This is a genomic window from Methylobacterium sp. J-043 (assembly GCF_022829505.1).
GTDB classification, from domain to species: domain Bacteria; phylum Pseudomonadota; class Alphaproteobacteria; order Rhizobiales; family Beijerinckiaceae; genus Methylobacterium; species Methylobacterium extorquens_A.
In genome coordinates, this window is record NZ_JAKSYB010000053.1 from 1 (window position 1) to 57,671 (window position 57,671).

Here is a 57,671-nt window from a genome sequence, read left to right on the forward strand (position 1 = left end):
TCGGCTATCAGTCGCCTGCGCCCGAGGTCGTCATCTGGCCAACCGAACCGAGCGGCTCAGGGCCGCTCGCTCACCCCGCCATCGTCACGCGACCGACGATGCACTAACTTCGAACCTGGGCCACCGAATGGGGGCAGGCCAAGATCTCCTGCCTCAGGCACTCATCGCGCACCTTACCGTTGAAGCTCTCACAGTACCCGTTCTCCCACGGCGAGCCCGGGGTGATGTATTGGATTTGTGAGCCGGTTTTGGCGACCCATTTGCGCAGTGCCTTCGAGATCATCTCAGGGCCGTTGTCGCAGCGGATGTGCTCCGGGATGCCGTGCAAGCACATCGCGTCGGCCAACGCCTCGATCACGCCAAGGCTGTTGATGCGCCGCGCCACCTTCAGCGCGAGGCAGGCCTGGCTGTGCTCGTCGATCAGCGTCAGGATGCGCAGGCTCCGCCCATCGTGCGTCTGGGCCTGCACGAAGTCGAAGCTCCAGACGTGGTTACGGTGAAGCGGACGCAGCCGCACGCACGAGCCGTCGTTCAGCCAGAGGCGGCTGCGGGGTCTCTGTCGGCTGGGGACCTTCAGCCCCTCGCGACGCCAGATACGCTGAACCCGGTCCTTGCCCACCTGCCAGCCCGCTGCCCGCAGCAGCGCGGTGACGCCGCGGTAGCCATAGCGCCCGTACCGGACGCCAGAGCAACGATGGCGCGGGTCAGCGCATCCTCGTCGGCCGGCACGGTGGGCACGTAGCGTTGCGTGCCGCGGTGCTGACCGACGATCCGGCAGGCGTGACGCTCTGAGAGACCATACTTCTCCCGGATCCCGTCCACTGCCTGCCGGCGTCGCTCGGGGGCTAGATGGGGTATTCGGGGTGCCCGGCGCGGTGGCAGCGGCGGCATGATGGCGCTTCGATCCAACCTCGGAGTACCACCATGGACCAGCAGCACCACGTCGGCCTCGATGTCTCCGTGAAGGAGACGGCGATCTGCGTCGTCGATCTCCATGGCAAGGTCGTTCACCGCGCCACCGCCGAGAGTCACCCCGAGGTGATCGGCCGGCATCTGATCGATCGCGGCCATGCCTACGCGCGGGTCGGCCTCGAGGCGGGACCGCTGTCGCCATGGCTCTACGCCGGCCTGGTCGAGGTCGGGCTGCCGGCGGTCTGCGTCGAGACCCGTCACATGCACGCCGCCCTCTCGGCGCGCATCAATAAGACCGACCGCAACGACGCCCTGGGCATCGCGCAGATGATGCGGGTCGGGTTGTTCAAACCTGTCCACGTCAAGACGCCGGCCAGCCAGCAGCGCCGCCTGCTCCTGACCTCGCGCAAGCTCCTGCAGCGCAAGGCCTACGACATCGAGAGCGACCTGCGCGGCCAGCTGCGCAACTTCGGCCTCAAGGTCGGCGTCGTCGGAGCGGTGGGCTTCGAGCAGCGCGTTCGCGACCTCGTGCTCGACCTACCCTTCGTCGCTGCCGTGGTCCTACCGCTGCTGGAGGCGCGCTCGGCGCCGCGGACCCAGCTGGCCAAGCTGCACAGGATGCTGCTGGAGCAGGTCCGCACCGACCCAGTCTGCCGGCGGCTGATGACCGCGCCCGGGGTCGGGCCGGTCGTGGCGCTGACCTACCGCACCTGCGTCGACAACCCGGCGCGGTTGGGGCGCTCGCAGTGCGTCGGGGCGCATTACGGCCTGATGCCGCGGCTCTACCAGTCCGGCGAGACGATGCGGGTTGGGCGGATCTCGAAGTGCGGGGACCGGATGATGCGCGCCGCGCTCTACGAGGCCGCGCTCGTGCTGCTGACCGGCACGCGCGGCCGGTGGTCCAGCCTGAAGGTGTAGGGGCTGGCCGTCGCCAAGCGCCGGGGCATGCAGAATGCCCTCGTGGCCGTTGCCCGCAAGCTGGCGATCATGTTGCATCGCATGTGGCGCAACGGGACGGACTTCCGCTGGTCGGCCGCGGCCACGACAGCGGCCTGAGGCCCACCGACGCCACCACTTAACATCGAGCTCCTCCGGCGTGGAGGAGGTCCCTGCGGGAACGACGGGAGCGGGTGAGACCGAGGAAACTCGAGCGCCGGTTTTGCCGAGCGCGCGGCTTGAGAATAGCTCCGCCCACTCCCTCTGATCCCATCATGAGGCGGCACGCGCCGACCTCGGAGAAAAGCAAGAACTCTGCAGGACCGTTCACGCGCTGGATAGGGATGCGCACACAGGGAATTTGACCGAGGAACCCCAAATACGGAACAAGTTTCCCAAGGCGACGTCCGCCAGCACCTGCTTCTCCAGGGACAGGTCAGCCACAAGCCGGCGCAACCAAGCGTTCTCGCGCTCAAGATCCTTCATCTTCCTGGCTTGGTCGACCTGCAGGCTGCCTTACTCCTTGCGCCAGCGGTAATAGTTCTGCTCGGAGATCTCCGCCTCCTTGCACGTCAGCGCCAAACTCTTGCCCTCGGCCGTCTGCACCTCGATCTGGCGCAGCTTCAGCACGACCTGCCCTGTGCTCGACTTCTGTCCTCGCCGCATGTCCGACTCCTTCGGTCCTCGCTGATCCTCTCAATCAGCCCGGTCCAAAGCCAGCCGGTCAGGTCAATTCAAAGCGCAGCAAAACTCCTAACTTAGATCAAAAGTTCTTCCTGCAGCCTGGTTAAACAAACTAACGGGCCCGCTCTCGTCGGAATCAGCTCTCCGCGGCAGATTTGCAACAACCCGGCCAATTCGAAAAAATTTTGGCTCGCTACCCGAACGACCGAATTGTTAAATGCGCGAATGAATGCTTCCATAAACAAAAAAATACAGATTCTCTTGCGGCAATGGTCGGAGGCAGTATGCTCGTAGGGGCACGGCTTGCTATATGCGGTTGCCTGATGCTGCATCTTGCAGCGTGCAGTCGCACGGATAGTACCTTCCTCCGTGAGGGAATCGGCAGCGACCTGTATTCAGCTGGCCTCCCTGAAGCGACTCATTATGAGGGCCTGTACGTTAGCTACATCTGCCAGCAGGCTGATCTGGGTGCTGGTGGAGTCTGTACTCTGTCTGATTCGGCGGCGTGGACAACTTTTTTCCAGGCCGGAATGAATGACATCGACCGCCGATGTGACTCCTATCTTGCATGGCTGGACGACCGCCGTCGTTCGGCAGAACCCGTTTTGCAGCAAATCGCGGACACTGGTGCAGCTACTCTAGGCATAATGCGGTTGTCAGGCATCGGCGCGAATCCAATTACGATCGCGGGCCTTGCATTCGGGTTCGCTGCTAAGACGTTTACGAACTTTAACTCCCGACTTCTGACGGAACTCAATCATTCAACCGTCCAGACTGTAGTGTTAAGCCGACAAACAGAATTCCGGATCAGCATGAGGGGCAGAAGTATAAGAAGCCGGCCCGATGCAGTTCACGCACTGAGGCAGTACTTGCGTATTTGTATGCCGTTTACAATAGAAACTGAGATAAATACCGCCATTACTGCATTCGAGCGGGGCGGACCGGCTGCTCTTGCGCGGAGAAACCCTCTAGTATCTACAGCGGCCTTGGGCACGCCAGCAGCGCCGTTCCGGGCAGCAAGTTCGCTGCCCAGAACAGCGGGGCCAAGGGTGCGTCCTCCGGGGGCAAACACTTCAGCTGAACGTGCGCACGAAACCGAGGACCTCGTTCGGATTCAACAGCTGATCTGCGTGCATCCGAGTGGCGCTTTCGATCAACAGACCCGCCAGGGAATAAGAATTCTGCAAGAGGCGCTTGGATCTAAGAATCCATCGGGCGAAATCAGCCGACGAGATCTGCGAGTCATCCTACAGCAAAATAAAATCCCGGAACTGAAAGAATCGTGCAGGTTACCACATCAAAATTTCTACGAGCGCACTGTGTTTCGCACCTCTCAGGATATCTTAATGTTTCAAAAGGAGCTAAATCGGTGGTCTGCTGGAGGCGCCGCTCCAGAAAGCGGCGAGCTGAATAAAGCAACCCGCGCGAAGATCGCTGCTGTCCGCAAGGTCATGCCCGGACTGACGGACCCGCCAGGTCTCGAACTGCAAGTCACGCCTGCATTCCGGCTTGGCGTCCTCACTCCGCCCCGCTAGTTTCGCTATAAACCAATCAACTAATGCGGCGAGGCCAAGATGCTGAAAATGAGATCGGCCGGTCCGTTGTGGGATCGGCAAGCGACACCACCAGTCCGTGTTAAGTTCATCGGTTTCAACATTCCTCTTGAGGAACTGCGCCGATTTTCGGACCCGGACGGCGACTGGATCCGCGTGAAAGCTCACTTTCCGCTTGCTCCAGCGCCAATAGAAGGAGATGTGCTCGCTTCCGACGTCGTGTCAGATAAAGCCGAAAGGAAGGATTTCAATATTTGGTCATTCCTGAAATACTGCACTTTAGTTGCTCGAATTATAAATGAGGGCGCTGGCGGGGCGCTTGAGCTAGGGATTAATAGAGATTACCTCATCGCGCTCGCCTTGGTGGTCAACCGTGTAACTGCCGTTCCGCAGGGCGGTCAGCCTTGGGACCGATCGTTTAATCCCTTCAAGATCAATGAAATTGAATGGTCGACTTTTTTAGCACAGGGCAACAACAAGGATGAATTTTTTCCGGGAGATCGGCTTGACCCGCTGGCTCAGGCGGATGCTGAAGCATTCTCTACCATCCAGAATACCAAAATTATCAGCGATGCGCTCACCGAGCAGGGAAAAGGGAGCGGACCGTATATCCCGAATAGCATAGACCTCTTCATTGTACGCCTTATCGGGCCACAGGCAGGCGTCAACGCTCTCAAGCACGTAGGCGGCGCAACAGCTATCGATGCCGTGATCGCCGGAGCCGGCGGAGATATCGACGCACTTAAAGCGAGATATCCGGAGTTCTTGAACGTTTCTGGCGTCAGCACGGTATCCGCTCTACTCACGCTAATAGAGGAGAGATTCGACGCAGCGTTGAAGCTCGCTGCAATACTTTTGCATGATTATACTCCTGAAGATCTTCCGCTAGTTCCCGTTGTAGGTGAGGCGCCTTGGTTCACCGCCGCCAAGGCAGAGGAAGGCGTCGATGAAATCAACGATGCAGCACGTGTAATGCAATATTTTCAGTCGACTACATTTCATGCTACTTCAGCGAAGGATCCCTGGTGCGCGGCATTCGTGACTTTTTGCATGAAAAACTGTGGCAACTCGATAGTCGCGGCCAGTGTTATTGCCCGAAACAACGCTCAAGCCGCTGCTTGGAAAACTTGGGGGCGGCCGTTGTCGATTGGGTCAGAAGCTCTCCCTCCCGGTGCGGTCGTCGTGCTTTCGCCGGTCGAGGGTAGCGACCGCTCCGGACACGTATCGTTCTTCGCGAGGCGGAACGGAAAGCAAGTCGTCCTTTTTGGGGGGAACCAAAACAACTGCGTACAGGAGAGTAGTTATCCGGCAAGCAGGATCGCAGCGGTGCGCTGGATAGACTGGAGCGGCGTCACGGAAGCTGCCGAGAAGGAAGTGCAAGGGGGCACTCTTATAGGTGGCACCCACATTGATGACCTCGGCAATGGCTTCCCTCCTCTGAGTGGTGCAGATTGGAAGAAGTACTGTCACACGCTTGGCGTTCGTGAGTCAAACAACAGGTATGAGGTTGTAAACAAGCTTGGGTTTTGTGGGCGATGGCAGTTCGGGGCACTTGCCCTAATTGACACTGGGTATGTCAAACCAGGTCGAACGAAAAACTCAAGTTTACTCAGCTCAACCTCATGGACCGGGAAAAACGGCGTTAACAGTCGAGACGATTGGCTTTCCAACTGGGCCGCTCAAAATGAGGCTATGCATGCATACACAAAAATGCACTACAAGCATCTCCTCAAATTAGGTGGTCTGAAAGCAGGATCATCGCTTCCCCGCATCGTTGGGCTTCTCGCGGCTGCGCACCTGATGGGAGTAGGAGGAGCCATGAAACTTGTCAGGGGAACGTCAACGAGTGACGCCTTCGGCACCAAGACTGGCGATTACTATGCGTACCTCTCTAATGAATTCGGCGGATCGCAGACGCTTCAAGCCTGACGATTGGTTCTGCTTTTGGCTAGAAGGTCACCGCGACGGCCCGCACGACTGCATTCTGGTTAAAGAGTACGGTTGCTGCGAGGTTTGCTAGGCTCCTCTGCGGCCCTGGCTTGGCTCCAATGAAGGCATGTGAGATCCTAAGAGGCGTAGCCTACGAGGTGGCAGCGAGAGGGGCGAACCGAACGCTTGGATGGCCGTGGTGTAGAAGCGGACGCTAGTGGCGGCGGGCGGAGCTTAGAGCAAAAACTAGGCCTCGCCGAACCAGGCGCGGCAAGTCTTGGGAAGAGCGACGGAGAGTCATCTAGTGACGAAACTCGTTGTCCAAGATTAGTCCGAAGCTGCACCGTTCGCTTATAGAGGACTTCGCTCCACTTGAGGTGCCCTCACCGCCCTTCAGGTATCTCGCGCGCGAATGTCGTGATTGGCTCGATGGTGATCTTGGAGCGGGTGTGAAGACACCGCCCCCTCTACATCCATGACGACGTGCGTATAAATGCCTCTTAGCTTGAGCATGGTTGCCGGCATCCGCGGGACGCCGTCCACTACGGCGCTTCCTGTCGCGCCGTCGCGATCATAAGATCTCCGTCCTGCCGCAACAGCAGTCGAATCGAAACAATCCCATCGATGGACTCTGTCACGGCTGTGACATAGACATTCCTATCCTGATATCTTTCCTCAAGGGACAAGTAGGGGCCGGCTGCATGCCGTTCGGAACGCGTGCGCGCGAACGGTGTCTGACCGCCCTCGCGATTCCAGCTCAGATGTCGGGCCAGTGCGTATCGGGCAGCTTCCGCCTTACCCGGTCGTCGCAGAGCTGGCGCAGGAAATTGAGGAAGATAGGCCGGAAGATCCCGTTGTGCCCGTCGATGACCTCGCGCGAGGCCCTGACCACCCAGAAGGGGTTATCTGGATGGCCGGCGACGTGCCGCAGACTGGCCCCCGAGGTGTAGTCGCGACGCCAGCCAATCGGCAGCGCCCCGTTCGTGCGGCAGCTCTTGTTGAACGCGTCGAATGCAGCGTCCTCCTCGGCGGTCGAGGGCCGCCATCCCCTTTCGATGGCCTTCAAGAGCTTCGCGTTCGTTCCGGTCGGCGCCGTCAGCTCGTGCGTAGTCAACCAGGGGAGGTGCCCGACCGTCCTGAGGTTTGCCTCTCTCTGCGCGTCCGGAGGCAATTTGGGATATAGCACTTGCTGCGCATCCGGAGGCACCTCTGGGTATACTTCCCGCCTGATGGCCTCGAATCGCGAACCGCACCACCGGCCGAGTGGGAAGGCAATGCGGGTCGCCTCGTCGTTCTCGGCCGTGACCGCCATGAAGCAGACGCGCTGGCCAGCCGGGAAATCGCCACGCGAGCGGATGGCGGTTGCTAATGGCTGAAAGCGCGTCGCCTCGAAGGCCGGGTTTACAAGGATGACGAGGTCGCCGAAAGGGCGGACCACCTTCTTCTTGGGCCGGACGACGCTATCGATGAGGAACTCTGCGACGGCCGAGAACAGAATGAGGCCCCCGAACGAGTGGCCGGCCAGCACGAGGCGGGTGCCGTCTCCAGACTCGACGGCATCCTCGGTGAGAGGCTTGTTATAGTCGCGCTGGTGGCGCCTGAGCGACGCTAGCACCTCGCGCACCGAGCCGACCGCCACGCGGAACGCGGCGTCTTTGCGCGTCCAGAAAGTGCCGTAACTCGCGATTCCGCGCAGGCTCAGGCCGCGCCATGCTAAATAGACGCCGAACACGCGTCGGTCCGGCTTCGCATAACCTTCTATATCGACTGCATCTTGTAGCAATTCGCGAAACGCCTTGAGGTTTTCATCAGTCTCGGCTGCATTGTGACGCCAGCCATGAATGAATGCGATGATGGTTAATTTTTTTTCTCTGCTCTTCTCTAGATATTTTGCTAGTTCATTCTGCGCGTTTGACTTTTGGTACCATCCTTGATCATCGAACTCGATTACAGCGAGATCGTAATCATCTCTCGTGTCTATAGTTGGGCCCTTCCACTGCGAAGCGTTGGGTTCCCAGCCGACATTAACGAGCTCCGAGATAATGGACACGGTGCAGACTCCGATCAGAACGTTGGGCTCAGAAATACAACCTGACCAATAGCTTCTCGGTTGTCGATAGTGTCGGCGAAGTGAATTCGTCCGGCCTGACCGTTTGCACTTCAGTATGGCTTTCGAGCCAGGAGAACGGATCGATGTCGAGGAAGCGACCCAAGCCTGAGGAGATTGTCGCGAAGCTGCGCCAAGCCGACGTGCTGATCGGTCAAGGTACGAGCGTGGCGGAGGCAATTCGGGCGATCGGTGTGAGCGAGGTTATCTACTACCGCTGGCGCCGTGAGTTCGGCGGGCTGAAGACCGATCAGGTTCGGCGCATGAAGGACCTAGAGACGGAGAACCAGCGGCTCAGGAGGGCGATTGCAGGCCTGACGCTCGATGTGTATCGCGCGCGTTGGACTGACGCTCGATCTGTAAGTCCTGCCCAGGAGGCCCGCAGCCGACTAGGACCCTCTCTGCGCAGGGTTCACAGGTCCGCTGCGCGCCAATGTGGGCTTGATGCGGCGCGTTGAACCGACAGCCCAGAAGGTCACACACGCGAGAGGTATCCCTACGCGGGGCATATTAGAGTTTCCCCCGTTGTGGTGCCGGGGGTCTCCCTCCAGCCGGACGCGTGACCCGGGTGGGTGGCCTGTCGTTCCGTCTCATGAGGACGGCAGGAGGCTGAGCGCCAAGCCAGCCAGCACAGCCGTGCCCAACGTCGCCAGCTTGATGTCAGGCAGGGCGGTGGCTTCCGGCCCTTGGGCTACAGTGCCTAAGCGGTTAGTAGAACAACAATGCCGAAGAGCGCGGAGAAGACCGCAAAGGTTAGGCACCCAGCGGCTACGAGCAAAATGCAGGCAGACATCCGGATCTGAGTGTTCCGATATTGCTCATCTGCAGTGACTGTGGCTCTTATGCTGTTGGCTGTACCTTCGTCCCACTCATGCTCTTTGAGAAGGACTAAGTGTTTGATGGCGCGTAGGTGGTGATAGATGCCACCGGACGCCACATAACGGTGGGCGAGTGCAAGGGCGGTGGCAAGAGCGAGAAATACCAACCCGAAAACTATGGCTCCGACGAACGGCTTCGGCGCCGACGCCAATTGGAGCTTCCCGTCTTTCAGGAACCAGCTCACGGCCAGACCTGCACCTGCAAAGCCAGCAAGGGAGAGGCGCACAATCTCGGCCGAGAAACTGAGATATCTATCGAGAAGGTCAAGGTCACCTTTATAGAGCGTATCATCAAGCACGATAAGCACTCCCGACAACCCTGGCGCAGGCTTCGGCACAGGCATAGGCGCGATCCTCAGCAGTGCTGGTGATGCATCTTGAGCAATTATCGGTGGCGCCTCAAGAGCCAATTCTTCAAGCGAATGGCAAAGGCGAATGGTGCCGCTGTCGGGCTAACTCTCATGGGCTTGCGCCGTGTTGCACTTTCAAGCCGCCTGACCGCCATTCCCGAGGAACATCTCTCAGTCGCCTGCACGGGCCCTGAGGTGGTGGACCTCGTAAGAGAAGTCGTCCGCCAGAGTCTTCCCCGCCGCCTCCAGCTCTGCGGAGTACCATTCCGATGGACCGAAACCGGCGGCCGCTGATCGTGACGACGACGCGTCGGCCCGCAACTGGCAGATCCGACAGGGTGCGGGTGTATTGGCTGTGCACCCGAGATGAGACGCCCTCACACCTCAGACACCGCTCCGGTGCGTTCAGGAGGACGATCTCATGAGCCAAGCGGGCATCTGCGAACGCCTGGCGAACATCTCCCTGTGGCCACGGCGGATCAAAGGTCGTCCATCCCGGTGTGATCGGCCCACAAGGGCTGTTGGCGGGACTTGCGCCGGACACCCTCCACCTCGTTGCTCAGGCGGTCGGACCCGTCTCGAGCGACACCGGCCTTAGCCTGATTGCCACGGCGAGCTTCGCCGACTGTCCCACCGATCTGGATGTGCTCTTCGTGCCGGGCGGCGATGGCACAGCCGCGCAAATGCGCGACGCCGCCACCCTGGCCTTTCTGCGGGATCGGGCCAACCGGGCGCGCTGGGTGACAAGTGTCTGTACCGGATCGCTCATCCTCGGAGCAGCTGGGCTCTTGAGAGGCTATCGCGCGACTTCGCACTGGTGTGTACGTGACACGGTCCTCCCGCTCCTCGGGGCAATCCCAGTCGATGATCGAGTCGTCTTCGACGGCAACCGGGTGACCGCCGCCGGCGTCTCGGCAGGGCTCGATTTCGCCCTGGCGCTCGCAGCCCGCCTGCGTAGTGAGGACTACGCGCGGACGGCGCAACTCGTAGCCGAATATGCGCCCAAGCCACCGTTCGAGGCAGGCAGTCCGACCGCGGCAGGGCCGACCATTACCATTACCCGGAGGGCGCAAGCCATCCTCGACACTCTTGCGACTGAAACACGAAAAGCCGCTGCCACGACTCCATCACCAGGATTAGGGCTCGATGATATGCCTTCGCCTGCTTCCCGTGAGGACTGATCGGTGCCGTTTACCGCACTTAGCCGTTGCATCTTGAGATAGGCGTCCGTGGATGACCTGCTGTTCTAGAGAGAGAAGAATTATGCCTCGACGGTGGCACAGGACGGTGGTACAAACTAAGCCGAAGCGCGCAGTCTAAGTTTTTGTTTTTGCTCATGTTTGCGAGGAAAGTGGGCAATCCTTTCCTGGGCACCATTTGATCTCCACGTTGTTGAGATCCCTGGTCTTCTAAGTTTTGATCCCGTACCTTGTCGAAGGGTGCGGGATTTTTCCTGCCTGACGGGCGAGCTTCGCCCGGTTGGCAGTGCGCGTGTAGATCGCGCTTTCCCGGCTTCCATCGGCTCATCCAAACAGCGCGTTGAGCTGCGCTTCCGTGGTTCCGTCCTCGGCCGCGCGGCGAGCTCCGGCCTTGCGAAGACCATGCGCTGATCCGGGGCAGCCGGCTGTACGGCAGACCTTGCCGAACCACGTGCCGAACGATTCCTTGGTGAAGGGCCTGTCGCGCTCAGTTGCGATGAAGGTCAATTCACCCGTCGGCGCCGCAGCGATCGATGCAGCCAGCGCCGGCAGGATCGGCGCGGCCACCACACCATGCCCGTCTTCTCCGTCCGGACTTAAGGTTGCCACCACGGACGTGCGGGCGCCCAAGGCGCACGGCATCGCCGCAGCGCAGGCCGGTGTAGAGCAAGAGGTCGAAGGCGAGGCGCTGATGGGTTCCGAGGGGACGCGGCGCTGGCCTCCCTCGTCCGTCACAACCCCCAGGGCCGCCTCGTCCCGCCCAACGAGGTCGCCTGTGCGGTGGCTTGGCTCTGCAGTCACTCGGCCGCCGCCATGACAGGTCAGACCATTGCGGTGGCGGGCGGAGAGCTTTGATCCGTCCTCGCGGGGGATCTGCACGCGGTGGGAGTGGACCCCATTTGCCGGGCTTGAATCGCTATGGGTTTCCCGGAAGGCTATTCGGCTCGGATCGGGCGGCCAAGGCTTGTACCTCGGCCTGAGCGAAGTAGCGCGCTTCGACCTCGGTGGGACCAAGCATTCAGTAAGCGAGAACGCATAAATGACAGATACAAGCACGTCACCGTGCAATTATTTGTTAATTCTATCTGTCTTATTAAGAAATTTATCGGCACATTAAGGATGTGGCATCCATGAAATTTGGCGGCAGAAAAGTTAAGAAATCTTCAAGCGATCTGCTTGGATACGACTTCGCTTCGTCCGCCATGAAGGCTCTTCCGATGCCTGTTTTCATGGTCGATCTCGAAAAGGATCAGAATAACATCTTCTTTGCGAACGATGCTTTCGTGAAAGCGATGGGGGTTACATCCGCCGATGCGCTCATCGGTCGGCATGTTTCCTCGCTCTTCCACCTGGAGCAGCCGAACGGGCGCAAGAAGATGGACGTCGTCACGGAAGTCGTGGCCGGGCTGCAGGCAAAAGGATGGCATAAAGCGGCGGTGGAATTCATCAGGGAAGACGGAATTTCCTTCGGCGTCGACATCCATGTCTTCGTGATCGTCCACGAAGGAACCGCCTACAGCATTGCCCAGGCGGATGACATCGGCCAAGTTCTCGCCGCAGCCGAGCGGCGCCGGGAGCTGTCAGCCCTCGCCGACAACTTCCAGAGCAACGTCGGAAAGATCGCCCAGGATATCGCCACGTCGACGGAACTCCTCAGCGACGGAGCCGCGATCATGGCGCACTCGATCGAATCGACATCGAGCCTGTCGGCCACGGCGGCCGGTTCGGCGATCGAAGTGCGGGACAATGTCATGGTGGTGGCCTCCGCCACGGAGGAACTCGGTGCGTCGATCGTGGAAATCGCCCGACAGGTCGAGGGCTCCACGTCCATGACGAGCGCGGCGGTTCTGGAAGCGGCACAAACCGTCGCGCTCGTCGACGAGCTCAAGGCCGCCACCCTCCGCATCGGCGACATGGTGAGTATGATCTCGACGATCGCCAGCCAGACCAACCTCCTGGCCCTGAACGCGACGATCGAGGCTGCCCGCGCGGGCGAGGCCGGACGCGGCTTCGCGGTGGTCGCCTCGGAGGTGAAGGCCCTGGCGAGCCAGACGGCCAGAGCTACCGAGAACATCACCACGCAGATCGGCAGCATCCAGGCCGTGACCGGTGACACCGTGGCGGCGATCCAGAACATTTCGAGGCGGATTCAGGCCATCGCGGATGTGGCGACTTCCATAGCCGCCGCCGTCGAGCAGCAGGGCGCGGCGACCAACGACATCGCCGGGAACATTTCCAAGGCGGCGTCGAACACGAGCAGCGTCAGTGCGAACATCAGTAGCGTAGCGACCGGGGCGGTCCAGAGCGAAACGACCGTGTCGCAAGTCATTGGATCGGTATCCGAATTGTCCAAGCGGTCCGCGAAGCTCACTTCCGAAGTCACTCGATTCCTCGATCTCGTCAGAGCGGCCTGAGGGGCCCCCAGCCCGGCTTTGGCCAATTGTCTCGCTGAGGAACGCGTTGAGTTGGCCTGCTGCCGGTTTGGTGGACACCTTCCTAAGCCCATTGGACTCGATTCTCGAACTCGACAGGGCTGATGTAGCCCAAGATCGAGTGGCGCCGCGCCGGGTTGTGGAAGCGTTCGATGTCATCGAACAATTCCACGCGCGCCTGGCTCGGCGGCACCTACGACCCCGAGTTGAGCCGGGGCAGTGTCCCGGGTCTCTTCATTCGAGGCCCTGCCCTGGACCCGTGAAAGAACTTGTCCTCTCGAAACCTGACTCCACGTTCGCGTTCAGGTGCGCGACCACGTCGCCAGCAGGGCGAGGAGCGCGAGCGCGAGCCCCAGCGAGACGAGCTTCCAGAACAGGACCGGATTGCGCTCCAGCAAAGCCGACCGGCGCATTCCGGCGAGCGAAGGGTTGGGGTGGCGCAGGTCGTAGGTGAAGGCCGAGAGCGCCTCGTAGCGCAGCGCCGGGTTCGGGTGGACGGCCTTGCGCAGGGCGCCGTCGACCCAGACCGGTAGGCCCGGCCGTACGGCCGAGAGCGGGACGTAGCGCAGGCGCCGCGCCCGCGCCTCGGTCGATGCCCGCGCGGCCGCCGCGCCGTAGGGCAACTGGCCGGTTAGCATCTGGTAGGCGATGATCCCGAGGGAGAACACGTCCGCCGCTTGCGTGCCGGGATGGCCGGCGAGGTATTCGGGCGCGCTGTACTGCTGGGTGCCGAGCACCGGTTCCTCGGGGGCGAGCTCGGCCACGCCCGCCACGCGCGTCGCGCCGAAATCGATGATCCGCGCGGTGCCGGCGGCATCGATCAGGACGTTCTGAGGCCGCAGATCCTGGTGCACCATCTCGCGCCGGTGGAAGGCCTGCAGGCCCCGCGCGATCTGCTCGACGAGACCGCGCACGGTCTCCAGGTCCGGCGCGGGATTGTCGCGCATCCACTGTGCCAGCGTGCGCCCCTCGACATACTCCATCGCCGTGTAGAGGTAGCTGCGCCGCCGCGCCTGCGGCTGGGCCTTCAGCACGTGGGGGTTGTCGATGCGCCGGGCGATCCACTCTTCCATGACGAGCCGGCGCAGCTGCGCGGGGTCGTCGCGCGCGTCCGTCGAGGGCAGCTTGAGGGCGACGGGCTCGCCGCTCTCGGAATCCCGTGCGAGGTAGACGTGGCTGCGGTGGCTCGCGTGGAGCGTGCGCACCACCCGGTAGCCGTCGAAGTCGGTCGGCGGATCGAGCAGGGGCGCGGGCGCCAGATCCGCGACGCGGCCCGTAAGATCGGCCGGTCCGTCCTCAGGTGCTGCCTCGATGCGCACGATCTGTGCGGTGAGATTGTCGGCACTGCCGGCTTCGTAGGCATGTCTGACGATTTTCTGGGCAGCAATGTCGAGATCGGCAGCATGCCGTGCGATCAGGCCGGCGATCGTCTCTGGATCGACATGCTCGTGCACGCCGTCGGTCGTCAGGAGGAAGACGTCGCCGGGCTCGGTCGGCACACTGGCATGGTCGATCTCCACGCGTGCGCCCGCGCCCAGCGCCCGGCCGAGATACGATTCCTCCGCCGACAGGACGAGGCGGTGATCCTCGGTCAATTGCTCCAAGGAGCGGCCCGCGACCCGGCAGATCCGCCCGTCACCGACATGGAAGAGGTGGGCGGTGCGGCCCTTGAGGATGAGAGCGCTGAAGGTGGTGACGTAGCCGCGGTCGGGCTCATGCCGGCTGCGCCGCGTCTCGGCGTGGAGCCAGGAATTGGCCGCCGCGATCACGCGCTGCGCCGCGCTCTTCACCGACCAAGTGTCGGGAGTGTCGTAGTAGTCGGTGAGGAAGCTCTTGACCGCGGTCTCGCTGGCGACGTGGCTGACCGCGCTGCTGCCGATCCCGTCCGCGATGGCGATGGCCGCGCCCTTGAGCCCCAGAGCCGGCTGCCCGGGGACCAGCGCCCCATGAAAATCCTGGTTGGAGGGTTTGCGGCCCGCCTCGCTGTGCTGGCCGAGCGTGAGCTTCAGGTCGTTCGTCATGGGGACGGCCGCGTGCGAGGGGACCCGTGCCCTTGCGGCGCGGGTCCCCGTCGGGTCAAGCGCGGATCAGGCGGCGAGGCGGCGCGCCTCGCCCTGGACGGCGCGCTTCGGCGCGGTGCGGACGTGGGTGGTGTAGAGGGTGAGCCCCGTGAAGGCGAGGCCGCCGACGAGGTTGCCCAGCACGGTCGGGATCTCGTTCCAGAAGAAGTAATCCCCGATCGAGAAGTTGCCACCCATCATCAGGCCGAACGGGAACAGGAACATGTTCACGACCGAATGCTCGAAGGTCATGTAGAAGAACACCATGATGGGCATCCACATGGCGATGACCTTGCCGCTCACCGTGGTCGAGATCATCGCGCCGACGACGCCGGTCGAGACCATCCAGTTGCACAGCATGCCGCGAATGAAGATCGTGAACCAGCCGCCGACGCCGTGAGCCGCATAGCCGAGGGTGCGGCGCTCGCCGACATGGGCGATGAACTCGCCGACCTTGTCGGCCGGCGCGGTGAACCCGAAGGTGAACACGAAGGCCATCATGAAGGCCACGGTGAGCGCGCCCAGGAAGTTGCCGAGGAAGACGAGGCCCCAGTTGCGCAGCACCCCGCCCCAGGTCACGCCCGGACGTCCGTCGAGGAGCGCCAGCGGGGCGAGCACGAAGACGCCGGTCAGAAGATCGAAGCCCAGCAGGTAGAGCATGCAGAAGCCGACCGGGAACAGGGCGGCGCCGAGGATCGGGATTCCGGTCTGCTGGGTGATGGTGACGGCGAAGACCGCGGCAAGCGCCAGGATCGCGCCCGCCATGTAGGCGCGAATCACGGTGTCGCGGGTCGCCATGAAGATCTTGGATTCTCCGGCATCGACCATCTTGGTCACGAATTCGGAGGGCGCGAGGTAAGCCATACCGGTTTCCTTGTGGCGGCCGGAAGATGCTGGGGTTCGACGAGTGACCCTGCCCGGATCTCCGGGCGCCTCCGGTCCGACGTGTTGTCTGACCCGCCGGCGCGAGCCTTGCCCGCGCCGGTCGGTCGCGCCTCCGCAAGATCCGCGCCCGTTGGAGCGGCACGCCCGCGCCGCGCGGCGCCCCTTGCCGACACCACGGTTCGGGCGGCGACCCGCCGACGGCCGCGTTTTCCGCCGCTCGATATCGGGCATCCTGAAGCTCACCCGTCCGCCAGCAATCCCCGACGGATGGGCACACGCGCGCGATTGCCCGGCCGAGGGCTGCTGAAGTTTTCGAGGCGGATGCAGGAGGAGTCGGTCCGTTCGGTCGTGTTGCGGGGCGACGGCTTGAAGCCGTAAGCGGAGTGACCGCGGCTCATCGCGGACGTATCTGACGACGGAACGCGCGATGGATCACGACGTCACGGCATCAGGATCGGGCGAGCAGGCCGCGATCATCGAGGCTGCTGAAGAGGTCGTTCTGGAGCCGCTGGCCGACTTCCCGCACATCGACCTGCGCACCGGAGTCGAGCCGTGGGACAAGCGTCGAGCCGCGGGCAAGACGCTGCGACGCGACCTTCCCCACGCCGATCATGCCATCCTGAGCGCCGACGCGGATCGACCCGACCCGGTCTCGCTCATCGAAGGGGCGCATGCCGGCCGGCAGGAACACCTCATCCCGCTGCGGGTCGCCCGCATGGCCTCCTCGCCGTTCGCCTTCTTGCGCGGGGCGGCGCAGGTCATGGCCTGGGATCTGGCTCAGGGACCGCGCGGTGCGATCGATGTCGTGATGAACGGTGACGCCCACATCTCGAATTTCGGCCTGTTCGGTTCGCCGCAGGGCGAGGTCGTGCTCGATCTCAACGATTTCGATGAGGTCACGGTCGGACCGTGGGAATGGGATCTGAAACGGCTGTGCGCGAGTATCGAGGTCGCGGCGCGGGACGCCGCCGTGCCCGTGGCCGAACGGCGTCAAGCGGTGCAAAGCGCCGCCGCGGGCTACCAGCACACCATGGACGATCTCGCTCCGCGTGGATCGCTGGACGTCTGGCAGCAGGCCGCGCGCGCCGATGATCTCGATTTCATCGGCATCGAGATCGATGCCCAGTCGCAGGCTGTGGTGCACCGAGCCGTCGAGAAGGCCAGACGCAAGAACAACAAGAGCCTGCTCGATCGGGTCGGCGAGCGGCGCACGGATGGTGGCTGGCGCTTCCGCGAGGAGCCGCCGATCCTCACCCGCGTCGATGAGGCGACACGCCAGAGCATCACGGCCGGCCTGGAACGCTACGCCGAGACGCTGCCGCGCGAGCGCCGGTTCATGCTGAGCCGCTACCACGTCGTCGATGTCGCGCACCGGGTGGTCGGCGTCGGCAGCGTCGGCACGCGGGCCTATGTCGCCTTGCTGTGCGGAAATTCGGATCAAGATGCGCTGTTCCTCCAAGTCAAGGAGGCGGTGCGACCGGCGAGCGCACCGTATCTTCGCGGCATGCCCGAGCCCTACGCCAGCCACGAGGGCGAGCGCGTGATCTACGGACAACGCCTGCTGCAAGCCGTGGGGGACCCGCTGCTCGGCTGGACGAGCATTGATGGCCGCCCGTTCTATGTGCGTCAGATGAAGAATATGAAGGGCGATATCCCGCTCAATCGTATGGCGGGCCGCTCGCTGATGTACTTCTCGCACGCGTACGGGGCGCTGCTGGCGAAGGCGCATGCCCGCACCGGGGATGCTGCGGCGATCGCGGGCTACTTCGGTCACGATGGGCGCGCCGACCTGCGTGAAGCCTTCGCCGATTGGGCGCAAGCCTACGGTGACCGCAATGCAGCGGATTACGCGCTGTTCCGCGCCGCGATAGCCGAGGGTCGCCTTACGGCAGCGGATGATCCGCACCTGTGACGGAGGAGACCGGCCGAAGATACCGATGCTTTGGCCAGACACCGGACCGCAAACCGTCTTTATGTTGCCGCCGCGGCGGGGGGCTCGCGCACCAGATTTCCTGCGCCGCGCCTGTACCTCTTTGCCCTCTCCTTCCCCGCTCTCAGACCAAATCCGCTTGATCCCTTCGGGATGGCGGATTTGGGCTTCGGCGGGTACCCATCGCGCTGGCGCGGTGGGTACCCTCCTCAAGCGCCGCGCGGGCTTGCCGATACGGTCCCCGCTTGGATCAAGCGGAAACCGTATCAGTCCTTGAGGTCGGCCGGGACCTTGCCGCCGTTCTCTTCGAGCTTCTTGATGACCTGCTTGTGCAGCCAGACGTTCATCGAGGCCGAGTCGTTCTTGTCGCCGGTGTAGTGCAGCTCGTCGGCGAGCTGCTGGCGGGCGTGCAGGCTCGAATCGAGGTCGAGCAGCTTCATCAGATCGACGATCGAGCTGCGCCAGTTCAGCTTCTGCGAGTTCTTCGCGGCGAGGTCGTTGAGCACGGCCTCGACATCGACCGGTCCGCCCGACGACGTTCCGCCGCTGGTGGGCGTGGAGGCCGGGGCGCTGCCGCCGCCGGAGGACGGCTGGGCCTGCGTCTCGGAGGGCTTGGCGGACGACTCGCCGGCCTTCGCCTCCGACGAGCCGAACGGATTGAGGATCTTGCTGACGATGCTTCCGAGGAGGCTCATGGCGTTGGGTATCCTGTCGTCTGTCCCACGGCGTGGATGCCGCTTTCGGCTGGGTAAACAGCAGGAAGAACGGCGCCGTTCCGTCGCAGGCCGGCAAAGCTTCTTCGTGCGGCCTGCCGCTTCCCGGTGTCGCCGAGGCTGGGAGCGGCCCCGGACGCGCGATTGGAAGATGGCGTCCTCTGTGCCATGGGGAACGCCGTTCGGCTCGCCTGGAACCCGTATCGATGCGCAATCTGTTCAAGGCCTTCGCCCTGGCCGCGGGGCTTCTCGCCCTTCCCGTAGCCTTCGCCGTGCCACTCGCTGCCCAGACCGTGCCCGTGCGCATCGGCGTCATCCCGGTGATCGGTGCCGCGCCGGTCTTCGTCGCCAACGGCGAGGGATGGCTCAAGGATGCCGGGCTGGCGCCTGCCTTCACGACCTTCGAGTCGGGCCCCAACATGATCCAGGCGCTGGCCTCCGGCACCATCGACGTCTACGTCGCCGGCATCGCGCCGCTCGCGGTCGCCCGGACCAAGGGCATCGACGTGCGGGTCGTGGCCGCCACCGCCATCGAGGAGATGGTGTTCGTGGCAGCGCCCAAGCTCGCGCCCTACTTCGCGTCGGCTCCGAGCAAGGCCGAGGCCTTCAAGCAGTTCAAGGCCAAGGAGGGCCGCCCCGCCCGGCTCGCCACGCAGCCGCCGGGCTCGGTGCCGAACACCACCCTCCAGCACTGGCTCTGGCAGGTGGCGAAGGCCGATAAGACCGATGTCGAGATCGTTTCCATGGGCATCGACGCGACCCAGCAGGCGCTGCTGGCCGGGGCCGTCGACGGCGCTTCGATTCGCGAGCCGGCGCTCACCATCGTCCAGGGCCGCAACCCGAAGATCACGTTGATCGCTACCGGCGGGGAGATGTTCCCCGACCAGCCGGGCACGGTGGTCGCCGTCTACGGCAAGTTCGCCGATGCCAATCCGAAGGCGGTCGAGGGCCTCGTCTCGGCGCTGGTCAAGGCGACCGACCTCTTGAAGACCGATCCGGCGCGCGCCGCCCCCCCGGTCGAGGCGGCGCTCGGCAAGGGCATCACGGATGTGGCCACGATCCGGAAGGCGCTCTCCTCGCCGGCCGCGAAGTTCGTCGCCGACCCGCGCACGATCATCGAGGCGACGAAGACGATGCAGGCCTATCAGGTCTCGATCGGCACTCTCGACCGGGAGGCGCCCATCGACGGCCTGTTCGACGCCAAGCCGTTCGACGCGGTCAAGAAGCCCTGATTTTCTCGATCCCGACGCCATGACCTCGTTCCGCTCGGCCGCCCTGGCAGTCGTCGGGCTTGCCGCCTTCCTCGCCCTGTGGGAGGCCGCACCCCGGCTCGACCTTATCAACCCGGCCTTCCTGCCGCCGCCCTCCTCCATCCCGGCGGCCTTCGCTCGGGAGATCTCCAATGGCGCCTGGCCGACGGCGGTCGTCGAGAGCCTGAGCCACTACATGGTCGGGCTCGGCGCGGGCGCGCTCGCGGGCGTCGCCCTCGGATTGGCCACGGGCATGTTCGCCTGGTTCGACAGCTTGACCGCGGGGATCGTGCGGTTGTTGCGGCCCATTCCCGGTCTCGCTTGGGTGCCCTTCGCCATCATCTGGTTCGGCGTCCAACCCTCGGCGGCTGTGTTCATCATCGCCATCGGCGTGTTCTGGATCGTGTTCTTTGCCACCCAAGGCGCGGTGCGCGGCGTCGACCGTGACCTGATCGAGGTGGCCCAGGCCTTCGGCTTTCGCGGGCCGCTCGCGCGGCTCACCAAGATCCTCCTGCCCGCCGCCACGCCGGGTATCCTCGTCGGCCTGCGTACGGCGCTGGGTCAGGCCTGGATGGCGGTGGTCGCTGCCGAGATCTTCGGGGTGCCCGGCATCGGCGCGCGGATGATGCAGGCCTCCTCGCTCCTCTCCACCGACATCGTCGTGGTCTACATGCTCACCATGGCCGGGCTGTACGGCCTGTTCGATACCGGCTTCGTCGCCTTGCAGGGCTGGTTGCTGCGGTGGCGCGCATGAGTGGCCCCATCATCGATATCCGGGGCTTGAGCCTCGCCTATGAGCGCGACGGACGGCGCACCGAGATCCTGTCGGCCCTCGATCTGGCGGTGCCGCGTGGGCAGTTCCTCGTCATCGTCGGCGAGTCGGGCGTCGGCAAATCGACGCTCCTGCGCGTGCTGATCGATCTGGCTAAACCCAGCGGCGGTACGGTCCATCTCGGTACCGATCCCCAGAATACCCGCACGCCGATGGCGCTGGTGTTCCAGGACGCGCGGCTGCTGCCCTGGCGGCGGGTGATCGACAACGTCGCCTTCGGCCTGGAGCGGCACGGCCTGTCGAAGCCCGCGCGCCGCGAGCGGGCGGCGGCGATGCTCAAGCTCGTCGGGCTGTCCGACCTCGCCGGCCGCTGGCCGCACCAGCTCTCCGGCGGGCAGCGCCAGCGCATCGCCATCGCCCGCGCACTCGCGGTCGAGCCCGAGGTGCTGTTGATGGACGAGCCGTTCTCGGCGCTGGACAGCTTCACCCGCGAGGGCCTTCAGGACGAGATCCAGGGCATCAAGGCGCAGACGGGCAAGACGGTGCTGTTCGTGACCCACGACATCGACGAGGCGGTCTACCTCGCCGACCGGGTCGTGGTGCTGGCCGGCAGCCCCGGCCGGATCGCGGCGGACGTCACCCTCGCCCTCCCCCGGCCGCGCCAGCGCCGGGACGCGGCCCTGATCGAGGCGGCGCGCCACCTGCGGGCGGAACTGTCGCGGCGCTCGGCGGAACTGTGAGGGATCCGTCAAGCTTGCTATCTTGACGGTATGCTGCCTGCGTTGGAACCATCCGGCGGCCGCACAGGGCGCCTCGGGGAGTGCAAGATGGGGTTTTTTCAGGACGCCCTCGTCCGTTTCAACCGGGTGGTGATGTCCTACGCCGGCGATTCCGTTTTCATGCAGGCGGCGGTCTCCGCCGCGGCCAACGTGATCGTCGCCGACGGCGACACCGATGACGAGGAGATCGAGGCGGCCCTCGTCAGCATGCGGGCCAACCCGATCCTTCAGAAATCCTACGACACGCTGACCCTGGAACAGGCGCTGTTCGAAGCGCTCGCCCGCGCGGAGCTGCGTGCCGGGCGCCTGGAGAACAGCCAGCATGCGGCGGCCATCGCCGACCGTCCCCTGGAGCAGCGCCAACACGTGTTCCTGATCGCGGCGGATGTGGCCGACAAGGGCGGGATCACCGAGAGCGAGCATGCGGTGCTCGACGATCTGGCCCGGGCGCTCGACGTGGACAAGGCGGCGCTGCTCGGCTGAGGCGACGCGCTGAATCGCCCTGCTCAAACAACCTCTTCTCTCGGACGGCACCGAGCCTATACTTCACGGCTCGGACAGGAGCGCGGCCATGTACAAGGTAACCGGCACGGACCCCGCCGGCCGCACGCTGGCCTTCGCCTGCGGTACGGATGAGCAGGCGCTGGAGAAGACCTGGGAGCTGGCCGGCCGCGGCTTTCGCGACATCTCCGTCGCCGACCCGAAGGGGCGCGAGATGAGCGCCATCGCCTTCGAGCGCTCACTCGATTTCGACTACGATTGAGCTGGCTCGAAGGCCGGTCTGTCTTCCGCACCGAGCGCTTTGACACGACGAGTTGCCCAACCCCCTCCCTCATCCTGAGGTGTTGAAGCGCAGCGGAGGCCTCGAAGGATCTTCCAGAGATCGCACGGGAACTGGAGGATCTTCGAGGCCGCTCTGCAGCACCTCAAGATGAGGGAGAGAGCGGGATGGCGGGCCGGGAGGGGCCTCTCAGGCTGCCCGCTTCTGGTAATCCTTCACGTCGGTGAAGCGGATTTTCTCCCACCGCTCCTCCTCATACCGAAGCGAGAAGGCAGTGGTGGCCATGAAGACCGGCGCGCCGTCGAGGTCGCTTGCCATGGCCGAGCCGTGGGCGTTCACGAAACGATCGATCTCGAGGTCCGATTCCGCCTCGATCCAGCGGCAGACGGAGAAGCGGGTGGGCTCGTAGTCGATCGGCAGGCCGTATTCGGCCTGGAGCCGCTCCTTCAGCACGTCGAGCTGGAGCGCGCCGACCACGCCGACGATGGCGGGCGAGCCGTCCTGTGGGATGAAGACCTGCACGACGCCCTCCTCGCCCATCTGCTGGAGCGCTTCCCGGAGCTTCTTGGCCTTCATCGCATCGGTGAGCTTGATCCGCCGCATGATCTCGGGGGCGAAGCTCGGCACGCCCCGGAAAACGATTTCCTCGCCCTCGGTCAGCGTGTCGCCGATGCGCAGCGTCCCGTGGTTGGGGATGCCGACCACGTCGCCGGCATAGGCCTCGTCGGCGATGGCCCGATCCTGGGCGAAGAAGAATTGCGGCGCCGAGAGCGACATCGGCTTGCCCGTTCGCACCAGCTTGGCCTTCATCCCGCGCCGGAGCTGGCCTGAGCAGACCCGCATGAAGGCGATGCGGTCGCGGTGGTTCGGATCCATGTTCGCCTGGATCTTGAACACGAAGCCGGTCATCTTCGGCTCGGACGGCTGCACCGCGCGCTTGTCCGCCTCCTGGCCGCGCGGGGGCGGCGCGAAGCGGGCGAGCCCGTCGATGAGGTCGCGCACACCGAAATTGCGCAAGGCCGAGCCGAAGAAGACCGGGGTCAGGTGCCCCTCGCGAAAAGCTTCCAGATCGAAGGTCTTGAGGCCGCCCTCGGCGAGCTCCACCTCCTCGCGCCACGCATCGGCCGCGCCATTCTCCGTCAGCAGCGTGTCGAAGAGCGGGTCGCCGAAGCCCGTGACGGGGATCGTGCCGGCATCGTCCGCCGCGTCGAGCCGGCGCACGCGGTTGCCGCCGAGTTCGTAGGTGCCGGCGAAGTTGCGCCCGAGCCCGATCGGCCAGGTCACGGGCGCCACGTCGAGGGCCAGCGTCTTCTCGATCTCGTCGAGCGTCTCGAACGGGTCGCGCGCCTCGCGGTCGAGCTTGTTCACGAAGGTGACGATCGGGATGTCGCGCAGCCGGCACACCTCGAACAGCTTTCGCGTTCTGGCCTCGATGCCCTTGGCGGCGTCGATCACCATCACGGCGGAATCGACCGCCGTCAGGGTGCGGTAGGTGTCCTCCGAGAAGTCCTCGTGGCCCGGCGTGTCGAGCAGGTTGAAGACGCAGTCGCCGTACTCGAAGGTCATCACCGAGGTGACGACCGAGATGCCGCGCTCCTTCTCGATGCCCATCCAGTCCGAGCGGGTCGAGACGCGGTTGCGCTTGGCCTTGACCTCGCCCGCGAGCTGAATCGCGCCGCCGAACAGCAGCAGCTTTTCCGTGAGTGTGGTCTTGCCCGCATCCGGGTGCGAGATGATCGCGAAGGTGCGCCGCCGCGCGACCGGATCGGCCTTCGCGTCGGTGGATTTGGCGTCGGCGGATTTGGTGTCTGTTTGCATCAGCATGGCGGGCACCGGCCGCCGCGGGGCGGTCGGCCGCTCGTCTCGAAGGGGGACCGGGCGGTGTTCCGCTCTCTACGCGTTCCGCGCCGCCTACGCAAAGCCGCCCCCTACCCCCGCCCGACGAAGGGCATGCCGGTCGCCATCACGGTCATGAACAGCACGTTGGCCGAGAGCGGCAGCCCGGCCATGTAGACGACGGCCTCGGCGACATGCGTCGCTTCCATGTAGGGCTCGGGCCGGATCGAACCGTCGGCCTGCCGCGCGCCCTGCCCGAAGCTTTGGGTCATCTCGGTCTCGGCATTGCCGACATCGATCTGCCCGCAGGCGATGTCGAAGGGGCGCCCGTCCAGCGCGGTGGCACGGGTGAGGCCGGTGATGGCGTGTTTGGTGGCGCTGTAGGGCGCCGACATCGGCCGTGGCGCATGGGCCGCGATCGAGCCGTTGTTGATGATGCGCCCTCCCCTGGGCTCCTGCTTGCGCATCATCCCGAAGGCGGCCCGGGTGCAGAGGAAGGCACCGGTGAGGTTGACGTTGACGCTGGCAAGCCAATCCTCGACCGCGATCTCGTCCACCGTCGCGGCGGGGGTGAAGATCCCGGCATTGTTGAACAGCAGATCGAGCCGCCCGAAGCGCTCGCCCACCGCGGCGAACAGAGCCTCGACGGCGCGTGGATCGGACACGTCGGTCGGCACACGTAACACCGTGCCCGGCAGTTCCGCCGCGACCCGCTCCAGCGCCTCGCCCCGTCGTCCGGCCAGCACCAGCTGCCACCCGGCCTGCGCCAATCCCAGCGCCACCGCCCGCCCGATGCCGGAGCCTGCCCCGGTCACGACCGCCACCCGATCATCCATTGCCATTCCTCGGTCGTCCCGCTCCTGCCATCGAGCCGCAAGATAAGCGGTCGCATCGTTCCGGTGCAGGGGCACCGAGCATGCTCGGCCGACAGCGGGAGCCCAAGCGATCCTTTCACGAAGGCGCGTCGGTTCGCGGCGGAGGCCTCCAACCCAGTTGCCAGTCCCGTCCGGCCCGTCTAGAGATCCGGCGGCTTGAAGCCGATGGGGCGTCGCCAAGTGGTAAGGCAGCGGTTTTTGGTACCGCCATTCCCAGGTTCGAATCCTGGCGCCCCAGCCAAGCCTCAGCTAAGTCGTTGATCTGATTGCGATCCGTGCTCGGCCGCTCCCGCGGCTGCGCCGATTGTACGCGGAGCTGTTGCACGCGCTTGTCCACAGGGGCAGGCCGTTGACGATTTGTTCTAACGTGTACCGTCGCGGTGCGGTATACTGGTGGCGTAGGCGATTCCGTTGCGATGAGCGGACGCGACTGCTTGGTGCCTCTGTTAAGGGGAATTCCGCCACGGTCGCTCTGAGCCTGGGCACGACCGACCCATCCAGTGCGCGCACACTCGGCTGGGCGCTCAACGCGGAAAGCCTCCGCGTCCGGGACGATCCCGCCATGCGCACCACCAGCCAGATCCGCGACCACCTCCGCGCCTATGTCGACCGGGAGCGAGGCGCGCGGTTGACGCGTCTGCAGCGCGACCTCGATCCGCCGCGTGATCCGCTTGTCGGCGACTGGCCCGCGCTGATGGAGAGACGCGCACGAGAGTACCGCATCTTCGGACGCCTGCAGGCCCTGGCCGCCGAGGAAGGCTTCGAAGCCGGGTACGACGGCGAACTCGATGCTCGTCTGAAGCAGGAAGGCTTCAGCCTGATGGAACGCGGGGCGATCAGGCGGCGCATCACGAATGGCTACCTGCGCGATCTCGGACGCCCGGATGAGACCGGGCGGCTCACGCCGCCCCGCGCCTACCTCGAGGCGATGCTGATGAGCATGGACGAGCCCGTGACCGAAGCGGGCCTGATCCGATGCCTACGCGGCCTCGCGGCTGTCTCCGGCCATGTCTCGCGCGAGTTCGCTGCAACCTATGCCGAGGCCCGTTGCGATCCGCGTGAGGCCTGGGCCAACCTCTCTGCCATGCGCGCCAGGGGCGAGATGCCACGCGACGAACTGGGCTGGGCCTCGTCCGACTTCGATGGCGCCGACAGCTTCGAATGGGGCGACTTCGAGATCCACGCTCCGCCGATACTTCGGCAGACCGCGAGTGACGATGATGGTCCTCCCCCTCCCCTATCCGAATCTGCCCGCCATCCCGCCCCCGAGCAGGGTCCTGCACCGGCCAGGGAAACACCCACCGGCCCCGCCAGCACCTGCGTCGTACCCTTCGGAAACGGAGGCCGCCGCTCCAGAAGCGGATTCAGGTTCATCGCGTGTGCAGTCCGAACTGGATGGGGAGGAAGCCATTCAAGACATCGCCGACCGCGCTACAGATCGCGAACAGCGAGATCAGGATGATGCGAGTACGGGCGTGGAAACCGTCTCCGAGCCCATCACGAACTCTCTGACGACGATGGTCGAAGAGCTTATCAGCCACAAAGGCACCACCTGGGACGAGAAGACCCAGCGGCAGCATCGGGCCGTCGCCAGGATGCTGGGCGAGATCGCCGGCACCGACGACCTGCGCCGGATCACGCACGCGCATCTCGCTGCCTACGTCCAGAACCTGTCGAATTTACCTAAATCCTACGGCAAGAGTTCACGTGATGCGGATCTGTCGATCGCAGATCTCGTCGAGCGTGGACGAACGATGCGGGCCGCAGGTCAGGCCGAGAAGGTTGGGCTCAGCCTCGCGACGGTCAACCGGCATATCACGCAGCTCTCGACGATCGCGAAGTACTGCCGCGCTAAGCAGCGCCCGATTGGGCAGGTCGAACTCCTGAGCGACTTCCGGCTGATCGACCCGGAACGGGATGGTGAGAAGCGACCGGCCTTTGAGGTTCACGAGGTAGAGAAGCTGTTCGCGCATCCCGTTTGGACCTCGACGGCCTCGGAGCCGGAGATGCTGCGGATCGCGCGGAGGCAGCAGATCTTCGCGGCCGTCTACTGGCTGCCACTGCTCGGCTACTACACCTGCGCGCGCTTGTCCGAGCTAGCCTATCTCGAACTCGGCGACATTGACGTGGAGCGGAGCACGCTCAAGATCCGGCCGACACACCGACGGCGTCTCAAGAATGCGGTGTCTCGCCGTACGCTGCCGATCCATCCCGAGCTCATCCGCCTCGGCTTCCTGGATTTCGTGCGGACCAAAGCGGGCGGGCGAAACGATCTGATCTTCTCAGAGATCGCGCAGCTCGGCGAGAATACACCCCTGTCGAACCTGTTCGACAAGCGCTGGACAGTCGTTCTGGACGAGGCCGGGCCGTCGGCGCGGGAGGAGGGAAAGACGTTCCATTCCTTTCGGCATTTCGGCAATACGGAGATGATCAGGCAGTTGGTGCTCGATCCGATCCGCGAGTCGATGCTGGGCCATGAGGGCGCCACGGTGAACTCGCGCAACTACAAGAAGACGCTCAAACCCGAAGACCTGCTCACTGCGATCGCGGCCATACCTGAGGTAACGCGGGATCTGCGGACGTATGACTGGGCGCTTCTTGGAACAGTGATCACCGATGACTCGTCAAAGGATTGCGCGATGGGGAGGCGACGGCGAGCACGACTCCCGTCCTCCTCATCATCGGCTCATCCATTCACACGCAAAGGCGACGCCGTGGGATCTGGACGGTCTCCGCCGATAACGGAGTTCCGGTCACGGCCAGACCAGAGGCCGCTCCACGCGACTTGAAGCCTGACGCGGCACACCCCCGATCATACAGCCGACCCTCGCCGCTTCTCCGATGGGGGCGCTCAAGCAACTCAGCTGGCGTTTCTCATTTGCGCCATCAACAGACATTCGCATGCGGATGGCTGAAGGTCCGCTCCTGCCCCAGCCTCTGACATCACCTCGACTGTTCGCTTCCCCGCCAGCGCCAGGTTGGAAGCTTCAACACGGCCCTGTGAAGGTTGAGAGAACGAATTGACAGCCCATTCCAAGTCGAATAGCCAAGCTGCGACGGTTCCCTTCGGGGATCAAAAGGGAACGCGGTGTGGGGTTCGCTCCGATGCCGCGGCTGCCCCCGCAACTGTAAGCGGCGAGCTCTTCACCACTACGTCACTGGACAGCCTCGTCCGGGAAGACGGTGAGACGGCGACGACCCGCGAGCCAGGAGACCTGCCGTCGTCGTGGTCACACGCGAAACGCGTCGGGCGGGGTGCTCCGATGGGTGTCGAAGCGACGCGTATCCCGTGAGGATGCGGATCGCCGAGGCTTCGTTCGCGGTGACGTGCCACAGCCGTTGCCCGAGGCTCCGCGTTCCATGTTCCGCGCCACCCGTCTCCGCTCGTCGGCTGATCGATCGCGTTCGACTGCCGCCTGGCTCCTATCGACCAGCACCCTTGTTCTTGCCCCACATCATCTGGCCGCCCAGGAACTACCGGAACATGCGGGCAGTGCGCATGCCGTCACCCTGGAGGAACTGACCGTCACGGGTGCCGGATCGGGCACCCGCCTGCTCGCGCCGGCCCCCTACACGGCAGCGCCAACGGGGCTGAACCTCACCACACCGAACCGTAGCGGCAGCCGCCTCGACCTCTCGCCCCTACAGACGCCTGCGAGCATTGAGGTCATCCCAGGCCAGAAGATCCGTGAGCGCGGGCAGCAAACCGTGCAGGAGGCGATCACCCAGAACGCCGCCGGCATCACGACGATCGGTTCCCCCGGCAACGGCTTCGGTGCTTACACCTCCCGCGGCTTCTCCGGCGTGAACTCGGTGATGCAACTCTACGACGGCACCCGGCTCTTCGTGGGTGTCAACACGACGACTTACCCGTTCGACACCTGGAATGTGGACCGGATCGAGGTGCTGCGCGGTCCCGCCTCGGTCCTCTACGGCGACGGCGCGATCGGCGGCGTCATCAACGTGGTGCCCAAGAAGCCGGTCGCCGTACCGATCAACGCCGCTCGCGCCGCCCTCGGATCGGACAGCGTCAAGCGCCTCGCCGTCGATAGTGGCGGCCCGATCGGCGAGAACCTGTTCTACCGCCTCAACGTCAGCGGCAACCAAGTCAACGGCTGGCTCAACCAGAACGGAGATTTTGCGAACCTCGCCGTCTCCGGCTCACTGCTCTATCAGGCGACGCCGGATCTCGCCGTCACGCTCTCGCATGATTACGGCTACCAGGAGCCTCTGCGCTACTTCGGAACGCCCCTGATCGGGGGACGCATCGACCCGCGCCTGCGCTTCCAGAACTACAATATCGACGGCAGCCGCATCGTCTTCCAGGACAACTGGACACAGCTGAAAGTAGAGTGGTCGCCGAGCGACGACATCGTCATTCGCAACACCGCATACCGTCTGCTTTCGGACCGCCACTGGCGTAATCTGGAGAGCTACGCCTTCGTCCCGAGCACGGGTCTCATCCGGCGGACCAGCCCGATCGAGATCTTCCATCACCAGGAGCAGATCGGCAACCGCTTCGACGCGACGTTCAAGGGTACGCTGTTCGGATTCCGCAACGAGTTCGTCGCAGGCTTCGAGGTCAACCACATCGATTTCCGCCTGCGCAACAACTCGCCCTATCGCGGCGAGAACACCGTGAACCCTTTTTTCTTCAATCCGGGCTTCTTCAGCAGCCTGGACAGCGTCCGGCCGCTCTACGTGTCGAGCACGGATCAGTACTCTCTCTTCGCCGAGGACCGGCTGATCCTGTCCGACCAGTTCTCGCTGATTGCCGGCGTGCGCTACGACAGACCGACGGTGCGCCGGGAGGATCTTGTCACGCCATCACAGAGCTTCACTAAGGATTTCAGTGCGCTGAGCTACCGCTTCGGCGCCGTCTACAATCCGACTCCGGACAGTTCAATCTACGCAAGCTATGCCACCGCGGTCGATCCGGTGAACTCGCTGATTACGGTGCCGATCGCGCAGAAGGATTTCAAGCTGTCCGCGGGCGAGCAGGTCGAGATCGGCTACAAGCAGTTGTTCTGGGAAGGACGCGGCGAGTTCACCCTGGCGGGCTACCGGATCAACAAGCGCGATCTGCTGACCGTGGATCCGCTGCGGCCACAGGTTTCGATCCAGGTCGGCAGCCAGTCGTCACACGGTGTCGAGGCGTTCGTCTCGCTCGGCCTGTGGGAGAACTGGCGCGTGGAGGGCAATGTCGCCCTGCTGCACGCGCAGTACGACGACTTCCAGCAGTCCGTTGGCGGCGTCGCCGTCAACTTCGCCGGCAACCAGCCCATCAGCGTTCCTGAGCGCATCGCTAATCTCTGGCTCTCCTGGGCCTTCGCACCGCGCTGGGAGGCTCGGGTCGGCGTGCAGTTCGTCGGCGAGACCTTCAGCGACTTCGCCAACACGGTGCGGCGCCCGGCCTACGAGGTGGTCAACGGCAGCGTCGACTACCGCGTCAGCGATAAATCCCGCTTCAGCGTCCGCGTCTACAACCTGCTCGACACGATCTATCCGGTGACCGGCAGCGCCAACACCTGGTTGCTAGGCCGGCCGCGCTCGGTCGAAGTCGCCTACAACGTTGCCTTCTGAGGGCGCACGCGCATGCATATCGAGCAACGCGAACGGCCCCAGGCCGGGGCAGACAATCCCGTTCTGGCGATCCGAGCGGCGGTCAAGCGCTTCGGCGCACGCACCGCCCTCGATGGCTTGGACCTCACGCTCCGTGCCGGAGAAGTCTTAGCCCTGCTCGGACCGAACGGAGCCGGCAAGACCACGACGATCAACCTGATCCTCGGCTTCCTGAAGCCGGATGCCGGCGCGGTCCAGGTCTGCGGGATCGAGGCCGGCGCCGACTCGGTCGGCGCGCGGGGCCATGTCGCCTACATCCCCGAGCAGGTCGCCCTCTATCCGGGCCTCTCGGGGCTCGAGAACCTGCGCTACTTCGCAACGCTCGCCGGTCTCGACTTGCCCGCAGACGCATCGCGCCGGCTGCTCACCGAGGCGGGCCTGCTCGACGAGGCGCAGACTCGGCCCGCCGCGTCCTACTCGAAGGGCATGCGCCAGAAGGTCGGGATCGCCGTCGCCCTCGCCCGCCGGGCACGGCTTCTTCTTCTCGATGAGCCGACCTCCGGGCTCGATCCGAGTGCGGCAGCCGACTTCTCCGTCACGGTGAGGCACGCCGCGGAGCGGGGCACTGCGGTGCTGATGGCGACCCACGACCTCTACCGGGTGCGCGAGATGGCCGACCGCGTCGGCGTGCTGAGCCGCGGCCGGATCGTCGAAGAGGTCGATCCGAAGACGCTCGATCATGTCGCGCTCGAACGCCTCTACATCGAGCGCCTTGCCGAGATCGCGACATGAAGCGGGTCGCGGCTGAACTCGCACTGATGATGCGCGATGCACGTGTGCGCTGGATCGGCGCTGGGCTGGTCCTGCTCCTGGCCCTGACGAGCTTCGGCGCCTGGCGGGAAGCCCAGCGTTACACGACCCAGGCGGCCCAGGTCACAACGGCCGAGCGTGAGCGCTGGCTCGGACAGGACGCCAAGAACCCGCATTCGGCCGACCATTTCGGCTTGTGGGTGTTCCGGCCCTCGGCACCTCTCGCCGTGCTCGATCCTGGCACCGAACCCTATACCGGCCGCATGGTGCGCGTTGAGGCGCACGTGTTCAACGATACGGTCTACCGCGCCGTCCAAGATGCTGGCCCGCTCGCCCGCACCGGCCTCGGCAGCATCGCCGACATCGTGCAACTCGTGGTCCCGCTCGCAGCGATCCTGCTCGGCTTCTCCGCCTTTGCCGCCGATCGCGAGCGGGGCACCCTTCGCTTGGCCCTGGGGAATGGCGCCCCGCCGGGCCGCCTGTTCGCAGCCCGCTTCGCGGCGCTTCTCCTCATCCTCATCGTGGTCGTTGGAGGGCCGCTCCTCGCGATCGGGGGGCTCGTGATCACCGGGCATGACGGCGCTGGCTGGCAGGTGCCCGCGCGCCTAGCGAGCTGGGTCGCCGTGCAGATCGCCTACGCCAGCGTGTTCCTGCTGCTGGCGATGCTGATCTCGCTCCTGGCCCGAACAGCCCGCGCCGCGCTCGCGACCGCACTGGTGGCCTGGGTCCTGATCTGCGTCGCGGCACCGCGCCTTGCGACGGCGGGTGTCGACGCCCTCGTGCCGGCGCTTTCGTACCGCGAGGTCCGGGCGCGTATCGATGCGGGCTTCCGGGCGCACAAGACGGCGGAGGCGGGCGACGAGCGCGCCCGGGAGGTCCTGGCCCGCTACGGCGTCGAGGATGCGCGCGAGCTGCCCGTCGATCTCGACGGCCTCATGATGTTCGAGAACGAGAGCCACAATTTCGCGGTCTACGACCGCGAACTCGGCGCTTTCTTCGAGAGCCTCGCGGGTCAGGAGCGAGCCTTCGCCTGGGCGGGCTTGCTCTCACCGCGGGTCGCCCTGCAGGCGCTCTCTCAGACGCTGGCCGGTACCGACTTTGCCCAGCACGCCCATTTCGTGTGGGGCGTCGAAGCTTATCGCCGCAGGATCTCCGAGCGCATGAATGGCGAGATTCGCGACAACCCGCAGCACGGCAAGGGCCGGCTGATCGCCGGGGTGGAGCTGTGGCAGCAGATCCCACCCTTCGTCCACACCCCGTTGCCGCTCACGCGGTCTCTGGCGGATGCGCGAGTGCCGGCCCTCGTCCTCGCCCTGTGGCTGACGCTGCTCGCCGCCCTCAGCGTCCCGGTGATCCGGAGGCTGAAGCCGTGAGCGTCGTCCGCTTCCCCCGCCTGCTCAGCGCCGAGTTGAGGCTGGTTCTGCGCGAGCGCCTGACCTGGGCCGTCCTCGCCGCGCTCCTCGCGGCTCTCTGCTTGGCGGTCTGGACCGGCGCGGAGCGCGTCGCGCGCGAGCGCGCTGCGATCGCCGAAGCGGTCGGTGATACTGCGCGAGCCGTCCGCGAGGCCCGGACTGCCCACGAGCGTTATTCCAGGGCGAGCCCGATCAAGGTGAACTACTGGCAAGATCCGACCGACGCGTTCGGCTTCATGACCTACTTCATGGCCGCCTATGCGGTGAAGCCGCCGACCCCGCTGGCCTCCTTCGCCGCCGGCCAGTCCGACGTGCAGCCCACGGTGACGAAGATCAGCTTCGGCTTCAGCACGGTATTCGACGATACCGCCTACGAACTCGGCTCGGCGGCCAAACTGAAGCTCGGTCCGTTCGACCTCGCCTTCGTCCTTGTCTACCTCGTCCCGCTCGCGGTGATTGCACTCGCCGGCACGCGCCTCTCAACCGAGCAGGATGCCGGCATCCTGCGGATGATCGCCGCGCAGCCAGTTGGGCCGCGCCGGGTCGCCGCGGCGAAGTTCGGAGCAGTCGCGCTGGTCGCCGTCACCGGCGTCGTCGGTGGCACGGGCTTGGCGCTGGTCCTCGCCCGCGGCCTCGGACCGCTCGCCGGTTGGGAGAGCACGTTGGCGCTGCTCGCTGCAGCACTCGCGGCTTACGTCCTCTTCTGGGTTGCAGCCTGCGCGCTGGTGGCGAGCCTCTGGCGTGGGGCGGTCGCCGCATTGGCGATCCTCGTGCTGGCCTGGGCCGGCATCACCGTGGTGCTGCCGACGGGGCTCGGCATCGCGCTCGACACGCTCGCACCGATGCCATCCCGGATCGCCGCGATCGACGCCAGCCGACAAGCTCAGGCCATGTTCTCGACCGGCGAGGAGGGCGCGCGGATCACGAGTGCCTGGGCCGTCCGCAAGGTCCCGGACGCCGCGCAGCGGCCGGATCTCGTCGAGGCCCCCGAGATCAAGCGGCTGGCTCGTGACGCGTTCTATGGCGAGGCCATGATCAGTCATCGGGAGGCCTTGCGGGAACATGCTCTGGCAGCCTCGTTCTGGAGCCGGCGTCTGGCCCTGCTCTCGCCCGCCACGATCCTAGCCCTCTCGTTGGAAGCAGCAGCCGGAACGGATGCGGGACGACATGCGGACTTCCTGACGGCCAGCGGAGCCTATCGGCGCCAACTAAGAGCCTTCTTCGAGCCGCGCATCCTGGCCCAGGCCATCAACCCGGTTCCCGTCTGTGCGGGATGCCCAGCCCGCCTCGACTTCGACGCCTACGACGCCGTGCCCGCATTCGAGCCCTCGATCCCCCGCGCCAGCGCCGAGCACCAGGCACTGGTTGCACTCGGCTCCCTTCTGGCTGCCGCCCTGCTGCTGACGGCTCTCACTGACCGTCGGCTCGCGGAATGGCCGTCGTGATGTTCTCGCATCGGAGCGGCTTGCCGACGGACGCGGATCGGCGCAACGGCAAGACCTCGCTTGTCGGCGAACCGATCGACCGCCTTTTCGATGGTATCCTACCGCTGAGCGGCATCACCGGCATCTGGCCGCTGAAGCGGCAGCGTCGGGCCGATGTCGTTCACGGCATCGCACTTTGAGGCACGCGATGCGCACGCTGCTCAAGCCAGGCAAGCGCTGGCTCTATCTCGCCCATCGCTGGCTCGGCATCACGACGTGCCTGCTGTTCGTGACGTGGTTCCTGTCGGGCCTCGTCATGATGTATGTCGGCTTTCCGAGCCTGACGGACACGGACCGCCAGGGCGGCCTGCCACGTATCACCTGGGATCGAGTGGCGGTGACGCCGCGCGAGGCGCTTGAAGCTGCCGGCCATACCCGCTTCCCGCGCGATCTGCGCCTGACGATGCTCGACCATGAGCCGGTCTATCGCATTGTGGGCTGGGACGGTGGGCAGGAGACCGTTTCGGCCGTCGAACCTCGTCCGATCACCGGCGTCGATGCCGGGCAGGCTCTCGCCATCGCCAGGCACGATCGACGTGCACGGCAGCCCCGGCTCCTCGGCGAAGTCGATCGCGACCAGTGGTCGGTGACCGCGCGCTACGATCCCCTGCGGCCCTTCCATCTCGTCGCCCTCGGCGATACGGACGAGACCCACCTCTACGTCTCAGCTCGCACGGGCCAGATCGCCCTCGACACTACGGGGCAGGAGCGGTTCTGGAACTGGTTCGGCGCCATCCCGCACTGGATCTACGTGACGCCGCTGCGGGCGCAGGCTGCTTTGTGGCGGGACGTGGTTCTGTGGGTCTCCGGCGTCGCGATCGTCGGCGCCGTGACGGGTTTGTGGGTCGGCCTGCTGCGGGCCCGACTGCGCCGCCGCTACGCGTCGGGCTCGGTCTCGCCTTATCGCGGCTGGGCTGCATGGCATCACCTCGCCGGTCTGATTGGTGGTTTGACCGTACTGACCTTCATCGCCAGCGGCTGGCTGTCGATGAACCCGAACCGCTGGTTCGGCTCGCGGTCGCCGAGCCAGGCCATGCTTGAGCGCTATGCAAGTGTCACGGCACCTCTTTGGGATCTCGAACTGGCGGCCGTCCGCGCCGCGGCCTGCCCCAACGCTGTTGAGGCGCGGTTCGGCTGGCTTCGTGGCGAGCCGCAGGCGGTCGTGAGCTGTCAGGACGGTTCGACGTTGACATGCTGTGCCCCGGCGACGCTGCCCGCATCCCCGGCGATCTCCAGGCTCGCGAGCGCAGCTCGGCAGCTGCTGCCGGACGTTCCGATCCGCGAAGCGGTGCTCCTGACCGAAGAGGATGCCTACTGGTACTCCCACCATCATCAGCGCCGCCTGCCGGTGTTGCGGGTGAAGTTCGCCGACTCGGACGAGACGTGGTTCCACATCGATCCAACAACCGGAGAGGTGCTTAACCGAGCCGATCGATCCTCGCGGACCTACCGTTGGCTGTTCAACGCCCTGCACAGCTTCGACTTTCGTTTCTTGCTGCAGCGGCGTCCGGCATGGGACGCTGTGCTCTGGCTGCTCTCGGCGGCCGGCTTGATTATCTCGGTGTCGGGCGTGGTGATCGGCTGGCGTCGCCTCATACACAGGATCGCAGAGTAGCTTAGGCCAGCGGAAGCGATTTCAGACTGCCTGCCTCAAGCCGCAGTCCGGAGACACGCCGGGTATCGATCGAACCGCCGCTTCCGACCGAGGCCGTGTGGAAACGCAGATCCCTCGGGATCGGGGCGAGCGCACGGAGTAGCGCCGGAGATCGAGCTGCTTGGCCTCAGGCCCGGATGGCTACCAGCAGCGGACCGACCCCGAAGATCTGGATCATCCGCTTCATGTTGTAGGCCAGAACCTGCAAGCTTATCTCGGTTCTGATCTTGGCCAAGGTCCGGGTCAGGAAGTGGGTTGCACCCATCCAGGCCTTCAGCGTGCCGAACGGGTGCTCCACGGTCTGGCGACGGATCTTCATCGCGTCCGGCATCCGGTCGAGTCGCGCCTGCATCGTATCGAGCACGCTCTCGTGCACCCAGCGCTTGACCCGCCGCGTCTCCGTCGGCGTGCAGCGGGGCTTGAGCGCGCAGCCGAGGCAAGCCGTCAGGTTGCGGTAGTGATCCACCGCGTCGTCCTCGGTCCGACGATCGGACCGGGCGGCCCCCTTGGTCAGGTGCTGGCCGGCGGGACAGGTGTAGTGGTCTTTCTCAGCATCGTAGACGAAGTCCTGTCCCGTGAAGAGGCCGCGCTTGGCGTGGCCCGAGGTCAGGGTCTTGGGCACGCATGGCAGCACGCCGGTGCCCTCGCAGGCCAGCACCGGCTCCCCGCTGAGGTAGCCCCGGTCGGCCAGCACCGTCAGCGTGGTGCATCCTGTCGCCGCCTGCGCCAAGAGCCCCATCGGCGCGAGCTGCGCCCGGTCGCTGCCGACGTTGGTCACGGCATGGGCCACGATCAGGTGATGCTCGGCATCGACCGCGGCCTGGACGTTGTCGCCGACCATGCCGGTGCCCTTGCCGCTGGTCGCCATGGAGCGCGCGTCGGGGTCGGTCAGGGAGACCTGGCCGTCGGGGGCGGCCTCGACCTGCCGGCCCCTCGCCTGGAGAGCCTGCATTTGCTCGCGCAGGCCCGCGATCTTGTCGTTGAGTCGTGTCGTGCGCACCTCGGCGATGTCGCTCGGCTCGCGGTCGGCCCGGTCCAGCGCCGCGAGGTAGCGGCCGATGCTTGCCTCGACCTGCGCCAACCGGGCTTCGACCTTGGCGGCGGTGAAGTTCTTGTCGCGGTTGTTGACCGCTTTGAACTTGCTGCCGTCGATCGCGACGACGGCCTTGCTGAACAAGTTCAGTCGACGGCACAACACCACGAACTGCGCGCTGGCGGCCTGGATGGCCGGGCTGTTGTCTTTACGGAAGTCGGCCAGCGTCTTGAAGTCGGGCATCAGCCGACCGGTGAGCCAGATCAACTCGATGTTACGCTGGCTCTCGCGTTCGAGGCGACGGCTCGACGGGACGCGGTTGAGGTAGCCGTAGAGGTAGATCTTGAGCAGGGTTGCCGGATGGTAGGCGGGACGACCCGTTGCCTCCGGCACCGCGCCCGCGAAGCCGAGCGTGCCCAAATCAAGCTCATCGACGAACACTTCAACGAGGCGAACCGGATTGTCTGCGGTGATGAAGTCGTCTAGACAGTCGGGAAGGAGCGTGATCTGCTGACGATCCTCGCCTGCAATGAAGCGCTTCATCCCGACCTCCCAGATCGGGCTTCACTCTACCAGACCAGCTCGTTTTCACACAGCCTGCACCCTTCACAGACCTTTGGAAGGTCCGCTTTGGGGCAGCTTGGTGGAGCATGACCTACGTCTGGGTCGGGTGGCAAGCGGCCGTTCAGCTTGCTCAGAACGCGCCGACGAAGAATACATTCGTCACATGCTTCTACGCCGGTAGCTTAATGATGATCTCATCGAAGGCCTTGGCGGTGAGCGTCCCCTCGTGACGGGCGTCGTTTACGAACAGGGTCGGGGTGGCATGGATGCCGAGCTCCTCCATCGCGCGGGCCTGCACTCGGTTCACGTGGTCGTAGAGGGCCTGATCGGCGAGGACGGCGTCGAACTTCGCCCGGTCGAACCCGGCCTGGCGCAACAGGTCACGCATCGCATCGAGGGGGTTTGGCACGAAGGCCCAGGTGGCTTGCCTCTCGAACAACAGGTCCGTGATCGCGTAGTAGTGCCGTCCGCCATCCGCCCGGGCGAGCATGAAGGCGGCCGTATCAAGCGGGTTCAGGGGAAGCCCACGCAGGGCGAAGCGCACCCGCCCGGTGTCGATCCAGCGCCTCCGAATAGCTGGCAAGGTCCTGTCGTGGAACGCTGCACAGTGCGAGCACGTCACCGCGGCGTACTCGATCAGCGTCACCTTGGCGTCGGACGCACCGATCCAGATGTCGCTGAGGGGCCCCGCCATCGACGGGTCGTCGACGGAGACCGCAAGGGCATCGGAGGGCCATGTCGCCAACACCCAGGCAGCACCGAGGAGGATGGGGCTGGCGAGCAGCGGGCGACGGGTGATCCGTCCCGACGCGGTTCCTTCTGTGGATCTCATGCGATATCGCCTCGGTCGCGCCCCCACCCGGTCGGATCGACCGTATGGGATCGTTGGGAACGGGTTCGTCTCCGGTACTGTGGGTCGCCTCGGCCTTAGCCGAATCGACCCTTGGCATCGTCGGCGAGGTCGCCGCGATGCATCCAAAGAGGGTCGCTGAAAGATCAGTTCGGCCAGCAGCGGCGGCCGTAGGGTCCAATGTGGAAGCCCGCCGGGCAGGAGGCGCCGCGGACATAGCCGCCACGCTGACCACCGGTGCGGCAACCACCGTAGGGGCCTCGGTGTCCGTAGGGGCCGCAGCCTCCATAGATCTGGATGATCTCGGCGCCGTCTGAGCCGGTGGACACCGCTGGCTGGATCAGGGGCGACGCGGCGGCCGGGACCACTAGTCCGACCAGGAAGGCGACCGGGGCGAGGATCTTCAGCATCATCGAATCCTTCTCTGCTCTCATCAGAGCCACGATGCCCGTGATGGCGTCGTGACCGATGAGGGCAGGATCATCCCCGCTTGCCTCCCCGATGTGACAGACCGATGCATTGATGTAACGTTTTGTAACGGGCCGCCTTGCGTGACGGCAGGGTTCTCAGGTGATGGCCGGCAGGGTCGCGACGAGGCGAGCACCGCCGAGCGGGGACGCCTCGGCCACCACGGTGCCTCCGTGCGCCTCCGCGATCTGCTTCGCGATGGCGAGCCCGAGGCCGGTACCGCCGGTCTGGCGGCTACGGGACCGCTCGATCCGGTAGAACGGGCCGAACACGGCCGTCCGCTCGGATTCCGGGATGCCCGGTCCGTCGTCGTCCACCGTGACCCGGCATAGCGCACCGGTCCGGCTCACCGAAACCGCGACCGTGGAGCGGCCGAACTTGACGGCGTTCCCGATCAGATTGGCGACGACCCGGCGCAGGGCGAGTGCATCCCCCGCGGTGACCGCATCCTGCACGTCCTCGCCGGTCAGGTGGACGTCGATGCCATGCGCGGCTTGCTCGGCCACTTCGACTGCGACGAGGTCGGCGAGGTCCACCGCCGTTCGGCCCACCTCGACCGCCGTGCCTCGGGCGAAGCCGAGGGAGGTGTCGATCAGCGCGGTCATGGCGTCGAGATCCTCGACCAGCCGGTCCCGCCGCTCCGGCTCCGACACTCCCTCGGCCCGCAGGCGCAGGCGGGTCAGATAGGTCTTGAGATCGTGCGAGATGGCGCCAATCAGCAGCGAGCGCTCGCCGAGGAGGCTGACGATGCGGTTCTGCATGTCTCGGACCGCCCGGGAGAGACGCCGTATCTCCGGAGCGCCCCGCGGGGCCTCGACCGGCTCTGGCGCACGGCCGTCGAACCGGGTCACCGCCTCGGTCAGGCGCCGCAGCGGGGCAAGTTCGTAGCGGGTTCCGGCGAGGACGAGGCTGGCGACCACGGCGCCAAGCACGGCCACCCACAGGCTCAGTGGCTGCCCCAGCAGCCACGGCATGAGCGAGCGATGCTTTTCGACGGCCGAGATGATGAGTGTACGGCCGTCCGGCAGGCGATAGGTCGCCGTCGCGAGGCGGCCGATGGGGAGGTTGCGATCCCTGTCGTTGACGTCCTCGGGGGCGACGCCCCGATGCAGCATGGCCGTGTCAGTGTAGGCTCGCAGCGGCCCATCCGGATCACCGGTCATCCGGCGCAGGCGCCGTTCGAGGCGCGGCTCGCGGATCAGTCCGGTGTCATCCGGAGCCGTGTCCATGATCTCGGCCCTGAGGGCCTCGCCGCTGACCGCCCGCAGGATAGCAGGTCTCAGGGCCGGGTCGGCATCCCTCAGGAGGGTGACGATGTTCGCGGCCTGGTCGACGCGCGGGAAGCGCGTCGCGTAGGGCGAGCGCTCCTGCCGCCGCTGCCACGTGTCGAGGGCGACGGTGGCGAGCACGAGCAGCGAGAGCGCCCCGAGCAGGAGCAACATAATCCGCCCAAGCAGGCCGACACGGGCCATCACGGCGCGGGCCTCACCGGCGCGGCCAGGATGTAGCCAGCGTTGCGCACGGTCTTGAGCATTGCCGCTACGCCGCTGCCCCCGGCGTCGAGCTTGTGCCGCAGGCGGCTCACCTGCACGTCGATGGTGCGATCGAAGGCGTCGGCCGAGCGGCCCCGCGTCCAGTCCAGGAGTTGATCTCGGGAGAGTACACGCTGCGGACGGGTGAGGAAGCAGTGCAGCAGGTCGTACTCGGCGCTGGTCAGGGCGATCTCGGCCGCGGGTTCGCCGGTCGTCACGCGACGAGCTGCGAGGTCAACGACAAGGTCCGCCACGGTCAGGGTCTCGGGATCGGCGGCGTCCGCGCGGGCGCCATTCCCATGGGCTCGCCGCAGGACGGCGCGGATACGGGCGAGCAGCACCCGCGGGTTGAACGGCTTTGATACGTAGTCGTCGGCTCCCATCTCTAGCCCGAGCACCCGGTCGATGTCCTCGTCCTTGGCAGTGAGCATGATAACGGGCGGTCCGCCCGCCGCGCGCAGGCGCCGGCAGATGGAGAGCCCGTCCTCGCCTGGGAGCATCCAGTCGAGCACGATCAGGTCCGGAGCGGGCGCGCCCGCAAGGTGGCGGTCGAGGCCTGCGCCACCGTCGAAGCCGACCACGCGAAAGCCCTCGCCCTCTAGGTAGCTGGCCAGTTGGGTGCGGATGTCAGCGTCATCCTCAACGACGACGATAGTCGGGCCTTGGCTCATGCCCCGAACATACGAGAGCCGGGCGGCTCGACAACGCGGAAAGGGCCATTGACACAAAATGTTACATTGGTCGTTCGCCCCGTCAGATCACCAGCGGAACCCCGTAGAGCTTCCCCGGCATGCAACCCCATACGTCCCATCGGGGCGAGTTGCGCCCGGTCGCTGCCGACGTTGGTCACGTCGTGAGCTACGATCAGGTGATGCTCGGCATCGACCGCAGCCTGGACGTTGTAGCCGACCAAGCCGGTGCCCTTGCTGCTGGTCGCCATGGAGCGCGCGTCGGGATCGGTCAGCGAGACCTGGCTGTCGGGTGCAGCCTCGACCTGCCGGCCCCTCGCTTGGAGAACCGGTCCGGCCCATGCGTGCCCGCGCCGGACGGCTCGATTTTCTCCAAGAAGGCAAAGGACATGACGAACCTCGGGTTTGGCGCGGCCACGGGACGGACGGTGACCCACGGCGTCATCCAAGCGTCCGTATGGTACCGGCACGAAGGATGGGATGTCGGGGAATGGAAGACCGGAATGGGTCTTCGAGCGGGCGTGGCCTCGACGCTAAAACGGCTCGCATAAGGAAACGAGATGGATTGCGGGCGCGCGAAACAAGGAAGTCATCAGGAGCGCGCGAAGGGAGCGGCAAGGCCCATGTTGCGGGCATAAAACCCTTGCGCCCCTCCTTGCGCCCGGCTTGGCCACGCCGCCCATTGACGCCGCGCCCCGTCGACCGGTCCTTATGACTTACCTATGCCGGAGGCCCCGTCTTCGTTTTGTTCCCTAATGGGGTAACGAGGACCTCTCGCTCCACCGGGCCATCGCCCGCGTGGAGCACCTAAACGACCGTTTTCCGGCACATCGCCGCCGAGTGCAGGGCCGACCGCGTCTTCGCCCTCATGATCCTGGGCCTCGGTTCGTGGTTGGCCTTGTCCCTCGCGCTGCTCGCCCTGAACGTCCTCGACCTACTGCCCGCGTCTTGAGCGCCGGGTCGCATCGCGGCCTGCGGGCTCGCCTCGCCGGCATCACGCCCTGCTTCTCCCGTCCGGCCCCGGTCCCCGCAAGCCGGAGGATACCAGTGCCTGCACCGCGGACCACCGTCGCGTCGGCGGGCGCTGCCCGGCCGGCGGCGTGCCCTACAGCGGTTTCGAGGGGCGCGGACACGGGTGTGATCCAGGCGGACCGCACCCTGTGGCGCGCCGCCTGCCCGAAAGCCATGCTCGTCGATGCGCCCGGTGCCTGCCAGGAGTTGCAGGCCGCCTAACGTCCGACGACGCGCAAGGGATGCCCCGGACGAAGCCCGGAATCGGGCCGATCCTAATGAGTCCCTTATGGGATCGCCTCCCTTTCCGTCTCGAACCCTAACGCGGTTCCCGTCCACATTCGGGATGGGCCCAGGTCGGCCGTGGGACGCCCGCGACCGACGGGTCGAACGGATACGGACATCCCATGCTCGACATCGTCTTCATCGCCGCCGGCCTCGCCTTCTTCGGCCTGGTCGCCGGCTACACCGCGCTCTGCGAGCGCCTCTGAGGCACGCCGCAATGACCCTCGACCTCGCCCTTGGCGCCCTCGTGACCGCCGGGCTCCTCGTCTACCTCACTTACGCCCTCGTCCGCCCCGAGCGGTTCTGAGCGGCTGAGCACGGACCACCTCCCATGACACTCAACGGATGGATGCAGATCGCGCTTTACGGCGCGGTCGTCCTGGCGCTCGTGAAGCCGCTCGGTCTCTACATGACCCGCGTCTTCGACGGCGAGCGCACCTTCCTCTCACCCGTGCTCGGCCCCATCGAGCGTGGGCTCTTCCGCGTCTCCGGCATCGACGCCCGCCAGGAGCAGACCTGGCTCGGCTACGCCGGGGCGATGGTCGTGTTCAACCTGCTCGGCTTCGTCCTGCTCTACGCCATCCTGCGCCTGCAGGCGGTGCTGCCGCTGAACCCGGCCGACCAGGCCGCGGTCGCGCCGGATCTGGCCTTCAACACGTCCACGAGTTTCGTCACCAACACGAACTGGCAGTCCTACGGCGGCGAGACTACGCTGTCGTACCTCAGCCAGATGCTGGGGCTGACGCACCAGAACTTCGTGTCGGCGGCCTCCGGCATGGCGGTCTCGGTGGCGCTGATCCGCGGGTTCGCGCGCGCCTCCACGAAGACCCTGGGCTCGTTCTGGGTCGATATGACCCGTGCCACCCTCTACGTGCTGCTGCCGCTCTGCCTTCTGATCGCGCTGTTCCTGGTCTCCCAGGGCATACCGCAGACGCTCTCCCCCTACGTCGAGGCCACCACGCTGGAGGGCGCCAAGCAGACCATCGCGGTCGGGCCGGTGGCCAGTCAGGTCGCCATCAAGATGCTCGGCACCAACGGCGGCGGCTTCTTCAACGCCAATGCCGCCCACCCCTTCGAGAACCCGACCGCGCTCTCGAACCTCCTGCAGATGATCGCGATCTTCGCCATCGGCGCAGCCCTGACCAATGTCTTCGGCCGCATGGTCGGCGACGAGCGCCAGGGCTGGGCGATCCTGGCCGCCATGGGCCTGCTCTTCATCGTCGGCGTCGCCGTGACCTACTGGGCCGAGGCCAACGCCCACGGCGTCCTGTCGAACCTCGGCCTGACCGGCGGCAACATGGAGGGCAAGGAGGTCCGTTTCGGCATTGCCGCCTCCGCCCTGTTCGCCGTGATCACCACCGCCGCGTCCTGCGGCGCGGTCAACGCCATGCATGACTCCTTCACCGCGCTCGGCGGCCTGATCCCGCTGCTCAACATGCAGCTCGGCGAGGTCATCATCGGCGGCGTCGGGGCCGGCCTCTACGGCATGCTGATCTTCGTCGTCGTGGCGATCTTCGTAGCCGGGCTGATGGTCGGACGTACGCCCGAGTATCTCGGCAAGAAGATCGAGGCCAAGGAAGTGAAGATGGCCGTGCTCGGCATCCTCTGCCTGCCGCTGATGATGTTAGGCTTCACGGCGCTTGCGACCGTGGTACCCGCCGGTCTCGCTGGTCCCGCCAATGCCGGGCCGCACGGCTTCTCGGAGATCCTCTACGCCTACACCTCGGCAGCAGCCAACAACGGCTCGGCCTTGGGCGGGCTCACGGCCAACACCCTGTTCTACAACACCACCCTCGCCATCGGCATGCTGGTGGGCCGGTTCTTCGTGAAGATCCCGGTGCTGGCGATCGCGGGTTCGCTCGCCGCCAAGAAACGGGTTCCGGCGTCCGCCGGCACCTTCCCGACCCACGGCGGCCTGTTCATCGGTCTGCTCGTCGGCGTGGTGCTGATCATGGGCGGCCTGACGTTCTTCCCGTCGCTCGCGCTCGGACCCGTGGTCGAGCACCTCGCCGGCGCGGCGGGGCAGACCTTCGGCACGGGGGGCTGAGATGCCCCGCAGTCTCCCGAACCGGCGCATCCCGCGCCATCACCTGATGCCGCACCGGCCACCAAATCACAGCTCCCAAGGCGCCAGGGCGAAGCCCGTGCGTACCTCGGACCTCGTGCTGGCCCTCCTCGGCGTCGTCCTGCTCGGGGGCCTCGCCCTCGGCACAGCCTTCACCCTGGCCGCCGGCGCGACCGCCCCCTGAAACGGCAAAGCCCGGCAACGCTCGCCGGGCCTCCTCGCCCTCTCCGGACCCCCGAACCCATGTCCCGTAAGAACTCATCGCTCTTCAGCGCCGCCCTCGTCGGGCCGGCCCTCGTCGGCTCCGTCAGGAAACTCGACCCCCGCTCTATGATCCGCAACCCGGTCATGTTCGTGGTCGAGATCGTCGCCGCACTCACCACCGTGCTCTTCGTCCGCGACCTCGTCACCGGCGGCGCCAACCTGTTCTTTTCCGGCCAGATCATCCTCTGGCTCTGGTTCACCCTGATCTTCGCCAACTTTGCCGAGGCGCTCGCCGAAGGCCGGGGCAAGGCCCAGGCCGACAGCCTGCGCCGTACCCGGACCGAGATGACGGCCAAGCGCCTGACCGGGCAGGGACGCAATTACAAGACGGTGTCCGGCACCTCGCTCAAGGTCGGTGACATCGTCCTCGTGGAAGCGGGCGACCTGATCCCGTCCGACGGCGAGGTCATCGAGGGTGTCGCCTCGGTCAACGAAGCCGCCATCACGGGCGAGTCCGCCCCCGTCATCCGGGAATCGGGCGGCGACCGCTCGGCGGTGACCGGCGGCACGCAGGTGCTCTCCGACGAGATCAAGGTCCGCATCACGGCGGCAGCCGGCTCGACCTTCGTCGACCGCATGATCGCGCTGGTCGAGGGCGCGGCCCGACAGAAGACCCCGAACGAGATCGCGCTCAACATCCTGCTCGCCGGCCTCACCATCGTCTTCGTCTTCTCGGTGGCGACCATCCCGAGCTTCGCGAGCTATGCCGGCGGGTCCATCCCCGTCATCGTCTTGGTTGCGCTCTTCGTCACGCTGATCCCCACCACCATCGGCGCGCTTCTCTCGGCCATCGGCATCGCCGGCATGGATCGGCTGGTGCGCTTCAACGTGCTCGCCATGTCGGGCCGCGCCGTCGAGGCCGCGGGCGACGTCGACACCCTGCTCCTCGACAAGACCGGCACCATCACGCTCGGCAACCGGCAGGCAACCGAGTTTCGGCCCGTCCGGGGCGTCTCCGAGCAGGACCTCGCCGACGCGGCGCAGCTTGCCTCGCTCGCCGACGAGACGCCTGAGGGCCGCTCCATCGTCGTGCTCGCCAAGGACAAGTACGGCATCCGGGCCCGCGACATGGCGGGCCTGAACGCCACCTTCGTGCCCTTCACGGCCCAGTCACGGATGTCGGGTGTCGACCTTGAGGGCTCGTCCATCCGCAAGGGCGCGGTCGACGCCATCATCGCCTCCGTTTCCGGGCAGCCGATGGCGACCCGCGGCTCCAGCGCGGCGCTGGCCTACCAGCCGGCCGCCGAGACCGAGGTCGTGGGACAGATCCGCGCCGTCGCCGAGGACATCGCCAAGGCCGGTGGCACCCCGCTCGCCGTGGCCAAGGACGGGCGCCTGCTCGGCGTGGTCTACCTCAAGGATATCGTGAAGGGCGGCATCCGCGAGCGCTTCGTGGAACTCCGCCGCATGGGTATCCGCACGGTGATGATCACCGGCGACAACCCGATGACCGCCGCGGCCATCGCGGCCGAGGCCGGGGTCGACGATTTCCTCGCCCAGGCGACACCCGAGGACAAGCTCGCTCTGATCCGGAAGGAGCAGGCCGAGGGCAAGCTCGTCGCCATGTGCGGCGACGGCACCAACGACGCGCCGGCCCTGGCCCAAGCCGATGTCGGCGTCGCCATGAACACCGGCACGGTGGCGGCGCGCGAGGCCGGCAACATGGTCGACCTCGACAGCGACCCGACCAAGCTCATCGAGATCGTGGGCATCGGCAAGCAATTACTGATGACGCGCGGGGCGCTGACGACCTTCTCCATCGCCAACGACGTGGCCAAGTATTTCGCCATCATCCCAGCGATGTTCCTGACGCTGTACCCCCAGCTTCAGGCGCTCAACGTCATGGGCCTCGCCTCGCCGCAGAGCGCGATCCTCTCGGCCATCATCTTCAACGCGCTCGTCATCGTCGCCCTCATCCCGCTGGCGCTCCGAGGCGTGACCTACCGTCCGGTCGGGGCCGCCTCGCTCCTGCGGCGCAACCTCCTCATCTACGGCCTCGGCGGCGTCCTGGTGCCCTTCGTGGCCATCAAGGCTATCGACCTTGCCATCACCGCCCTCCATCTCGCCTGAAACAAAGGTCGAAGGAGACCTGCCATGCTGAACCAGCTTCGCCCCGCCCTCGTCCTGCTCGTCGCCCTGACGACGGTCACCGGCCTTGCCTACCCCCTCGCCGTCACCGGCATCGCCGGCGCGGTCTTCCCCGCCAAGGCCGCCGGCAGCCTGGTCGAGCGCGACGGCAAGGTCGTTGGCTCAACCCTGATCGGTCAGAGCTTCACCGGCGAGGGCTACTTCCACGGCCGTCCCTCGGCCACCACCGCGGCAGACCCGGCCGACGCGAGCAAGACCGTACCGGCCCCCTACAACGCCGCCAACTCCGCCGGCTCGAACCTCGGGCCGACCAGCGCGGCGCTGGCCGAGCGCGTGAAAGGCGACCTCGACACCCTGCGCGGGCAGAACCCGGGTCAGCCGGTTCCAGTCGATCTCGTCACGACGAGCGGCTCGGGCCTCGACCCGGACGTCTCGCCCGAGGCCGCCCTGTTCCAGGTGCCCCGGGTCGCCAAGGCTCGCGGCCTGCCCGAGGACAAGCTTCACGACCTCGTCGCCGGCCAAGTCCAGGGCCGCACCCTCGGCCTCCTCGGCGAGCCGCGCGTCAACGTCCTAGCGCTCAACCTCGCCCTGGACGACCTCGCCAAGCGCTGAGGAGCGAACATGCCCGAGACCGGCCGCGACCCGAACCGCCCCTCGCCCGACGCGCTGCTCGAAGCCGCCCGCCGGGAGGAGCGGACGCGCGGCCGGCTCAAGGTCTTCCTCGGCGCCGCATCCGGCGTCGGCAAGACCTACGAGATGCTGACCATCGGACGCGCCCGGCTCAAGTCCGGCGCAGACGTTGTCGTCGGCGTGGTCGAGACCCACGGGCGGGCCGAAACCGAGGCGCTGCTCGACGGGTTCGAGGTCGTTCCGCGCCGCGCGGTGCCCTACCACGGCACCGTCCTGGAGGAGATGGATCTCGACGCGCTGCTCGCCCGCCGGCCGCAGATCGCCCTCGTGGACGAGCTCGCCCACACCAACGCGCCGGGCTCGCGCCACCCGAAGCGCTACCAGGACGTCGAGGAGTTGCTCGACGCCGGCATCGACGTCCTGACCACGCTCAACATCCAGCACGTCGAGAGCCTGAACGACGTGGTGGCCTCCATCACCCGCATCCGGGTACGCGAGACGGTGCCCGACGGCGTGCTCGACCGGGCCGACGACATCGAGGTGGTCGACCTCAATCCCGACGACCTGATCGAGCGCCTGAAGGCCGGTAAGGTCTACGTTCCGACGAACGCCGAGCGGGCCCTGAAGCACTACTTCTCCCGCGGCAACCTGACGGCCCTGCGTGAACTCGCGTTGCGGCGCACCGCCGACCGGGTCGATGACGAGCTCCTCAGCCACATGCGGGCCAACGCCATCGCCGGTCCTTGGGCCGCGGGCGAGCGGGTTCTCGTCTGCGTCAGCGAGGACCCACGCTCGGCCGGCCTGGTGCGCTACGCCAAGCGCCTCGCCGACCGCCTGCACGCGCCCTGGACCGCCCTGGTCGTCGAGGGACCACGCGCCGCCTCCCTGAGCGAAGCCGAGCGCGACCGGGTCGCGGAGGCGCTGCGGCTTGCCGACCGGCTCGGCGGCGACGCCGTCACCCTCCCCGGCGGGCGGCGCATCGCCGACGAAATCCTGGCTTACGCGCAGTCTGCCAACGTCAATCACATCGTCGTCGGCAAGGCGACGCGCTCCGGGCTGTTCGAGCTCGTCAACGGCTCGGTGGTGCACGACCTGGTTCGCCGCAGCGGCAACATCAGCGTCCACGTGGTCCCCGGCGAGGCCGTGCCGACCTCCGACGCGGGGGGGCGCCGGCCGGTGGCCACCGCCGCCACGCCCGCCACCTTCGATGCCCGAGGCTACGCCCTGGCGCTGCTCGCCACCGGCGCCGCGCTCGGGCTCGCCCTGCTGCTGGAGCCTTATACGGGCGTCGAGAACGCTGACCTGATGCTGCTCACCGCCGTCGTGGCGGTCGCCGTGCGCTGGGGGCTCGGCCCCTCACTCGTCGCGGTGGTGGCGGCCTCGCTCTCCTACAACTTCTTCTTCCTGCCGCCGGTCTACACCCTCACCATCTCGGATCCGACCAACGTCGCGGCCTTCCTGCTCTTCACCGTGGTGGCGGTTCTGGTCTCGAACCTCGCCGCCCTGGCGCGCCGGACGGCCGTCGTCAGCCAGGGGCGGGCCAAGGCGACCGAACGGCTGTTCGGGTTCTCGCGCAAGCTCGCAGCCTGCGGGACGCTCGACGACGTGCTCTGGGCGACCTCGGCGCAGACCGCCGCCATGCTGAAGGTACGCGTCGTGTTGTTACTGCCGGACGACAAGGCCGTGACGGTGCGGGCCGGCTACCCGCCCGAGGACATGCTGGACGAGGCCGACCTCGCCGCCGCGCAGTGGGCCTTCGACAACCATCGCCCCGCGGGGCGCGGCGCCGACACCCTGCCCGGGGCCAAGCGCCTGTTCCTGCCGATGCGCACCGGACGTGGCACAATCGGCGTGATCGGCCTCGACGCGGACGGCACAGGACCGATCCTGACGCCGGAAGCACGACGTCTCCTCGACGCGCTGGCCGACATGGGCGCGCTCGCCATCGAGCGGGTTCGCCTCGTGGAGGATCTCGACCGGGCCGAGCGCGCCGCCGAGACCGACCGGCTACGCCAGGCGCTCCTGACCTCGATCAGCCACGACCTGCGCACCCCGCTGGCCTCCGTGCTCGGGGCGGCCACAACCCTGCGCGACCTCGACGCGGCGCTGCCCCCGGAAGCCAAGACCGAGCTTCTGGCGACCATCATCGAGGAATCGGAGCGGTTGAACCGCTTCATCGTCAACCTCCTCGACATGACGCGACTGGAGGCTGGCGCCGTGGCGCCGAACCTCGCGCCCCAGGACGCGGCCGAGACCGTCGACACCGCCCTGCGGCGCACCCAGAAGGTCATGGCGGGCCACGTGGTCGCGGTCGAGATCGACCCCGACCTGCCGACCCTGCGGCTCGACCCGGTCCTGTTCGAGCAGGTCCTTGTCAACCTGCTCGACAACGCCGCCAAGTACGCGCCCGAGGGCTCGACCGTGACGGTTCGTGCCCGGCACGATGGCCAAGCGGTCTACATCGAGGTGCTGGACGAAGGCTTCGGCCTGCCCGAGGCGGACGTCGAGCGGGTGTTCGACAAGTTCTACCGGGTCCGGAAAAGCGACCACGTCCGGGCCGGCACCGGGCTCGGCCTCGCCATCTCCCGCGGGTTTGTCGAGGCGATGGGCGGCACCATCACCGCCGGCAACCGCCGCGACCGGCTGGGGGCCGTTTTCACAGTGACGCTCCCGGTCCCGGCACGGACAACGCCAAGGGATATCGCCGCATGAGCCCGACCATTCTCGTCATCGACGACGAGCCCCCGATCCGCAAGCTGCTGCGCATGGGCCTGTCCACGCAGGGTTATGCTATCCTGGAGGCCCCGAACGCCGCCACCGCCCTTGAGGTGCTCGGTCGCGAAAGCCCGGACCTCGTCATCCTCGATCTCGGCCTACCCGACATGCGCGGGCACGACTTGCTCCGCGCGATCCGGGTAAGCCACCCTGGGCTGCCGGTGGTGGTACTGTCGAGCCGGGACGACGAGGGTGGCAAGGTCGAGGCGCTCGACCTCGGCGCGGACGACTACGTGACGAAGCCCTTCGGCATGGCCGAACTACTTGCCCGTCTGCGCGCAGCACTACGCCATCAACTGGCCGCCCGTGGCGAGCGCCCCGTCTTCCGGGTCGACGGCCTCTCCGTCGACCTCGTGCGGCGCATAGTGAAGGTTGACGACGCCGAGGTGAAGCTGACCCCGAGGGAGTACGACTTCCTGCGGGTTCTCGTGCTGCACGCCGGCAAGGTGCTGACGCATGCCCAGCTCATGCACGAGGTCTCGGTCTCGTCGGAACCGCAGTACCTGCGGGTCTACATGCGCCAGCTCCGACAGAAGCTGGAGGCTGACCCGGAGCGACCGCGCATCCTTCTCACCGAAACCGGCGTCGGCTATCGACTGCGGGCCCCCGACGACGAACCGAACCTCAAGCTGCGCGCGGCGAACGACGCCAAGTCGTCGGCGACGGAGACGAGCTCTTGAAACTCAGCCCCGCATGTAGCTGGCAGACGCAATGACTATCCACGACATCCTCGCACCAGCGGACGTGGTCCACGGCCTGCGCGCCTCCGGCAAGACCGCCCTCCTCGACGGTCTAGCCCGACGCGCGGCCCGGTCCCTCGACCTGGATGCCGGCACGATCCTCGATGCCCTCGTCCGCCGGGAGGGGCTTGGCTCGACCGGGGTCGGCGATGGCGTGTCGCTTCCGCATGCGCGGCTGGAGACGGTGCGGAAGCCGTTCGGCTTGCTGGCGCGCCTGCGAGATCCACTCGATTTCGATGCGGTCGACGAGCGGCCTGTGGACCTCGTCTTCCTACTGCTGCTGCCAATCGGCGACGGTGGAGAAAACTTGAACGCCCTGGCCTGCGTGGCGCGCAAGCTCAGGGACCCGGACTCCGCCAAGGCCCTAAGGGGCGCGCGGGACGCGGCTAGCCTCTATGCGTTGGTCAGCGCCCGAGCAACCAGCAAGGTGTGAGGCGAGGCGCAGCTTGCGGGCGCCCTGCACCTCCATACGCCGATGGCCGGGACCAACCGAACCGTGCCCAAGCAGCGCCCGGGCTTTCAGCCCAGATTGAGGGATACTGTGCCGAGGTTGCCGAACCTGGACACGGGAAACCCATACGGTCGACGACAGGATGGATATGGGATGCCGGGGCCGACCGCTCCAGGGCGTCGGCCATGACGTCAGATGCGCAGTTCGATCCGCTCCCCGGACAGGAGCACGGCGTCGGGCCGGTGGTCGGTCTCGTCCTTGGCGTAGTCGACCGCGGCCTTGCAGCTCCGGAACAAGCCGCCGGCGCGCCCGTGGATCTCGATTGCGACCCAATGGCCTTCCGGGTCCTGGCCGACGATGAACCGTGCCGCGTCCGAAGCGGAGGCCTGGACATGGATGGCGGCGACTTGAACGGTGGTAGACATCATGTCTCTGGGGCTCGCGCGGTCTTCGGGTGACCGCGTCCCTTATCTGCGCCCGACCGCATTAGGGTTCGAGCGGGAAGCGGAGCCAATCTCATAAGCGTCCCGTTAGGATTCCGGTCACCGGCAATCCGTGCCCTCGAAATCCGACGGCCCATCGACCACCTGGGTGCCAAGGCCGGTCGAGCCGGCGAGGTTGGGGGCAGGCGTGCGTAAGCTGGCGTTACCGGATGGTCGCGGGATGTGGCTCCCCCTCGGGCTGGCGCTCCTGTTCGTCCTCCTCGTCTTCGCCGGCTTCCACCTGACCCGGGCCACGACCCTGACCATCGCGGTCGCCCCGAACGGCGGCACCGAGCCGACGCTCCTGCGGGCCTACGCCGACGAACTCGCCCGGCGGAAGCTCGCCGTCCGCCTCAAGGTCGTCGCGTTCGGCGGGGTGCGCGAGAGCGCCGAGGCGCTGAGAACCGGCAATGCCGACCTCGCGGTGGTCAGGCCCGACGTGTCGATGCCGGGGAACGGCCTTACGCTCGCCGTCCTGCGGGAACTCGCCGCCTTCGTGGTGGCGCCGGGCGCCTCCGGGGTCAAGGCAGTCCCGGACTTGGCGGGCAAGCGACTGGGCATGCTGGCAAGCCGAACCGCCGACCGGACGCTGCTGCGTGATCTGCTCGCACACCATGGGCTTCAGCTCGTCTTCAACGCACCGGCCGCCGGAATGGGCGGCAAAACCGTCGCGTTGGTTCCGGTGGAAGAATCCGGCCTGTCCGTCGTCAGATGATTTGGGACATTCAGCGGTGTTCAGGAGCGGAGGCTCTGGTCCATTTGGGGTAAGAGGTTAGGCGGCCTGCGCGTGGTGGCGCAAGCGGCGATCCATCAGGGTCTGGCGCTTGATGCGTTCCCGCTCGGCCAGGATTCCTTCGCCGCGTCCGAAGGAGACGTCAGCGGGCGTGAGGTTGCTCAGGCTCTCATGGGCTCGGGCATGGTTGTAGTGTTCGACGAAGTCGGCAACCTGCGTCTCCAGCTCGCCGGGCACGTAGGCGTGTTCGAGCAGGATGCGGTTCTTGAGCGTCTGATGCCAACGCTCGATCTTGTCCTGCGTTTGAGGATGGCATGGCGCACCGCGGATGTGGGTCATGCCCCGAATGCCGAGCCAGTCAGCCAGGTCGCTGGCGACGTAGCTCGGCCCGTTGTCGGAGAGCAGGCGTGGCCGCGGCATCACCCGCGCCTGATCGAGCCCAGCCGCACCCAGCGCCAAGTCGAGCGTGGCGGTGACGTCGCTGGCCTGCATCGTCGTGCACAGCTTCCAGGCGACGATGTAGCGTGAGAAGTCGTCCAGGACCGTCGACAGGTAGTACCAGCCCCAGCCAACGACCTTCAGGTAGGTGAGTCCGTCTGCCAAAGCTGGTCGGGCGCGGTGGTCTTATCGCGGAACTCGTCGGCAGCCTTGATGACGATACAGGCCGGGCTGGTGATCAGGTCCTGAGACTTGAGCAACCGGTAGACGGTCGCTTCCGAGACGAAGTAGCGGCGCTCGTCGGTGGAGCGCACCGCCAGCGCACGCGGACTGAGTTCAGGCTGCTCCAGAGCCAAGGCAACGATCTGCTCGCGGATCTCCGCAGGTAGACGGTTCCAGACCCGGCTCGGCTGCGAAGGTTGGTCATTCAACGCCTCGGGGCCGCCGCGCTGGTAGGCGTCGTACCAGCGGTAAAACGTCGAGCGCGTGATGCCGAGCTTGTCCAGGGTGGCACGCACCGGCAGGTGGGATTGCTCGACCAGCCGGATAATCTCCAGCCTCTCGGGGGCCGGGTACCTCATGCCTCGTCGTCCCCAACCCCGCTCATGCTTTTTTTAAGCAGACGGTTCTCCAGGACGAGATCAGCTACGACCTCCTTCAGCGCCCCCGCTTCGCGACGTAGATCCCGCACCTCATCCGTGGTGGCCGCACGAGCCGTGTCGCCAGACAGGCGCTTCTTGCCAGCCTCCAGGAACTCCTTGGACCAGCCGTAGTACATCGAGGCGGCAATACCCTCACGTCGGCACAACTCGGCGATGCTGTCCTCGCCACACAAGCCTTCCAGTACGACGCGGATCTTCTCCTCGGACGAGAACTGCCGACGTGTGGCCCGACGGATGTCCTTGATCACCGCTTCTGCCGGCTTCTTGGCCGGTCCGGATGTCTGCTTCATCTTCGCTCCTCAGGGGCTACGATGAACCAGCCATCCTCCGTTCCTGAAGACCCTCATTCTGTCCCACAGGTGCTGACGACGGACAGCTGCCGTAGTCGAATGCGCTCGGTGCTCGAAGCTGTGGAAGCCGACCGCCGTGGCGCTCTCACCGCCGCCCTCACGGTTGCGCATGGCGTTGCATCCCGTTGCGCAATCTCAAGGCATCGATCGCGACAGGAACTCTCACGAGGATGGGCAGCTTCATGCCCGAAGGAGGCCGCCCCGTCATGGTCAGAAATCGAGCTGCGCCGACAGCAGAACGGTCCGCGGCGTGCCGAGCGTCAGGAGACCGAGACCGGTGGAAGCCCAGTAATCGGAGCCGAACACGTTGACGACGTTGGCGCGCAGCGTCACCGGCTTCCCCCATGAGCCGAGGAAGGTGTAGCGCAGGCCGGCATCGAAGCGGGTCCAGTCCGGAATGCTCTGCATGTTGCCCTGGTCGTAGAACTGGCGCGCGGTGTGGATGACCCGGCCCGTCGCGGTCAGGCCCGGCAGCAGCCAAGGTGGCAGGTCCACCTCGCCGTAGAGGTTGAGCGCGAAGGCCGGCACCCCCGGTGCCACCCGCCCGTCGAACGCGCCCCCGGCGGTGTTCACGAGGCGTCCGTCGATGAAGGAGACGCCGCCGATCAGCCGCACCCCGGGCAGCGGCTCGCCGAACAGGTTGACCTCGACGCTGCGGTTGCGCTGCAGGCCGTTGGCCGCGAAGACGCCGGTCACGGCCTCCAGGAAGGCGCTCGGTCGATGGATCTCGAACAGCGCGACGGAGGCGCCGACGGTCCCGAAATCATACTTGATGCCGACCTCCGTCTGGTCGGCGACGATGGGAGCCAGAACGTCGCTCGCATTCGCGGCGACCAGCGGCGTGTTCGGTGAGATCAGGGCCTCGACGTAGTTTCCATAGAGCGACAGGTTTTCGATCGGCTTCACGACCAGCGCGACCGCGGGCGTGAACGCCGTGTTGTCGTAGCTTGACGTGATTTGTCCGAAGGACGGAGTTCCGGGCCTGAAGCCGAAACCCTTCGCGGCCAGCTGCTGCACCCGTCCGCCGATCGTGAGCAGCACGCGATCGTCCAGCGAAGACAGCGTGTCGGCGATGGCGACGCTTCGATAGGTCTGCCCGTTGAAGCGAGTGCCGATGTCGATGTCGGTAAACGTGGCCGGGACGGAGCTCGGATTGGAGAGGTTGGCGCTGCCGCCCGGCAGGAACTGGAAGGCTTTGGGGAAGTTCGTCTCGGCCCAGAAGCCGGTGGCCGAGAGCGTCGCGTTGTGGCGGATCGGGCCGGTCACGAAGCGGGTGCGCAGCCCGGCATCCGCCGTATAGGTCGTGAAGTCGGCCACCCGACGCACGAGGAGATCGTCGAAATCCCCGTTCGAGGATGTGATCGACTTGTAGCTGGCGAACGCGTCCTCGGCGGTGTGCCCTGCGCCGAAGCCGGCGAACAGGGTCGTGTCGTCGGTCAGGTCATACTCGAAGCGCGTGGCGCCCAAAACGGATTTGACCTGATGATACAGGCCCGGCCGGCTGAGGTTGCTCGACAATCTCGGCGCCCTCGGGATGTCTATGCCGGGGAAAGCCTCGATGAAGCCGCGGTTCCGCTGATAGTAGGTGTCCTGGTACGCGAGATCGAACGACATGCGGAAGCGGTCGCCGCGGTAATCGACGCCGAGCGAGCCGAAGCCCAGTTGCAGCCGCTCGCGGTCGATCGCGGTCTCGCCGCGCTGGAAGACGCCGTTGGCGCGCACGCCCCACTCGCCTGCCGGGCCGAACCGGCGGCCGATGTCCACCGCCGTGCCGAGCTGACCTTGCGAGACGAAGAAGGGCGTGATGCGCGTCAGCGGCTCGTCGTAAGCGCGCTTGGGGATGAGGTTGATGCTGCCGCCGACGCCGCCGTTGGGCGCGGCGGCGTTGACGAGCGCGCTCGGCCCCTTGAGCACCTCGACCCGCTCGATGTTGTAGATCGGCGGTCGGCGAACATCGGTGATGCCGAACAGACCGTCGAAGCCGATATCGAGAGACAGGACGTCGAAACCGCGGATGAACAGCGAAGTGCCCGGCGCGTCGCTGAGCGAGGACACCGCCCGCACCGACGGATCGTTCTCGATCACGTCGATCAGCCCTTGCGCCTGCTGATCGCGGATCAGCTTGGCCGTGTAGCCCGCCGTGTTGAACGGCGTGTCGAAGACGTTGCGGTTGCCGAGCACGCCGAGCCGCGCCCCCGAGCCGACCTGCCCGCCCGCATAGGGCACCGGCGGCTGTCCCACGGTCCCGGTCGGCGGGGGCAGGCCCGCGGCCTGCGCGCGACCCCGGCCCTGGCCTTCGACCGACAGTTCGTCGAGCGTCACCGCGTTGGCTGGCGCGGGGCCGAGCTGGACGTAGCGCGGATTGACCAGGGTGATCGTGGACGGGCCGGCCGAGCGATAGGTCAGGCCCGTGCCTTCGAGGATTTTGGCAAGCGCCTCCAACGGCCGGAACTCACCCTCGGCGCCCAGCGTGACCAGACCCTCGGTCAGGGTAGTCCGGTAGGCCAGCTTGAGCCGCATCTGCTTGGCGAGCGCCGTCAGGGCGGGCTCCAGCGGACCCGGCGGGATCGCGACGCTGTGCCGGGTTGCTGCGGCATCAAGCGAGGCCGAGACGATATCAGTTGCGATGGGGACGATGCTGATTTTGTCCACCTCGCGTGCGGATGCCATGCCGACGAGCGCCGTCAGAGAGACGCCCGCAAGGGCCGCAAGCCGCAGCCGCCCGACCCAAACCGTTTGCTTCCGCACCGCCATAGCCCGCCTCGATTCCATCACCCCATCGGGACGGATGCGGTTCGCGCTTTCTCGTCCCTGGAACGGTAGACAGTCGGCGCGCGAAATTCCTGATGTCCGGCGGACCACTTTTTCGGGTATCAGGGAGCTGGCCGGACCAGCACCAGCAGCGGCGTCACGCGGGTGACGCGCACCCCCATCGTTGCGGCGAGGACGTCGAGCGCCTCGTCGGTGTTGCGCGGATCGAGCGTTCCGCTGAAGCGCTTGGCCCCGGCACCCTGGCCGAGCAGCACGATGCGCCCGCGCCGGTAGCGCTCAAGCTCGTTCAGGACCGCCGCGAGGGGCTGGCCCGAGAAGATGAGCCGGCCGTCTCGCCACGCCATCGCGCGGGCGACGTCGCCGCGCTCGGCCACAAGGCGGCCGGCCGTGTCATGGACCGCGATCTCGCCGGCCCGCAGCATCGCTTGGCCATCCGATGCCACGACCTCGACCTGTCCCTCGGCCACGCCGACCGGGCTCGCGTCGCCATCGACCCGGACGAAGAAGCGCGTGCCGACAGCGCGGGCACTGATCCCCTTCCCGCGCACGATGAATGGCCGCTGACGATCCGGCAACACGTCGAACGCGGCCTCGCCGCGCAGGAGTTCGACGCCGCGCTCCTCGGCCGTGTAGTGCAGCGCCAGGGCGGTGTCGGTGTTGAGATCGACCCGGCTACCGTCCGCCAGCGTCTCCGCCCTGATCGCGCCGACCTCCGTCCAGGCATCGGCCCTCAGGCGGTCGAGCATCCCCATGTCGTAGGCGAGCAGGCCGGCCACCCCGAGGATGGCGACGACGGCTATGCCCTTCGGTTTCCAGCGCCGGCCTCGGCGCGGATCGGGCACCTGGCCCATCGTCCGGCGCCACGCGTCCATCTCGGCAAAGGCGTCGGCATGTGACGGATCGGCCGACCGCCACGCCTCGAACGCTTTGCGATCGGCATCGGTCGCGTCGGGCGAGGACAGGCGCGCGACCCATAGGGCAGCCTGCTCATAGATCGGATCGTCTT

The 57,671-nt window shown here is 66.1% G+C and carries 43 protein-coding genes, 1 tRNA gene, 8 pseudogenes and 1 riboswitch (1 of these 53 running past the window's edge); of the genes and pseudogenes, 30 read left to right on the top strand and 22 right to left on the bottom strand.

The features are described from left to right. Positions 1-142 precede the first annotated feature (142 nt). Positions 143-849 (bottom strand): annotated as a pseudogene (locus MKK50_RS14280) (IS3 family transposase); the annotation flags it as partial. A 75-nt stretch (positions 850-924) separates the two neighbouring features. Between MKK50_RS14280 and MKK50_RS14285 the strand changes: the two are divergent. Then, positions 925-1,968, top strand: a pseudogene (locus MKK50_RS14285) (IS110 family RNA-guided transposase). Between the two features lie 267 nt (positions 1,969-2,235). Here the strand turns inward: MKK50_RS14285 and MKK50_RS14290 are convergent. Further along, positions 2,236-2,514, bottom strand: a pseudogene (locus tag MKK50_RS14290) (transposase); the annotation flags it as partial. A gap of 173 nt (positions 2,515-2,687) precedes the next feature. On the opposite strand from MKK50_RS14290, the gene MKK50_RS14295 reads away from it, so the two are divergent. Then, entirely contained in the window at positions 2,688-4,067 is a 1,380-nt protein-coding gene (locus MKK50_RS14295; protein ID WP_499023201.1) for a hypothetical protein, read from the top strand. Positions 4,068-4,106: 39 nt separating this feature from the next. Beyond that, entirely contained in the window at positions 4,107-6,014 is a 1,908-nt protein-coding gene (locus MKK50_RS14300; RefSeq protein ID WP_499023202.1) for a TIGR02594 family protein, read from the top strand. Positions 6,015-6,771: 757 nt separating this feature from the next. Here MKK50_RS14300 and MKK50_RS14305 read toward each other — a convergent pair. Then, a complete protein-coding gene (locus MKK50_RS14305) occupies positions 6,772-8,064 on the bottom strand; it encodes an alpha/beta fold hydrolase (protein WP_499023203.1) in 1,293 nt (430 codons plus the stop codon). 143 nt (positions 8,065-8,207) lie between these two features. Here MKK50_RS14305 and MKK50_RS14310 point away from each other — a divergent pair. Next, positions 8,208-8,447, top strand: a pseudogene (locus MKK50_RS14310) (transposase); the annotation flags it as partial. Positions 8,448-8,821: 374 nt separating this feature from the next. Here the strand turns inward: MKK50_RS14310 and MKK50_RS14315 are convergent. Beyond that, positions 8,822-9,298: a hypothetical protein gene (locus MKK50_RS14315; RefSeq protein WP_499023204.1), complete on the bottom strand. Its 477-nt coding sequence runs from the start codon at positions 9,296-9,298 to the stop codon at positions 8,822-8,824. 304 nt (positions 9,299-9,602) lie between these two features. Next, positions 9,603-9,752, bottom strand: a pseudogene (locus tag MKK50_RS14320) (transposase family protein); the annotation flags it as partial. A 97-nt stretch (positions 9,753-9,849) separates the two neighbouring features. Here MKK50_RS14320 and MKK50_RS14325 point away from each other — a divergent pair. Beyond that, positions 9,850-10,530, top strand: a complete 681-nt coding sequence (locus MKK50_RS14325) for a DJ-1/PfpI family protein (protein ID WP_499023206.1) — start codon at positions 9,850-9,852, stop codon at positions 10,528-10,530. 342 nt (positions 10,531-10,872) lie between these two features. Here MKK50_RS14325 and MKK50_RS14330 read toward each other — a convergent pair whose 3' ends face one another. Beyond that, a complete protein-coding gene (locus tag MKK50_RS14330) occupies positions 10,873-11,178 on the bottom strand; it encodes a site-specific integrase (RefSeq protein ID WP_499023207.1) in 306 nt (101 codons plus the stop codon). A 75-nt stretch (positions 11,179-11,253) separates the two neighbouring features. Between MKK50_RS14330 and MKK50_RS14335 the strand changes: the two are divergent. Together MKK50_RS14335 and MKK50_RS14340 are read left to right on the top strand one after the other, a co-directional pair. Beyond that, positions 11,254-11,403: pseudogene (locus MKK50_RS14335) on the top strand (SDR family oxidoreductase); the annotation flags it as partial. A 275-nt stretch (positions 11,404-11,678) separates the two neighbouring features. Beyond that, positions 11,679-12,962: a methyl-accepting chemotaxis protein gene (locus tag MKK50_RS14340; protein ID WP_499023209.1), complete on the top strand. Its 1,284-nt coding sequence runs from the start codon at positions 11,679-11,681 to the stop codon at positions 12,960-12,962. A 320-nt stretch (positions 12,963-13,282) separates the two neighbouring features. Here the strand turns inward: MKK50_RS14340 and MKK50_RS14345 are convergent, their stop codons facing one another. From MKK50_RS14345 to MKK50_RS14355, 3 genes are all read right to left on the bottom strand, one after another. After that, positions 13,283-15,001: a bifunctional protein-serine/threonine kinase/phosphatase gene (locus MKK50_RS14345; RefSeq protein ID WP_499023211.1), complete on the bottom strand. Its 1,719-nt coding sequence runs from the start codon at positions 14,999-15,001 to the stop codon at positions 13,283-13,285. Positions 15,002-15,067: 66 nt separating this feature from the next. Then, positions 15,068-15,904, bottom strand: coding sequence for a formate/nitrite transporter family protein (locus tag MKK50_RS14350; RefSeq protein WP_253369299.1), 837 nt, complete (start codon positions 15,902-15,904; stop codon positions 15,068-15,070). 469 nt (positions 15,905-16,373) lie between these two features. Beyond that, positions 16,374-16,751: a hypothetical protein gene (locus MKK50_RS14355; protein WP_499023355.1), complete on the bottom strand. Its 378-nt coding sequence runs from the start codon at positions 16,749-16,751 to the stop codon at positions 16,374-16,376. Between MKK50_RS14355 and MKK50_RS14360 the strand changes: the two genes are divergently transcribed. Beyond that, positions 16,641-17,837, top strand: coding sequence for a DUF2252 domain-containing protein (locus tag MKK50_RS14360; protein WP_499023213.1), 1,197 nt, complete (start codon positions 16,641-16,643; stop codon positions 17,835-17,837). The genes MKK50_RS14355 and MKK50_RS14360 overlap by 111 nt on opposite strands. 284 nt (positions 17,838-18,121) lie before the next feature. On the opposite strand, the gene MKK50_RS14365 is transcribed toward MKK50_RS14360, so the two are convergent. Further along, positions 18,122-18,550, bottom strand: a complete 429-nt coding sequence (locus tag MKK50_RS14365; protein ID WP_253369295.1) for a DUF3597 domain-containing protein — start codon at positions 18,548-18,550, stop codon at positions 18,122-18,124. Between the two features lie 224 nt (positions 18,551-18,774). Here MKK50_RS14365 and MKK50_RS14370 point away from each other — a divergent pair, with 224 nt between their 5' ends. From MKK50_RS14370 to MKK50_RS14390, 5 genes are all read left to right on the top strand, one after another. Continuing rightward, entirely contained in the window at positions 18,775-19,800 is a 1,026-nt protein-coding gene (locus MKK50_RS14370) for an ABC transporter substrate-binding protein (RefSeq protein ID WP_499023215.1), read from the top strand. A 19-nt stretch (positions 19,801-19,819) separates the two neighbouring features. Further along, on the top strand, positions 19,820-20,572 hold the full coding sequence (locus MKK50_RS14375; protein ID WP_253369292.1) for an ABC transporter permease: 753 nt from the start codon (positions 19,820-19,822) through the stop codon (positions 20,570-20,572). Further along, on the top strand, positions 20,569-21,330 hold the full coding sequence (locus tag MKK50_RS14380; protein WP_499023217.1) for an ABC transporter ATP-binding protein: 762 nt from the start codon (positions 20,569-20,571) through the stop codon (positions 21,328-21,330). The genes MKK50_RS14375 and MKK50_RS14380 overlap by 4 nt, the downstream gene beginning before the upstream one ends. Before the next feature lie 87 nt (positions 21,331-21,417). Then, the gene (locus tag MKK50_RS14385; protein WP_253369289.1) at positions 21,418-21,852 is read left to right on the top strand and encodes a tellurite resistance TerB family protein; all 435 of its coding nucleotides are present in this window, start codon (positions 21,418-21,420) and stop codon (positions 21,850-21,852) included. An 88-nt stretch (positions 21,853-21,940) separates the two neighbouring features. Then, entirely contained in the window at positions 21,941-22,132 is a 192-nt protein-coding gene (locus tag MKK50_RS14390; RefSeq protein ID WP_056114714.1) for a hypothetical protein, read from the top strand. A gap of 207 nt (positions 22,133-22,339) precedes the next feature. Here MKK50_RS14390 and MKK50_RS14395 read toward each other — a convergent pair whose 3' ends face one another. Beyond that, positions 22,340-23,974 carry a peptide chain release factor 3 gene (locus tag MKK50_RS14395; RefSeq protein WP_499023219.1) on the bottom strand — a complete coding sequence of 545 codons (1,635 nt, stop codon included), beginning with the start codon at positions 23,972-23,974 and terminating at the stop codon, positions 22,340-22,342. Between the two features lie 104 nt (positions 23,975-24,078). Further along, the gene (locus MKK50_RS14400; RefSeq protein WP_499023220.1) at positions 24,079-24,828 is read right to left on the bottom strand and encodes an SDR family oxidoreductase; all 750 of its coding nucleotides are present in this window, start codon (positions 24,826-24,828) and stop codon (positions 24,079-24,081) included. Between the two features lie 199 nt (positions 24,829-25,027). Between MKK50_RS14400 and MKK50_RS14405 the strand changes: the two genes are divergently transcribed. The 9 genes from MKK50_RS14405 (at position 25,028) to MKK50_RS14445 (ending at position 35,744) form a co-directional block, all read left to right on the top strand. Further along, positions 25,028-25,102 (top strand) — tRNA-Gln (locus tag MKK50_RS14405). Positions 25,103-25,228: 126 nt separating this feature from the next. After that, positions 25,229-26,323, top strand: a complete 1,095-nt coding sequence (locus MKK50_RS14410; protein ID WP_499023221.1) for a hypothetical protein — start codon at positions 25,229-25,231, stop codon at positions 26,321-26,323. Continuing rightward, entirely contained in the window at positions 26,241-27,650 is a 1,410-nt protein-coding gene (locus MKK50_RS14415; protein WP_499023224.1) for a tyrosine-type recombinase/integrase, read from the top strand. Before MKK50_RS14410 ends, MKK50_RS14415 begins: the two co-directional genes overlap by 83 nt. 251 nt (positions 27,651-27,901) lie before the next feature. Next, positions 27,902-28,098, top strand: a riboswitch (cobalamin riboswitch). Positions 28,099-28,221: 123 nt separating this feature from the next. Further along, on the top strand, positions 28,222-30,444 hold the full coding sequence (locus tag MKK50_RS14420) for a TonB-dependent receptor (protein WP_499023226.1): 2,223 nt from the start codon (positions 28,222-28,224) through the stop codon (positions 30,442-30,444). 12 nt (positions 30,445-30,456) lie between these two features. Beyond that, complete coding sequence (locus tag MKK50_RS14425) at positions 30,457-31,215, top strand: ABC transporter ATP-binding protein (RefSeq protein WP_499023227.1); 759 nt, start codon at positions 30,457-30,459, stop codon at positions 31,213-31,215. After that, positions 31,212-32,606 (top strand): DUF3526 domain-containing protein, encoded by a 1,395-nt coding sequence (locus tag MKK50_RS14430; RefSeq protein ID WP_499023228.1) that lies wholly within the window; start codon positions 31,212-31,214, stop codon positions 32,604-32,606. The genes MKK50_RS14425 and MKK50_RS14430 overlap by 4 nt, the downstream gene beginning before the upstream one ends. After that, on the top strand, positions 32,603-34,090 hold the full coding sequence (locus MKK50_RS14435; protein WP_499023230.1) for a DUF3526 domain-containing protein: 1,488 nt from the start codon (positions 32,603-32,605) through the stop codon (positions 34,088-34,090). The genes MKK50_RS14430 and MKK50_RS14435 overlap by 4 nt, the downstream gene beginning before the upstream one ends. Then, positions 34,078-34,269 (top strand): hypothetical protein, encoded by a 192-nt coding sequence (locus MKK50_RS14440; RefSeq protein ID WP_253369273.1) that lies wholly within the window; start codon positions 34,078-34,080, stop codon positions 34,267-34,269. Before MKK50_RS14435 ends, MKK50_RS14440 begins: the two co-directional genes overlap by 13 nt. An 8-nt stretch (positions 34,270-34,277) precedes the next feature. Continuing rightward, positions 34,278-35,744, top strand: a complete 1,467-nt coding sequence (locus MKK50_RS14445) for a PepSY domain-containing protein (RefSeq protein ID WP_499023232.1) — start codon at positions 34,278-34,280, stop codon at positions 35,742-35,744. A gap of 166 nt (positions 35,745-35,910) precedes the next feature. Here MKK50_RS14445 and MKK50_RS14450 read toward each other — a convergent pair whose 3' ends face one another. From MKK50_RS14450 to MKK50_RS14475, 6 genes and pseudogenes are all read right to left on the bottom strand, one after another. Further along, the gene (locus MKK50_RS14450; protein WP_499023234.1) at positions 35,911-37,359 is read right to left on the bottom strand and encodes an IS1182 family transposase; all 1,449 of its coding nucleotides are present in this window, start codon (positions 37,357-37,359) and stop codon (positions 35,911-35,913) included. A gap of 190 nt (positions 37,360-37,549) precedes the next feature. After that, complete coding sequence (locus MKK50_RS14455; RefSeq protein ID WP_499023236.1) at positions 37,550-38,212, bottom strand: thioredoxin domain-containing protein; 663 nt, start codon at positions 38,210-38,212, stop codon at positions 37,550-37,552. Between the two features lie 164 nt (positions 38,213-38,376). After that, positions 38,377-38,640 carry a GCG_CRPN prefix-to-repeats domain-containing protein gene (locus MKK50_RS14460; protein ID WP_499023348.1) on the bottom strand — a complete coding sequence of 88 codons (264 nt, stop codon included), beginning with the start codon at positions 38,638-38,640 and terminating at the stop codon, positions 38,377-38,379. 156 nt (positions 38,641-38,796) lie between these two features. Further along, the gene (locus MKK50_RS14465) at positions 38,797-40,170 is read right to left on the bottom strand and encodes a sensor histidine kinase (RefSeq protein WP_499023238.1); all 1,374 of its coding nucleotides are present in this window, start codon (positions 40,168-40,170) and stop codon (positions 38,797-38,799) included. Next, complete coding sequence (locus MKK50_RS14470) at positions 40,170-40,901, bottom strand: response regulator (protein WP_499023241.1); 732 nt, start codon at positions 40,899-40,901, stop codon at positions 40,170-40,172. Before MKK50_RS14470 ends, MKK50_RS14465 begins: the two co-directional genes overlap by 1 nt. Before the next feature lie 125 nt (positions 40,902-41,026). Continuing rightward, positions 41,027-41,230 (bottom strand): annotated as a pseudogene (locus tag MKK50_RS14475) (IS5/IS1182 family transposase); the annotation flags it as partial. A 1,202-nt stretch (positions 41,231-42,432) separates the two neighbouring features. Here MKK50_RS14475 and MKK50_RS14480 point away from each other — a divergent pair. The 7 genes from MKK50_RS14480 (at position 42,433) to MKK50_RS14510 (ending at position 51,210) form a co-directional block, all read left to right on the top strand. Continuing rightward, a complete protein-coding gene (locus MKK50_RS14480) occupies positions 42,433-42,522 on the top strand; it encodes a K(+)-transporting ATPase subunit F (protein ID WP_017484418.1) in 90 nt (29 codons plus the stop codon). A 24-nt stretch (positions 42,523-42,546) separates the two neighbouring features. After that, on the top strand, positions 42,547-44,262 hold the full coding sequence (gene kdpA, locus MKK50_RS14485; protein WP_499023244.1) for a potassium-transporting ATPase subunit KdpA: 1,716 nt from the start codon (positions 42,547-42,549) through the stop codon (positions 44,260-44,262). Positions 44,263-44,523: 261 nt separating this feature from the next. Beyond that, on the top strand, positions 44,524-46,614 hold the full coding sequence (gene kdpB / locus MKK50_RS14490) for a potassium-transporting ATPase subunit KdpB (RefSeq protein ID WP_499023245.1): 2,091 nt from the start codon (positions 44,524-44,526) through the stop codon (positions 46,612-46,614). Between the two features lie 24 nt (positions 46,615-46,638). Beyond that, positions 46,639-47,244 carry a K(+)-transporting ATPase subunit C gene (locus tag MKK50_RS14495; RefSeq protein ID WP_499023246.1) on the top strand — a complete coding sequence of 202 codons (606 nt, stop codon included), beginning with the start codon at positions 46,639-46,641 and terminating at the stop codon, positions 47,242-47,244. A 9-nt stretch (positions 47,245-47,253) separates the two neighbouring features. After that, the gene (locus MKK50_RS14500; protein WP_499023248.1) at positions 47,254-49,974 is read left to right on the top strand and encodes a DUF4118 domain-containing protein; all 2,721 of its coding nucleotides are present in this window, start codon (positions 47,254-47,256) and stop codon (positions 49,972-49,974) included. Continuing rightward, the gene (locus tag MKK50_RS14505) at positions 49,971-50,717 is read left to right on the top strand and encodes a response regulator (protein WP_499023251.1); all 747 of its coding nucleotides are present in this window, start codon (positions 49,971-49,973) and stop codon (positions 50,715-50,717) included. The genes MKK50_RS14500 and MKK50_RS14505 overlap by 4 nt, the downstream gene beginning before the upstream one ends. Before the next feature lie 31 nt (positions 50,718-50,748). Further along, on the top strand, positions 50,749-51,210 hold the full coding sequence (locus MKK50_RS14510; protein WP_499023253.1) for a PTS sugar transporter subunit IIA: 462 nt from the start codon (positions 50,749-50,751) through the stop codon (positions 51,208-51,210). Positions 51,211-51,419: 209 nt separating this feature from the next. On the opposite strand, the gene MKK50_RS14515 is transcribed toward MKK50_RS14510, so the two are convergent. Continuing rightward, entirely contained in the window at positions 51,420-51,656 is a 237-nt protein-coding gene (locus MKK50_RS14515) for a hypothetical protein (protein ID WP_499023255.1), read from the bottom strand. 235 nt (positions 51,657-51,891) lie between these two features. On the opposite strand from MKK50_RS14515, the gene MKK50_RS14520 reads away from it, so the two are divergent. Continuing rightward, on the top strand, positions 51,892-52,425 hold the full coding sequence (locus tag MKK50_RS14520; protein WP_499023258.1) for a TAXI family TRAP transporter solute-binding subunit: 534 nt from the start codon (positions 51,892-51,894) through the stop codon (positions 52,423-52,425). A gap of 57 nt (positions 52,426-52,482) precedes the next feature. On the opposite strand, the pseudogene MKK50_RS14525 reads toward MKK50_RS14520, so the two are convergent. The 3 genes and pseudogenes from MKK50_RS14525 to MKK50_RS14535 all read right to left on the bottom strand — a co-directional run. Beyond that, positions 52,483-53,833, bottom strand: a pseudogene (locus MKK50_RS14525) (IS3 family transposase). A 270-nt stretch (positions 53,834-54,103) separates the two neighbouring features. After that, positions 54,104-56,563: a TonB-dependent siderophore receptor gene (locus MKK50_RS14530; RefSeq protein ID WP_499023261.1), complete on the bottom strand. Its 2,460-nt coding sequence runs from the start codon at positions 56,561-56,563 to the stop codon at positions 54,104-54,106. Between the two features lie 203 nt (positions 56,564-56,766). Then, a protein-coding gene (locus tag MKK50_RS14535; protein ID WP_499023351.1) for a FecR family protein crosses the window boundary here: on the bottom strand, positions 56,767-57,671 show its 3' portion. The gene runs 40 nt beyond the window's last position; 905 of the gene's 945 nt are visible here — the last part of the coding sequence; the start codon falls outside the window, past its right edge; the stop codon is at positions 56,767-56,769.

Coding starts and splice junctions, on each gene's coding strand:
- MKK50_RS14340 (WP_499023209.1), top strand. CDS start 11,679: ATGAAATTTGGCGGCAGAAAAGTTAAGAAATCTTCAAGCGATCTGCTT.
- MKK50_RS14300 (WP_499023202.1), top strand. CDS start 4,107: ATGCTGAAAATGAGATCGGCCGGTCCGTTGTGGGATCGGCAAGCGACA.
- MKK50_RS14500 (WP_499023248.1), top strand. CDS start 47,254: ATGCCCGAGACCGGCCGCGACCCGAACCGCCCCTCGCCCGACGCGCTG.
- MKK50_RS14445 (WP_499023232.1), top strand. CDS start 34,278: ATGCGCACGCTGCTCAAGCCAGGCAAGCGCTGGCTCTATCTCGCCCAT.
- MKK50_RS14375 (WP_253369292.1), top strand. CDS start 19,820: ATGACCTCGTTCCGCTCGGCCGCCCTGGCAGTCGTCGGGCTTGCCGCC.
- MKK50_RS14420 (WP_499023226.1), top strand. CDS start 28,222: ATGTTCCGCGCCACCCGTCTCCGCTCGTCGGCTGATCGATCGCGTTCG.
- MKK50_RS14380 (WP_499023217.1), top strand. CDS start 20,569: ATGAGTGGCCCCATCATCGATATCCGGGGCTTGAGCCTCGCCTATGAG.
- MKK50_RS14460 (WP_499023348.1), bottom strand. CDS start 38,640: ATGCTGAAGATCCTCGCCCCGGTCGCCTTCCTGGTCGGACTAGTGGTC.
- MKK50_RS14455 (WP_499023236.1), bottom strand. CDS start 38,212: ATGAGATCCACAGAAGGAACCGCGTCGGGACGGATCACCCGTCGCCCG.
- MKK50_RS14360 (WP_499023213.1), top strand. CDS start 16,641: ATGGCCTCCTCGCCGTTCGCCTTCTTGCGCGGGGCGGCGCAGGTCATG.
- MKK50_RS14515 (WP_499023255.1), bottom strand. CDS start 51,656: ATGATGTCTACCACCGTTCAAGTCGCCGCCATCCATGTCCAGGCCTCC.
- MKK50_RS14510 (WP_499023253.1), top strand. CDS start 50,749: ATGACTATCCACGACATCCTCGCACCAGCGGACGTGGTCCACGGCCTG.
- MKK50_RS14365 (WP_253369295.1), bottom strand. CDS start 18,550: ATGAGCCTCCTCGGAAGCATCGTCAGCAAGATCCTCAATCCGTTCGGC.
- MKK50_RS14390 (WP_056114714.1), top strand. CDS start 21,941: ATGTACAAGGTAACCGGCACGGACCCCGCCGGCCGCACGCTGGCCTTC.
- MKK50_RS14385 (WP_253369289.1), top strand. CDS start 21,418: ATGGGGTTTTTTCAGGACGCCCTCGTCCGTTTCAACCGGGTGGTGATG.
- MKK50_RS14470 (WP_499023241.1), bottom strand. CDS start 40,901: ATGAGCCAAGGCCCGACTATCGTCGTCGTTGAGGATGACGCTGACATC.
- MKK50_RS14530 (WP_499023261.1), bottom strand. CDS start 56,563: ATGGCATCCGCACGCGAGGTGGACAAAATCAGCATCGTCCCCATCGCA.
- MKK50_RS14450 (WP_499023234.1), bottom strand. CDS start 37,359: ATGAAGCGCTTCATTGCAGGCGAGGATCGTCAGCAGATCACGCTCCTT.
- MKK50_RS14400 (WP_499023220.1), bottom strand. CDS start 24,828: ATGGCAATGGATGATCGGGTGGCGGTCGTGACCGGGGCAGGCTCCGGC.
- MKK50_RS14430 (WP_499023228.1), top strand. CDS start 31,212: ATGAAGCGGGTCGCGGCTGAACTCGCACTGATGATGCGCGATGCACGT.
- MKK50_RS14465 (WP_499023238.1), bottom strand. CDS start 40,170: ATGGCCCGTGTCGGCCTGCTTGGGCGGATTATGTTGCTCCTGCTCGGG.
- MKK50_RS14345 (WP_499023211.1), bottom strand. CDS start 15,001: ATGACGAACGACCTGAAGCTCACGCTCGGCCAGCACAGCGAGGCGGGC.
- MKK50_RS14370 (WP_499023215.1), top strand. CDS start 18,775: ATGCGCAATCTGTTCAAGGCCTTCGCCCTGGCCGCGGGGCTTCTCGCC.
- MKK50_RS14440 (WP_253369273.1), top strand. CDS start 34,078: ATGGCCGTCGTGATGTTCTCGCATCGGAGCGGCTTGCCGACGGACGCG.
- kdpA (WP_499023244.1), top strand. CDS start 42,547: ATGACACTCAACGGATGGATGCAGATCGCGCTTTACGGCGCGGTCGTC.
- MKK50_RS14350 (WP_253369299.1), bottom strand. CDS start 15,904: ATGGCTTACCTCGCGCCCTCCGAATTCGTGACCAAGATGGTCGATGCC.
- kdpB (WP_499023245.1), top strand. CDS start 44,524: ATGTCCCGTAAGAACTCATCGCTCTTCAGCGCCGCCCTCGTCGGGCCG.
- MKK50_RS14505 (WP_499023251.1), top strand. CDS start 49,971: ATGAGCCCGACCATTCTCGTCATCGACGACGAGCCCCCGATCCGCAAG.
- MKK50_RS14425 (WP_499023227.1), top strand. CDS start 30,457: ATGCATATCGAGCAACGCGAACGGCCCCAGGCCGGGGCAGACAATCCC.
- MKK50_RS14480 (WP_017484418.1), top strand. CDS start 42,433: ATGACCCTCGACCTCGCCCTTGGCGCCCTCGTGACCGCCGGGCTCCTC.
- MKK50_RS14495 (WP_499023246.1), top strand. CDS start 46,639: ATGCTGAACCAGCTTCGCCCCGCCCTCGTCCTGCTCGTCGCCCTGACG.
- MKK50_RS14520 (WP_499023258.1), top strand. CDS start 51,892: ATGTGGCTCCCCCTCGGGCTGGCGCTCCTGTTCGTCCTCCTCGTCTTC.
- MKK50_RS14395 (WP_499023219.1), bottom strand. CDS start 23,974: ATGCTGATGCAAACAGACACCAAATCCGCCGACGCCAAATCCACCGAC.